The following is a 57671-nucleotide window of genomic DNA, read 5'->3' as shown; positions in this document are numbered from 1 at the left end:
GGTGAGCAACTCAAGCCTGAGAACAGCCCGTCAACGGACCGTCAACGTCCTGGTAAGAGCCGATATGACCACTTCTGGCAGCAGCCGGCCGCCACGTTCTTCCGACGTCACCGACGCTAGGGGCGGGCCGCGCCCCCTCGGCGTGCGGCACCACGAAGGTGGCAGTCATGTGCCGTCGTCCACCGTTCCGCTTGCGCCGGCGGCCCGGCCATGGTGGAGGTGGACCTCCGAGCGCCGCGCGGCTCACGAGCCGGTCAGCAGCCGGCGAGGGCGCGCACGGCACGGTCGACCCGGCCGCAGGCATCCGGCCGGGTGGCCCGGGCCGTCAGCCGCGGGCGGTGGCCTGCGGGTCCGCCGCCGGAGAGGGACGCCCCCCGAGCTCGGGGAGCTCGAAAGCGGGCCGCCCCAGCAGGTACCCCTGCACGAGCGTGCACCCGGCACCGACCAGGGCGGCCAGCTGGTCCGCGGTCTCCACGCCCTCCGCCACGATCTCGACGCCCAGGTCACGCGCGAGCGCCAGCACGGACCGCGTGACGGCGAGTGCGGCGGCGTCGTGGGGCAGTCCCGCGGTGAACGACCGGTCCACCTTGACCTGGTCGACCGGGAGCCGCTGGACCCAGGTCAGGGTCGAGTAGCCGGTGCCGAAGTCGTCCAACGCGATGCGCACCCCCAGGCGGCGCAGTGCGGTGAGCCGCCCGGCGAGGGCCGGGACGTCCAGCAGCGCTCGGCTCTCCACCACCTCGAGGTAGAGCTGCTCGGGCCGCAGCCCGTGCTCGGCGAGGGCCGACCGGACCGCCGGCTGCAGGCGGGGGTCGGCCAGGGTGCTGCTCGCCAGGTTCACGGCGACGTGGAGGCCACGCCCGCCCGCGCCGTGGGCCGCGGCCCGGGCGCACGCCGTCCGGATGGCCCACAGGTCGAGCTCCACCACGAGCCCGGCCTCCTCCGCCAGGGGGAGGAACGCCGCGGGACCCAGCAGGCCCAGACGGGGGTGCTGCCATCGCACGAGCGCCTCCACGCCGACGGCACGGGCCGACGCGGCGATCTCCTGACGCCCGAGCTCCGGCCGGACGGACCAGATCGGCTGGAAGGCCAGCCGGAGCTCGTCCTCGCGCAGGGCACGCACGAGCTCGGCCTCGAGGGACGCCTGCGCGACCGGAGCCGGAGCCGGGGCGGTCGCACCCGGCGCGGGGACCACGGCACCGGCCGGCGCGACGGCCACCTGGTTGCGGCCACGGACCTTCGCCGTGTACATCGCGGTGTCCGCCTGGCGCAGCAGGCGGTCGGCACGGCCGCCGGGTCCGGTCTGCAGGGCGACCCCCACGCTCGTGGTGACCCGGAGCTCGCGCCCGTCGATGCGGAACGGGCTCTGGAAGCAGGCCACCACACGGCGGCCGAGGGAGTCGGCAGCGAGGGGGTCGCCGACGTCCGGCAGCAGGACCGCGAACTCGTCGCCGCTCAGCCTCGCCGCGACGTCGTGGCCCCGGATCGCGCCGGCGATCCGTGCCGACACCTGGCGCAGCAGCTCGTCGCCCGCGGCGTGGCCGAAGTCGTCGTTGACCCGCTTGAACTTGTCCAGGTCGCAGAAGAGCACCGCCGCCGACCGGCCGGGCTCCAGGGCGAGCAGCGTCTGGTCGAGGGTGCGGGTGAACAGGAGCCGGTTGGGCAGTCCGGTCAAGGTGTCGTGGTGCGCCTGGTGCTGCACCTTGGCCAGGAGCCGGGCGTTCTGCAGCGCCGTCGCGGCGTACTCGCCGACGCCCTGCAGCCGGGCGATGCCTTCGCGCAGGTCGACGGGCATCGGTCCGTCACGCCAGGACGCCGTGGCGACACCGAGCAGGTCCCCGCCCGCGACGAGGGGCACGACGACGCAGCCGGCGAGGTCGAGGGCGAGGAGGAGGTCGCGCAGCGCCGGGGTGGCCTCGTCGGCGGGGATGATCCGCGGTTCCTGCCGGGCGAGCATCTCCACCAGCTCGGGGGTGTCGTCGGCGCGGATCGGGCCGGCGTGCATGACGGCCCACTGGTCCGGGGTGAGGCCGGCGGAGGCGACCGGGAGGAGGGCGCCCGCGGCCGCGTCCCACAGCAGGACGGCCGACGCGCTGCACCCGACGATGCCCGGCAGCGCGGACACGACGACGTCGGCGATCGTCGTCTCGTCGGTGGCCGCCTGGAGCTCGTGGGCCAGGGTGAGCAGCGCGTCGGAGCGGCTCTGCCCGCGCCGGCTGTCCTCGAGCGCGAGGAGCAGGTCCAGCGCCGCCGCGGCGTGCCCGGCGTAGGCGCTCAGCAGGGATCGCTCGTCGTCGAGGCCGCGCTGGCCCGGCAGGTACATCGCAGCGAGCCGGCCGTGCCACCGCCGGCTGGAGGCGACGTCGACCACCACGGCCCCCTCGCCCAGGTCCTCACCGGCCAGCAGCCGGTCGGCCAGCGGCGCGACCTCGTGCTGGGGCAGGCCCTCGCTGTGCACCAGGGGACCGCCGCCCTGCGGGTCCGCGACGGCGAGCAGGTAGGAGGGGGCGAGGACCGCCGCCGCGGCACGGTGCGTGATGCGTCGCAGGGTGAGGGAGAGGTCGTCGCTCTCGACCAGCTCGGTCGCCGCGGACTGCAGCGCGTGGAGCTGCCCCCGCAGCGCGGCCAGCTCCAGCTCGGTCGACCGGCGCGACCGCAGCCACGGCAGCCGGGTCCGTGCCGTCCAGCGCACCCGGTACACGCACGCCTCGGCGCCGTCCGACTGGCACCGGTCGTGCACGAGGGTCGCCGGGGGCAGGCCGAAGATCTCCGGGACGATCTGGATGAGGCCCTGCGCGTAGCGGCAGTCCAGGCGCGAGTGCCGGTATCCCTCGTGCAGCCGGAAGCGCACCGTGGCTCGGCCGGGTGCGAGCTCGAGCACCTCCATCGTGGAGGTGGCGGAGAACTTCGGCACGGCCCGGGGCAGCTGGCGGTACACCTGCGCCGGCGACCCCAGGGCACGCAGGACGAGGACCAGGGAGTGGTTCAACCCGGTCCGCAGCGCGGCGGCGCCCATCGCGAACGTGCAGTCGGGGTCGCCGAGGACCTGCGCCGCCGCCTCGAACAGCCGGATGCGGGTGTCGTAGCTGACCCACCGGGACTCGTCCTGGAGCTCCGCGAGCGGGTGCGGCACGGCGGCACGTCGCAGCAGCTCCGTGACCGCGGACTCGCCACCGTGCTCCCGGACGTACCGCACCACGAGACCGGTGGTCACCCCCGACGTCTCCGAACCGCTGCTGAGATCGCTCACCAGTCCTCCCTTCCCCTGTGTCCATCGGCGGGCCGGACGGGCGCATGACACGTCGGCCGGGGCGGTCGCCCGCGTCACCCCTGTGGCGGACGTCGGTGCGCCGTCAGCCGCGGGAGGCGATCACGCCCGACCCCTGCCGGGGAGCAGGCAGGGTGACGACCGCCGGGACGGGCGTCGCCGTCGGCCGCGCCGCCAGCGCGCGCAGGACCGTGGTGGTCTGCAGTGCCGGGGCGGGCCGGTGCAGCACGAAGCCCTGGACCGAGTCGCACCCGAGCAGCCGCAGCGCCTCGAGGTCCGCGACGGTCTCCACGCCCTCGGCGAGGACCCTCATGCCGAGGGCATGACCGACCGACACGGTGCCGGCGACGACCGCGTCGGTGGCGGGGCTGCCGACGGCGCGGATGACCGAGCGGTCCAGCTTGAGCACGTCGATGGGCAGGGTCCGCAGCGCCCAGAGGGACGAGTAGCCGGTGCCGAAGTCGTCCAGGGCGAGCAGGTGCCCCTGGGTGCGCAGCGCCTCGAGGGTCGGCAGGGCGGTGTCCATGACCGCGGCGACGGTCGACTCGGTGATCTCCAGCGTCAGCGACCGGGCGGGGAGCCCGGTGCGGGTGCGGTGCCCGGCGATCCGGTCGAGCAGGTCGGGGTCGGTCAGGTCGGACTCGCTGAGGTTCACCGCGACGGGGACGTCCAGACCCTCGGCGTGCCAGCGGGCCGCCTGGTCGGTGGCCATGCGCAGGACCTCGTCGGTGAGCATGCGGCTCAGCCCGGCCTCCACGGCGACCGGGAGGAACTCGGCGGGGCTGAGCAGGCCGCGGGTCGGGTGGGTCCACCTGACCAGGGCCTCGGCGCTGGTGACGTGGTCGGTGTGCAGGGACCGGACCGGCTGGTAGTGCACCTCGAGCCGGCCCGTCTCCAGGGCGACCCGCAGGTCCGCCAGCAGCGCCAGCCGGTCGACGCCGTCGGCGTCGCGGGTGGCGTCGTACTGCGCGACCCCGGTCCCACCGCGCTTGGCCGCGTACATGGCGGCGTCCGCCCGCGCGAGCAGCGCCTCCCAGGTGGTGCCGTCCCGGGGTGCGTGGGCGAGGCCGACGCTGGAGTCCACGCGCAGGACGAGCCCGCCGAGCTCGACCGGCTCCGCGATGACGCCCCGCAGCTGCTCGGCGACCGCGTACGCGTCCGCCTCCGCACCCTCCCGGGTCAGCACGGCGAACTCGTCGCCCCCCAGCCGGGCCACGAGCGTCCGGTCGCTGCCCACGCGGGCGGCCATCCGACGACCCAGGACCTGCAGGAGGTCGTCGCCCACCGCATGACCGAGGGAGTCGTTGACCTGCTTGAACCGGTCCAGGTCGACGATCATGACCGTGACCGGGTCGCCGGCGTGCAGCGCGGCCTGCACGCTCTCCAGGTAGCTGCGGCGGTTGGGCAGGCCGGTCAGCTCGTCGGTCCGTGCCTCCAGCCGCGCGGCGGCGAGCCTGCGGCTCTCGACCAGCGCGAAGAAGAGGCGGGCGCTGGCCAGCAGCACGGTCGCCAGCCCGGCCAGGCACACCACCAGGGGGAGTGCGTGGAGGGCGCCGGCGAACAGGATCCCGGTGCTGAGCACGCTCAGGGTCGCGGGCACCGCGATGCTGGCGCTGCCCTCCCGCACGGCGGTGGTCCGCGGTGGCCGCTGCCAGGCCGCCAGGCCCAGCGCGCCGAGGGCGAGGATCCAGCCGGCGTCCAGCGGGCCGGCGTCCACGTAGGTCCCGGCAGCCGTCTGCAGCAGGTACAGGCTGTCGGAGCCGAGCAGGACGACCGCGACCCACGCGAGCAGCCACCACGAGCGTCCCGGGCGCCACGCGTGCAGGTTGAACACCAGCATGAGCACGGCGAGCACGCCCAGGTCCGCGACCGGGTAGGCCAGGTTGGTCAGCACGACCGGGAGCCGTCCCTGGGTCAGCTCCAGGACGGGACGGAGCACCAGGGCGCCCAGCAGCGCCGCGGCCCCGAAGCCGCCCGTCAGGCTGTCGAGCCACAGGCTGGCGCGGACGCCGGCCACCCGGGCGCGCAGCAGCAGGACGAGGCCCGTCACCAGCAGGGGGTAGACGCCGATCCACCCCAGGTCGCCCCAGGACGGGTACGGCACGACGTCGGCCCCCACCAGGACCGCGTTGTAGTACAGGTCGCCGCACACGTACGCGAGCGGCGCGAGGCCGAGGAAGATCCAGGCCCGTCGCTCCGCGCCCACGAGCGCCGCCCGCAGGAGGCAGAGCGCCGCGGAGGCGACGACGACCCCGAGTCCCACCCCGCTGTCGAGCCAGCCGACGAAGACCGGCTGCGGGCCGCGCACACCGGGCAGCAGCGTGACGGCGTACAGCACCGCCACCACCGGGACAGCCAGGCGCAGCAGTGCGATGGCACGGGGTACGTGCCAGGTCGTCCGTCCCACGTGCGCTCCTCTGTCTGTGCCGACGGGTCCTCCATCGGCCGGGCGGCACGCCACCTGAGCCTGGGGGAGGACCCGACGGTGGCTGCCGACGGGCGACCGCCCTCCAGGGCGTCGACGGCGTCGGCGCGGCACCGGCATGCCCGGGCCCTAGCCGGCTCGGTGCGCGCTCGCGCCGGGGCTGCCGGGGCTGCTGAGCTCGGTGGACTGCGGGAGCCCGACGTGCACCGTGGCGCCCCCGCCCGGGGTGTCGGCGACCCAGATGCGCCCGCCGTGACGCTCCACGATGCGCTGGCACGTGGCCAGACCCACCCCGTGACCGGTGCGGGCGCCGGGGTCGAGGGTGGTGAACATGGCGAACACACGCTGTCGCTGGTCGGCGGGGATGCCCCGGCCGTTGTCCGCCACGGAGACGACCCAGCCGTCGTCGGTCGGCGCCGCCGTGACCTGCACCCGGCACGGCACGTCCGGACGCCGGTGCTTGATCGCGTTGCCCAGGAGGTTCTGCAGCAGCTGGCGCAGCAGGGACTCGTCGCCGAGGAGCGTGGGCAGCTCGCCGCCCTCGATCAGCGCGCCGGCTCCGACCACCTCGTGACGCAGGTCGACGACGGCGGCGTCCAGCACCTCGCGCAGGTCGACCGGACGCCGGACGCACCGGGTGGCGCCCGCCTGGGCGTAGGTCAGCAGTGCGTCGGTGAGGGCCAGGGTCCGGCCGAGGCCGCGCCGCGCGGTCGCCACCCAGCTGCGACCCTGGTCGCCGAGCGCGTCGTCGTACACCTCGTCGAGGAGCTCGAGGTAGCCGTCGACGACGGTCAGCGGTGAGCGCAGGTCGTGGCTCACCGTGGCGGCGAACTGCTCCAGCTCGTCGTTGGAGCGCTCGAGCTCCCGGGTACGGTCGGCCAGCTCCAGGTGCGCCGACTCGAGCGCGGCCCGCTGCTCCCGGTCCCGCGTGACGTCGCTCATCGCGATCACCGCACCGAGCCGGGTGCCGTCCGCGGCCAGCAGGGCGCGCCCGGACGTCGTCAGGCGCACCGGGGGACGGCCGTCGACGGCGATCACCCGCTCCTCGCCGCTGACGCTGCCCTCGACGAGCGCGCGCCGCAGCGGGCGCTGCTCGGGTGTCAGGCGGGTGACGCCGTCCGCGGCGAGGACGGTGTACCGGTCCAGGTGGTCACCGCGATCGAGCCGGGTGTCGGCGTCGACACCGAGCCAGTCGCGTGCCGCCCGGTTCAGCATGGTGAGACGTCCGTCCGGACCGGCGACGGCCACCCCGACGTCGATCGTCTCCAGGATCGCCTCGGTGAGCTCGTACCGCTCCTCCAGCGCGCCCATGGTGAGCTCGACCAGGGTGCGCTGCTCGTCGGCCTCGGCCGCGAGGTTGGCGTTGTCCCGGGCCTGCCGGCGACGCTCGAACAGGGCCATCACCACACCGGCGGCGTCCTCGAGCAGCCGCAGCTGCGCATGGGTCACGACCCGGGGCACCACGTCGAAGACGCACAGCGTGCCCAGCACGTGGCCGCTCGCGTCGACGAGGGGGACCGAGGCGTAGAAGCGCACCGCTGCGAGCTGCCCCGTCACCCACGGGTTCGTGGCGTAGTCCGGGTGGGTGCTCGCGTCGCGGGTCCACACGGTCCTGCCCTCGAGGAACCGCACGTCGCACATGGAGTCGGTGCGCGGGGAGTCGCTGCCACGGAAGCCCACCGTCGTCAGCTGGCACTGACGGTGGTCGTCGATCAGGTTGAGCGTCGCGGTGGGCACGCCGGCGACGGCCGCCGCCAGCCGGACCACTCCCTCGAGCTCGTCGTCCCGCACGGGCACGTCGAGCAGGCCGTACCCGCGCAGGGCGGCGACGCGCTGCGCCTCACCCACGATGACCTCCGGTGCTGTCCTCATCGTGGCTCCCATCGGCGCGCGGGGGGCAGGTGTGAGGGATGCGAGGGAGCCCCGGCGGTCGAGTCCGGGCGTCACGGCGTGTCGACGGCCTGCCGCCGGTGGGCGCCGGGTGAGGGTGGGCGCGATGACGACGCACGTGCACGGCTCCGGGTCCGCGGCCGCGACCCGACCGGTCCGTCGGCGGGCTCGGGTGATCGTCGCGGCGGTCCTCGTGCCTGCCCTGCTCGCGACCCTGGTGGCCGCGTACCTCCTGCGACCGACGAAGGCGGACCGCCCGGTCATGCAGACGACGGCGCCCGGGATGACCTTCCACCAGGTCACGGTCGAGCGGGTGCGCCCGGCCTCGACCGAGGCGGACCAGCAGGTCCGGGCGTCCATGTCGGACGGCTCGGACGTCGGTGTGCTGGTCCCGCCGGAGTACCTGCCCGTGCTGGCCCCGGGGGACCGCGTGCGCGTGGCCTACGTCGCCGAGGCGGCGGCAGAGGGGACGCCGTACCTGTTCGTCGACTACGTGCGCGGCCCGCCGCTGGGCTGGCTGGCCGCAGCGTTCGGCGTGCTCGTCGTCGCGGTGGCCCGGTGGCGGGGGATGGCCGCGCTGATCGGGCTGGGCCTGTCGCTGGTGGTGGTCGGCGGCTTCACGCTGCCCGCCCTGCTGGAGGGGCGCCCCGCGCTCCCGGTGGCGCTCGTGACCTCCTCGCTCATCATGTTCGTCGTCCTGTACCTGGCGCACGGCTTCACGACCCGGACCTCCACGGCCCTGCTCGGCACCCTGGTCGGCCTGGCCGCCACGGCGGGCATCGCGGCCTGGGCGAGCGGGGCGGCCCACCTGACGGGGCTGTCCGGCGAGTACGCCCTGGACGTGCAGTCCTACGCCCCGGCGGCGGACCTGCGGGCGGTGCTGCTCTGCGGCATGGTCCTGGCCGGGCTCGGGGTGCTCAACGACGTCACGATCACGCAGGCGTCGGCGGTGTGGGAGCTGCACGCCGCCTCGCCGCACGCGTCCTGGCGCGAGCTGTTCGACCGGGGGATGCGCATCGGTCGCGACCACATCGCCTCGACCGTGTACACGATCGTGTTCGCCTACCTCGGGGCGAGCCTTCCCCTGGTGCTCCTGCTCAGCATCTCGGACCGCTCCGTCCTGGACTCGCTGACCAGCGGGGAGATCGCCGAGGAGGTGGCACGGACCCTGGTCGGGTCGATCGGGCTGGTGCTCGCGATCCCCGTCACCACCGCCCTCGGCGCCTGGGTCGTCCGCTCCTCCTCCGGGGCACCCACGTCCTCCGGGGCACCCGCGGCGGAGCCGGTCGGCGTCGCGACGACCTGAGCGCGCGCCGTCTCAGCGCCCGTGGGGCGCTGATAGGTTCTCGTGCCCGGCAAGCATGCTCGCCGTGCCGGCCCGCATGCCCGGTCGGCATGCCGGGCCGGCACGGCGGTGCCGGTACGACGACGACGCAGCCCCGACCCGACCCGCGTGGAGGTGACCATGGCCGTCCAGCGCTCGACCCGGCAGCGCGCCGCGATCGAGTCCCTCCTGGCCGACGTCGACGACTTCCGCAGCGCGCAGCAGCTGCACGAGCTGCTGGGGGCGCGCGGCGAGCGCACCGGGCTCGCCACCGTCTACCGGACGTTGCAGTCGCTCACCGACGAGGGGGAGGTCGACGCGCTGCGCACGACCTCGGGCGAGCTGGTCTACCGCCGGTGCGAGCAGCGCAGCCACCACCACCACCTCGTGTGCCGGGTGTGCGGCCGGACCGTCGAGGTGGAGGGCCCGGGCGTGGAGGCGTGGGCCACCGCCGTCGGCGCGGAGCACGGCTTCGCCGACATCGAGCACACGCTCGAGCTCGTCGGGACGTGCTCCGCGTGCGCGGCACGTGAGCCGGGGCGCGGGGCGACCGGTCGCTGAGCGGGCGGGTCACCCGCGGTCGTGCGGCGCGTGGTCCTCCGCCTCGCCGGTCGTGCCCGTGAGCTCGTTCGGGACCACGTCCAGGTCCGCGGTGGCCCAGACCTCGCCGGTCTCGATGTCGACGGCGTGGACGGCCTGGGCGGCCGGGTCGGTGATGTAGGCCGACCCCTGCATCGTGAACACCTGCGGCTGCGGGTCCTGCCAGTTCTCCGAGACCTCCCAGGGGTCGATCACCGGGACCGATCGCACGACCGCGCCGGCCGCGGTGTCGACGACGTGCAGGGCGCCGTCGGTGCCGAGCACCACGCCCTCGCCGTTCTCGCCCCGGCCCAGTGACCGGTACCAGTAGGAGGAGGGCAGGTCGACCAGCCGCATCGTCGCCGTCCGGGTGTCGATCAGGGACACGCGCGTGGTCGGGTCGACCTCGGCGTCGGGGTCGCTCTTGTAGTCGCCCAGGACGACGGGGGAGTCCTGCGTGCCGAACTGGTTGCCGATGCGGCCGTACGGGTCCGGGCTCTGGACCTTGGTGAGGACGCCGTCGCGGTACACCAGGACGCCGTCGGTGCAGCCCAGGACGACTGTTTCGTCCGCGGCCACGGTCTCCCCGTGCACGTCGGGGCACCGGTCGTCCGCCGCGATCTCCTGGTTCTGGGCGTCCAGCACCCGGATGCCCGAGCGGCCCTCCTCGGTGCCCTCCGAGACCACCAGCCGTCCGTCGGACAGCTCGACCGCCACGCCGTGATGGACCGCGGGAGTCGTGTACGTGCGCTCCACCCGGTCCGGGTGCTCGAGGTCGGCGCTGTCGAAGGCGGTGACGTCCCCCGTGCCGTCGTCGAAGAGCACGGTGCGGCCGGCGTGGGTCACCACGTGCCCGGGCTCCTGCGCCGCCAGGACCGTCCCGGTGAGGTGGGGCCGGGCGGTGTAGAAGTGCGCGTGGTCGCCGTGCGGCTCCTCCCACGCGCCCGCGTCCAGCACGTGGAACCCGCCCCCGGCCGAGACGAGCACGTGACGCCCGTCGCCCGCCGGGTTCAGGCGGGTGAAGCCCTCGAGCGGCTCGTCGGCCAGCACCTCCAGCGTCGTGGCGTCCAGCACCTGCACCCCGCCGTCGTAGGTGAGGGCCAGCCGCGGTGACGACGCAGCGGCCTCGGTCGCCTCCGACGCCCCGTCCTGCCGGTCCTGCGCGGTGTCCGCGGAGGCGGGTGCCGCGGCGCCCGGGGCTGCCGGCTCGCCGCCGGTGCCGCAGGCGGTGAGCAGGAGCAGGGGTGCGGCGGCGGCCGCCAGGAGCGAGCGACGGTGGGTGCGGAGGGTCGGCATGGAGGTTCCTGTCTGCGGGGACGGACGTGGTCGGGACCCGTCACGCAGGTCGGCTCCCGGGGTCGGAGGACCCGCCGCAGACTCTAACGGTAATCATTATCACTAAGCGAACGGCGCACGTCGCGGCTGCCTGGCCGGGTGCTCACCGGCCGGCGCAGTGCCTGCCCGTCACCGGCCGGACGCCGGCTCCTCGGCGCCGTGCCGGGCCTTGGCGCGGTACATCCGCCGGTCGGCGGCGTGGACGAGGCCGTCGAAGTCGGAGCCGTCCTGCGGGTAGGCGCTGACCCCGATCGACGCGCGGACACTGACGGTCCCGCGCGTGGTGGTCAGCGGCTGGCACAGCGCGTCGGCGAGCTGGCCGGCGACGCGCTCTCCCTCCGCCCGGGCCTCCTCCTGGTCGACGGCGGGCAGGATCACGAGGAACTCGTCCCCGCCGAGCCGCGCGATGAGGTCACCGCGGCGCAGCCGGGTGCGCAGCCGGTCGGCGGCCGCCTGCAGGAGCTCGTCGCCCACCGCATGGCCGTGCAGGTCGTTGACCTGCTTGAAGCCGTCGAGGTCGACGTACAGCAATGCGACCCCTGTCTCGGCGACCTGCGCCTGCAGCAGGGTCGCCTCCAGCGACTCGGTCAGCCGGCGGCGGTTCAGCAGGCCGGTGAGCGGGTCGCGGTACGCCAGCCGCTCCACCTCGCGCAGGTAGCTCTGCGAGCGCTCGTGCTCGACCCGCAGCCGCTCCGCCGCGTCGACCCGGACGGTGACGTCGTTCTGCACGCCGATGTACTGGACGAGCCGTCCGTCATCGTCGAACACCGGCGCGACGTAGACCTCGTTCCACCACGGGGTGCGCTCGGGGCCCCGGTAGTTGAGCACGGTCTCCCGGGCCTCACGGCCCTCGGCGATCGCCGACCGCAGGCGCTCCACGGCCGCGGCGTCCGTGTCCGGGCCCTGGAGGAACCGGCAGTTGCGCCCCAGGGCCTCCTCGGCGCGCAGGCCCGCCAGGCGCTCGAACGCCGTGTTGACGTACACCAGGGGCTGGTCGGGGCGGGTGACGTCGCTGATCGTGACGCCGTTGCCGGTCGCGGCCAGGGCGCGGCGCAGCGTGCGCTCCGTCCCCCCGGCCGCGGGCTGCGGTGCGTCGTGCCGCCCGGGCACGACGCCGCCCCCCGCGTCCGCATCGGCGGCGTCGGGGGCGACCAGGCGGAGCGCGTCGCGGGGGAGCACGCGGGACATGAGCGCCTGCGCCGCGTCCGCGACCACCTCGCGGTCGTAGGTGAGGGCGAACTCGAACATGCGCTCGCGGTCCGGGCCGGTGTCACCCAGGTCCCGCGCGAGCAGCGCCGCGGCGAAGTGCGGCGCGAGCACCGCCACGTCCCACTCACCGCGCACGGCGTCGTCGGCGGCGAGGTCGGCGCCACGCACACCGGCCACCGGCTCGGCCGGCAGGCCCTCGCCGATCGCGGCGACGAAGCCGACCCGCGCGACCAGCTCGCGGTAGCGGTGCGCCGTCGCGGGCGTGAAGTGTCGCGCCTCCTGGAACGCCGAGACCACGGTGCACGTGGAGCCCAGTCGCATCGCCTCCCGCTCGAGGTGCTTGCTGACCTCGATCAGCAGGGCCTTCGTGGACCGCCGCAGCGGCGTGCCCTCGGGCAGGCACGCGAACGGGGACGCCTGCTCCCGGACGACCGGAGGGGTCCGCAGCTGCAGGGGGGCCGTCGGTAGGCCCGGCGCGAGACCGTCGCTCGGCCGGCCGAACAGCCAGCCCTGCCCCAGCCGCGCCCCGAGGGCGAGCGCCATGGTCAGGTGACCCTCGTGCTCGATGCCCTCGGCCAGGACCACCGTCCCGGCGCGCTCCGCCTCGGCGTTGACGGCGTTCATGATCTCGGCCAGCTCGGGACCCGGGCGCTGCTGCACGAGCCGCAGGTCGAGCTTGATGATGTCGGGACGCAGCAGCGGCATGAACGCCAGCGACAGGTCGTCCGCGCCGACGTCGTCCAGCGCGATGCGCCACCCCGCGGCACGCAGGCGCTGGACCGTCGCCAGCAGCTCCGCGGGCCGGGCGGCGATCGCGCGCTCGGTGATCTCCAGCACGACCTGGAGGTCGCGCGGCGCGGCGGCGCTGATGGCCAGGAGCTCCTCCAGCGGGGCGGTGTCCAGGACCTCCGGCTCGACGTTCACGAACAGCGTCAGGGGCGCGAGCACGCCGGCGGTGATCGCCGTGCGCAGCGCGGTCCGGCGGCACAGCTCGTCCAGCTCGCGCAGGCGCCCGGCCTCGCGTGCGGCGGCGAACAGCAGGTCCGGGCGCTCGAGCGGGCCCCGGGGGCCGCGGGCCAGTGCCTCGTAGGCCACGACGGCACCCGAGTCGAGCTCGACGATCGGCTGGAACACGCTGCGCACCCGGCCGAGCGCGAGCACCTCGTCGATATCCGTCATGGTCCTCTCCCCGTCGTGGCGGTCCCCGCGTCGCAGGTCGCGAGACCTCCATCGGCCACGCGCGTGGCGCGGTGAGCGGAACCGCCGATGTCACCCCCCAGTCGGCGGGAGGGGACGTGTGAGAGGGTCGGCCCGATGAGCAGCGAGGGCAGGCGATGAACGGTCCGGGGGGCGCCTCGACGGAGCAGCAGGCCGCACAGGCCCTGGCGCGGGACGCGGCGCGCACCGCCGCCGCGCGCCGGCTGCTCGAGGCCGGCGCCACCGAGGACGGCACCCTGCGCACGCTGGCCGGGCTGGCGGTGCAGCTGCTCGGGACCCCGGCCGCCGAGATCTCGCTGCTGACGGACGAGCGCGTCATCGTGGCCGCCGTCGACGCGCTGCCGGGCCCGGCGGGCACCCGGACCTCGCTCGAGGCCGCCCTGTGCACCCAGGCCGCCGTCACCGATGCCGGCATGGTCGTCGCCGACGCGGCCCGTGACCCCCGCACGCTGCACCACCCCGCCGTGGTCCGCGGGGCGCTGGGCGCGTACCTGGCGGTGCCGATCGTGAGCGACACCGAGAAGGTCGTCGGGGCCTTCTGCGTCTACGGTCCCGCCGCGCGGTCGTGGGACGACGGCGACGTCCGGACCCTGCGGCACCTGGCCTCCGCCGCTGCCGTGCGGCTGGAGGTCGGCGCGCTGGACCGCCAGTACGGCAGCGGCAGCCGCGAGTCGCTGCTCAACGCGGCCGTGGAGGCGGCGGCCCTCGGGACCTTCCAGTGGGACCTGTCGACCGGCGCGCTGCGGTGGGACGCCTCGCTGCTGGAGGCCTTCGGCTACGAGGAGAAGACCTTCCGCGGCACGATCGAGGCGTTCGACGCCCGGGTGCACCCCGACGACCTGGTGCACGTCCGCGTGGCGCTCGACCGGGCGATCGCCACGTGCGGGGTCTACGAGGCCGAGTTCCGGGTGCTCCGGCCGGACGGGACCGTCTGCTGGCTCACGGCTCGCGGCCGGGCGCTGCCCGGCGTGGACGGCCGGGCCGAGCAGGTGGTCGGCGTGACGACCGACACCACCGCCCTGCGCGCCCAGGAGGAGCGGGTGCGGGAGGTCCTCGAGGGCATGAGCGTGGCGTACTTCCGCGTCGACGAGAGCTGGCGCTTCGCGTACGTCAACGCCGAGGCCGAGCGCATCCTGGGCCGGCCGCGGGCGGACCTGCTCGGGGGAGACCTGTGGGACCTGTTCCCCGCCGCCGTCGGCACGCCGTTCGAGGTGAGCTACCGGCACGTCGCCGCCACCGGCGGGACGGTGGTGTTCGACGCGTACTACCCCGCCCCGCTGGACGCCTGGTACGAGGTCCGCGCGGTCCCCGAGCGCGGGGGTGTGGCGGCGTTCTTCACCGACGTGACGGCGCGCCGAAGGCACTGGAGAACGCGCTGCAGGCCGAGCGCAAGGCCACGCTGCTCGGCCGGGTCGCCACCGAGCTCGCCGAGGTCCAGGACCCGGTGCAGGCCCTGCGGGCCGTCCTGCCGATCCTGGTCCCCACCCTGGCCGACCTCGCCATCGCCAGCGTGCTCGACGAGGGTCCGACCACCTGGCGGCACCGCATGCGCGACGTCGCCTCGTTCCACCGCGACGCCGAGCTGCAGCCGGTGCTCGACGCCTACGTGGCGGTGCGGGTGCCGGCGCTGACCAGCGGCTCCCCGGTCGCCCGGGCGCTCGCGTCGGGTCGTCCGGCCACCGTCGTCGACGCCGGCCGGGCCCGACCCGGGGACCTGCTCGACGACGGCGAGGCGTACGCCCTGCTCCAGCGCCTGGCGCCGCACGCGACGGTGGTGCTCCCCCTGCGCGGTCGCGGGCAGGTGCGAGGTCTGCTGACGCTGGTCAACGAGGTCGACCGGGGCCCATTCACGTCCGAGGACATCGGGACGCTGCAGGACGCCGTGGCCCAGCTCGGCCTGGCGCTGGACAACGCGCACCTGCAGGCGGCGCGCCGGGACCTCGTCGAGGAGCTGCAGCGGAGCCTGCTGACCGAGCTGCCCCGGCCGGACCACCTGCACCTCGCGGCCCGGTACGTGCCGGCGGCCGCTGCGGCGCAGGTCGGCGGGGACTGGTACGACGCCTTCGTGCTGCGGGACGGCAGCACCTGCCTCGTCATCGGCGACGTCACCGGTCACGACCTGCGCGCTGCCGTCGCGATGGCGCAGATCCGCAACGTCCTGCGCGGCGGTGCCCACGCCGTCGAGACCACGCCGGCCGTCATCCTGCAGTCGCTGGACTGGGCCATGCACGACCTCGGCATCGACGTCCTGAGCAGTGCGATCCTGGCCACGCTCGAGCAGCCACCCGAGCTCGCCGCGCGCGGGCAGCACCGGATGCGGTGGTCCAACGCCGGGCACCTGCCGCCGGTGCTGCTGCACGCCGACGGACGTGCCGAGCTCCTCAACCACCGCACCGACCTGCTGCTGGGGGTGCACGCGCACCCGTCCCGGGTCGACCACACCCATCTGCTGGAGCCCGGCGCCACGGTGCTGCTCTACACCGACGGGCTGGTCGAGCGACGCGACGAGTCCTTGACCGTCTCCCTGGACCGTCTGCGGACGACCGTCGAGGAGCTGGCGGGCCTCCCGCTGGAGGAGCTGTGCGACCGGCTCGTCGCCGACCTGGCGCACGACAGCCAGGACGACGTCGCCGTCCTCGCCGTCCGCGCCGACCACCTGGGCGCCGCCGGTCCCGCCGAGGGTGGGCCGCCCTCCCGTCCAACCCGGCGCCGCGGCGACGCCTGAGCCGCCGACCGCGCACGTCCGGGTGCTCCTCGCCGCACCCACCCCAGGAGCAGCCGCCATGACCGTCCCCCTCGACTTCCGCACCGACGCCCCCGTCCCGGTCGACCTCGACGTCCGGTGGATCGACGGCACCGACCCGGACCAGCCGCTGGCCCAGGTGCACCGGCTGGACCGGCACACCGTCGTGATCCGCCAGTCCGGACGGACCGACCCCGAGGCGCCGTTCGTCTTCCTGCTCTTCGGCGACGAGCGCGCGCTGCTCGTCGACACCGGGGCCACCGCCGACCCGGCCCGCTGGCCCGTCCGGTCGCTCGTCGACGGCCTCGTCGAGGAGTGGCTGCGGGAGAACCCGCGCGGGACCTACCCGCTGACCGTCGTGCACACCCACAGCCACGGCGACCACACCGCCGGTGACGACGCGATGCGCGCCCGCCCCGGCACGACCGTGGTCGGCACCGACCTCGCGTCGGTGCGCGAGTTCTTCGGCTTCACGCGCTGGCCCGACGAGGTGGTCCCGCTGGACCTCGGCGGACGCGTCCTCAGCGTCATCGGCGGCCCCGGGCACGACGCCGCCGCGGTCGTCCTCCACGACCCGTGGACCGGCATCCTCCTCACCGGCGACACCGTCTACCCCGGCCGGTTGTACGTCCCGGACATGGCGGCCTTCGTCGCCACGCTCGAGCGGCTCGTCGCGTTCTGCCGGACCGTGCCCACGACGCACGTGCTGGGCTGCCACATCGAGATGTCCGCCCGGCCCGGCCGCGACCACCCGCTCGCGGCACCGCGGCACCCCGGCGAGCCACCGCTGCAGATGACCGTCGCCCAGCTCGAGCGCCTGCGGGACCGGGCCGTCGCGGTGGCCGACCGCCCGGGCGTGCACCGGTTCGACGACGTCGTGGTCTACAACGGGAACCGGCGCCGCGACCGGCGCCGGCTGGCGGCCCGCGGCCGCCTGGCGCAGGTCGCCGCCCGGGTCACCCGCACCCCCTAGAACGCGACGCCCGCCCCGTCGTCCGGGAGGTCGCGGTCGACGCGCCGGGCACCTGCCACCGCGGACCGGCCGTCCCGCGGACCCACGCGGCCGTCCAGTGCGACGTCCGGGACGTGTCGGATGCCCGGAACGGTCGACGAGGTCGCACTCGGGCCACACGGGTCGCACGGCCGTCCGGTGACCCGCCGATCCGCCGTCCCGCTGACCCGCCGTTCACCGTCCCGGCGGCGTGGTGCCGCCCGCGCGTGGGACGGCGTTCACCGGCATGGAGGAGCCTCGGGCCGGTCACCCCCGGCGATCGGTGAATCCGTGCAGCGTCCGTTCCTGAGCGGCCTCTTCTGCGGCCTGGCGACCGTCATGGCGCTGGCCGCCCTCGCGGCTCTCACGTCCGTCGGGGCGCCGCCGTGACCGCCCGCCCGCCCGACGGTGGGCCGGACCTGCACGGAAGCCGCGCACCGAGCGGTGACGGTGTGTCGTCGGCCCCTGGTAGAACAGGCGGATGGTGACGGTTCACGACGAGGTCGAGACGAAGTACGACGCGGACGCCGACTTCCAGGTACCCGGTCTGGTGGAGCTGTTCGGGCCGCTGCGTGGTCGCGACGGCCTGCCGGACGCCGACGGCACCCCGTGGTCCGAGGGCGAGGCCGCGCAGCACGAGCTCCGCGCCGTCTACTACGACACGGTGGACCTCCGTCTCGCCGCCTCGGGCCTGACCCTGCGCCGTCGTGAGGGGGGTGACGACGGCGGGTGGCACCTCAAGGTCCCCGTCCCCGACGGGGCACGGTCGGAGGTCCGCCTGCCGCTGGAGGACGGTGCCGACGCCGTCCCCCAGCAGCTGGTCACCATGACCTACGCGCGCACCGCCGGCCGACCGCTGGTGCCGGTCGCGCGGATCGAGACGCAGCGGACCGTGCGCCGGCTGGTGGACCCGACCGGCCGCGTGCTCGTCGAGGTCGCCGACGACCGGGTCACCGCGCGACGGCTGGGCGACGCCGCCGGTGCGGGCGGCGACGCCGCCGACGCCCCGGACGGGGCGCAGACGTGGCGGGAGATCGAGGTCGAGCTGGTCGACGGACCCCGCGAGCTGCTCGCGGCGGTCGACCCGCTGCTCCGCGAGCGCGGCCTGGTGCCCGCGGCCAGCGCCTCCAAGCTCATGCGCACCCTCGGCGTGGACGGTGGGTCGACCGCGGCGCCGGACGCGCCGCGCCCGAAGGCGAGCAGCACGAAGGCGGCCAAGGCGAAGAAGGCCGAGCAGGAGGCGAAGGACGCGGAGCGCCGTGCGGCGCGGGCGCTGCGCCGCGGGCCCGCCGCCGACGTCGTCCTGGACGCCGTCGGGACGCACGTCGCGCAGATCCGCGACCAGGACCTGCTCGTGCGGCTGGACGCCCCGGGCGCGGTGCACGCCATGCGGGTCGCCACCCGGCGGCTGCGCAGCACGCTGACGACCTTCGAGCCGTTGTTCCACAGCACGGTCACCCGGCCCCTCACGCGTGAGCTGCGGCGGCTGGCCGCCGTGCTGGGGACGGCTCGCGACGCGGAGGTCATGGGTGAACGGCTCGAGGCCGCGGTCGCCGGGGAGGAACCGGACCGGCGCCTGGGGGCGACGGTCGCCGACGAGGTCAGCGACCAGTCGGCGCAGGCGTACCGGGAGGCCCACGAGGGGGTCGTCCGCGCCCTGGAGAGCGAGCGCTACCGCACGCTGCTCGACACGCTGGAGGCGCTGCTGACGAACCCGCCGCTGCAGGACCGGGCGTCCGGCCCCGCGGCCGAGGTGCTCGGCGCCCTGGTCGCCCAGACGTTCGCCGACCTGCGCACCGCCATGACCGAGGCGCACAGCGCCACCGAGGCGCACGAGCGCACCGAGCGGCTGCACGACGCCCGCAAGGCCGCCAAGCGCGCCCGCTACGCGGCCGAGGCGGTCACCCCGGTGTTCGGCAAGGACGCCCGGGCCTTCGGCACGGCCATGGAGAGCGTGCAGGAGGCGCTGGGGGAGCACCTGGACTCGGTGAACACCGTCGCCCACCTGCGTGAGCTGGCCCAGCACACCTCCCAGCCCAGCACGGCCTTCACCTACGGGCGGCTGCACGCGCTGGAGGAGCTGACGGCGGAGCGCTCGCGGGCGGCGGCCGACGCCGTGTGGTCGGCGGCCGGCAAGAAGTCCCTGCGCCGGTGGCTGCTCTGACCCCTGGCGCGACCGTCGTGCTGGACGTGTGGTCCCTGAGCCCGCGGGACGTCCCCGTCACGCACGCCGACCGGCTCCTCGACGACGTCGAACGGGGGCGCGCCGCCGCGCTCCCGGGGCCGGCCGCCGTCCGCTTCACGCTGGGGCGAGCGCTGCTGAGGTCCGTGCTGGCCGAGCGTCTCGGCTGCGCGCCGGGCCAGGTGCGGCTCCGGGTGTCGTGCCCGGCCTGCGGCGGCGGCCACGGACCGGTCACCGTCACCGGGCCCGCGGCCGCCGGCGACGCGGCGCCGACCCACGTCAGCGTCACCCGGTCCGGACCGCTGGTGGCCGTCGCCGTGTGCTCCCACGGCCCGGTCGGCATCGACGCGGTGTCGCCGGCCGCGGTGGGCGCGGCCCCCCTGGCCGACGTCGCGCTGTCCCCGGTGGAGCTCGCCCGGCACCGCCGCCGGTGGCCGCAGGCGGTGGCCACCCGCGCGCTGGCCCGGGCGTGGGTGCGCAAGGAGGCGGCGCTGAAGGCGCTGGGCACCGGGCTGTCGGTCGCCCCCGGGACGCTGGAGCTGCACCGCGCGCGACGGGCGGCCCGGGGCGTGGACGCCGTGGCGGGGGACGCGGTCGCCGTCGCGGACCTGCGCCTGGGACGGGGGACGGCCGGGGCGGTCGCGGTCCTCGCGCCCGACCTGCTCCCGGGGGCGGCGCCCGCGTCGGGCGGCCGGCCCGGGACCCTGGTGGTCCGCCGCTACGACGGGGCGCGGCTGCTCGTCGGGTGACGCAGGTGGTCGAGCAGCCGGCGGGGGAGCGACGGCGCCGGCCCGGGCAGCGGCGGCAGCGCCGGACGGTCCAGCCAGTCGGTCAGCAGCTCCTCCACGCGGGCCACCTGGGCCTCGCCACCGCTGCGCCCGGCGACCTCGGCTGCCAGCGCCCGCAGGTCGGCGGTGGTGACGGTGCCGCCGCGGTGACGGCCCGTCCAGGTGTGGACGAGCTCGCGGTACGGCGCGTCGCCCAGGGTCCGCCGCAACGCGTGCAGCGTCAGCGCTCCGCGCTTGTAGACGCGGTCGTCGAACAGGTCGGACGGACCGGGGTCGGCCAGCGTCAGGTCCTGCGGCAGCCGCGCCAGCGCGTCGTGGTGGTCGCTCGCCAGGGCGTCGGTCGTCGGCCCGCCGGAGACCTCCGACCACAGCCACTCGGCGTAGCAGGCGAAGCCCTCGTTCAGCCAGATGTGCTGCCAGCCGGCCACGGACACCGAGTTGCCGAACCACTGGTGCGCCAGCTCGTGCGGCACGAGCCGCCCGGCGTCGTCGTCGGCGCCGGACCCCAGGTGGTTGGAGCCGAAGACCGCCATCCCCTGCGCCTCGAGCGGGATCTCGAGCGGGTCGGGCGTGACGACCAGCGTGTAGGCGTCGAAGGGGTACGGCCCGAAGAGGTCGACGAACGCGTCCATCATCTGCGGCTGCCGGGCCAGCCGACGACGCGCCCCCGCGACCAGGTGCGGCGGGACCAGTACCCGCTGCCGCACGGGCGCGTCCACGAGGACGACGTCCGCGTACCGCCCGATCTGCACCGTCGCCAGGTAGGTCGACGTCGGGTACGGCTCGTCGAACTCCCAGGTCGTCGCCCCGGCGCGGGGGCGCGCGGCGACCGGGGTGCCGTGGGCGACGACGACGTACGGGTTCTCCACCGTGACCGACGTGCGGTAGGTGGCCCGGTCGTCCGGGCGGTCGTTGCAGGGGAACCACGACGGGGCGCCGGTGGGCTGGCTGGCCACGATGACGCCGTCCTCGAGCTCCTCCCACCCCACCTCGCCCCACGGGCTCGCCACCGGACGCGGTGCGCCGGCGTACGTGACGTGCACCCCGAGCACCGTCTGCGCCGGTGCCGGGTCGGCCAGCCGGACCGTCAGCGTGCCGCCGCGGTGCCGGTACCGGGCGGGCGGCGCACCGTCCACCAGGACGCCGTGGACGGACAGCCCGCTGAGGTCCAGCCGGAGCTCGGACAGGGGCTCCAGGGTCCGCACCCGCAGGTGGGCGGTCCCGCTCAGGCGGTTGGTGCGCACCCGGTAGTCGAGCTCGAGGTCGTAGTGCTCGACGTGGAACCGCGGGTCGCCGTGACCGAAGGCGTACGGGTCGGGCCGGGGCCCGCCGAGGCCGGGCGTCGCCCTCACGCGGCCGCCCCGGCGTCGCGCCACGGGGCGATCGGGTTGCCCACCCAGCGCGAGCCGGCGGGGACCGTCTCCCCGCGCAGCACGAGGGACGCGGGGCCGACCGTGGCGCCGTCGTCCAGCACCGCCGCGGGCAGGATCACGCCGTGCGGCCCCAGGGTCGCGCCGGCCCCGACCGTGACGGTGTCCAGGGCCATCACCCGGTCGTGGAACAGGTGCGTCTGGACGACGCAGCCGGGACCGACGGTGGCGCCGTCGCCGAGGTGGACCAGGTCCGCCTCCGGCAGCCAGTACGTCTGGCACCACACCCCGCGACCGAGGCGTGCACCGAGCCCCCGCAGCCACCACACCAGCGCGACACTACCGTTCACCGCGTCGGCGAACAGCGGGGCGGCGACCACCTCGACGAAGGTGTCGGCGAGCTCGCTGCGCCAGACGAACGAGCTCCACAGGGGGTGCTCGCCCGCCGTGAACCGGCCGATCAGCAGCCACTTCGCCGCGATGGTGACCACGGCACCGACCACGCCCGTCGCCAGCAGGACCACGCCGCCGCCGACGACGGCCAGGCCCCAGCCGCCCACGGTCACCAGCCACTGCAGGGCCAGGGCGGTGCCGACCCACAGCAGGCCCAGGACCAGCACGGGGACCACCCGGCACGCCTCGACGGCCGCACGGGCGCGCCGCAGGGCGGGCGTCGACTCGTAGGTCCGCTCGCCGTCGTCGACGGTGGCCGACCGGGCCAGGAGCACGGGGGGGCTGCCGATGTAGCTGGAGCCCGACCGGGCCCGGTCCGGCGCCGCGGAGAGCACGGCCACGAGGCCGTTCTTCGGGACGGTGCGGCCGGGGGCGGTCATGCCGGAGTTGCCGAGGAAGGCGCGCCGACCCACCTTGGCGGACGCCACCCGCAGCCACCCGCCGCCCAGCTCGTAGGCGGCGACCATGGTGTCGTCGGCGAGGAACGCGCCGTCGCGGATCCGCATCATCGTCGGGATGCCGACCACGGTCGAGATCTCGGTCCCCCGACCGACCTGCGCGCCCAGCAGACGCAGCCACGCGGGTGTGGCGCTGGAGGAGTACAGCGGGAACAGGCACGTGCGCGCCGCGTCCATGAGCCGCTCGACGGTCCAGGCCCGCACCCCCGCGGCGGACCGGACGGGGTGGTACCCCTCCGGCAGCGAGCCGCCGAGCCCCCGCACGCCGAGCACGACGAGCGCGGCGTACGTGAGGTAGCCGACCGGGACCGCCAGCAGGGTGGCTCCCAGCGCGGGCGCGACGGCGGAGCCCAGCGACGGCGCGTCGGCGAGCACGCCGACCAGCACGGCCAGCGCCGCGAGCGCCGCCACCACGGGGACCGCGCCGACGCCCGCCCCGGCGACGCCGTAGACCACGGTCCAGGCCCACCCGCGCCGGACCGGTGGGCGCGCCGCCGGCCACGGGTGCCGGGCCTCGTGCCGGCGGGTCGCGGGGGACCCCGACCAGTACTCGTCCCTGCCCGTGACGCCGTGGACGGCCGATCCCGCGGCCACGTCCGTCCCGGCACGCACCCGCGCACCCGGCAGCAGGACGCTGCGCGCGCCGACCGTCGCTCCGGCGCCCACCTCGACCCGGCCGACGTGCAGGACGTCCCCGTCGACCCAGTGGCCGGACAGGTCGACCTCCGGCTCGATCGCGCAGCCGTCGCCCAGCGTGAGGAGGCCGGTGACGGGCGGGACCGAGTGCAGGTCGACGTCGCGGCCGATCGAGGCCCCGAGCGCCCGGGCGTACAGGCTCACCCACGGCGCGCTCGCCGGGGTGACGGCACCGAAGCCCTCGACGAGTCGTTCCGCGGCCCACAGGCGCAGGTGCACGGGCCCGCCGCGCGGGTACGTGCCCGGGCGCACCCCGGCGAGCAGCAGGCGGGCACCGAGCGCACTCACCCCGAGCCGCCCGAGCGGGCTCACCGTCACCAGCCAGCCGAGCGCGACCCACCCCCACGGGACGGCCACGGCCCACGCGACGTCGCCCACCCGGTCCAGCAGCAGGTTCACGGCGGCCAGCACCGTCAGCCAGCGCAGCGCGACCAGACCGCGCAGCGGGAGCAGGGCCAGCAGCTGCACCGCCTGGGCGGCCCGGCCGACCGGTGACACGGGTGGACGGGCGGCGCCGGTCCCGTCGGCCGGTCCGTCGCGGTCCGGCCACCGCCGGACCAGGTGCCGCGCGAGGTCACCCACCGCCGGGTGCGCGTACACCTCGGCGACCGTGACCTCCGGGTACCGCGAGCGCAGCGCCGAGACGAGCTGCGCGGCGGTGAGCGAGCTGCCGCCGTAGGAGAAGAAGTCGTCGTCCTCGTGCTGGGGGCGGGTGCCGATCACCGCGGCCCACTGGGCCCCGACCCAGCCCGCCAGCCCGGTCAGCGGTGTCGAGTCCGGCAGGTCGGCGTCCGGCAGCGGCCAGGGCAGCGCGTCCCGGTCGACCTTCCCCGAGGTGCGCGTCGGGATGTGGTCGACGACGGCCAGGACCGGCACCATCGAGCCGGGCAGGGTCTCGCGCAGGACGGGCAGCAGCCCGTGCACGTCCAGGGTCTGCCCGTGGTGCGGCGTCAGGTAGCCCACCAGCACGGTGCCCCCCGCGGCCGAGCGCCGCACGGCGGCCGCCGCCGCGGCGACCCCGGGCAGGGCCTGCATGGCGGTGTCGACCTCCGCGAGCTCGATGCGGTGACCGTTGACCTTCACCTGGTCGTCGGCGCGGCCCACGAAGAGCAGGCCGGCGGGGTCCCGCACGACCAGGTCGCCGGTGCGGTAGGCCCGGTCCCACCCGAGCGACCCCAGCGGGCCGAACCGGGCCGCGTCCAGCACCGGGTCCAGGTAGCGCGCCACCCCGGCGCCGGCGATCACGAGCTCGCCGGTGGCGCCGTCGGGCACCTCGTCGCCCTGCGGGTCGACGACGGCCAGGTCCCAGCCGGCCAGCGGGAGCCCGATCCGGACCGGCTCGTCCGGACGCAGCAGCGCGGCGCACGCGACCACCGTCGCCTCGGTCGGCCCGTAGGTGTTCCACAGCTCGCGGCCGGGCGCCCACAGCCGGGACGCGAGCTCGGGTGGCACGGCCTCGCCGCCGAAGACGAGCAGGCGCACGGCGTCGAGCGCGTCGGCGGGCCACATCCCGGCCAGCGTGGGGACGGTCGAGACCACGGTGACGTCGCGGTCCACGAGCCACGGGCCCAGCTCGGTCCCGGCCCGCACCAGCGCCCGGGGCGCGGGGAGCAGCGTCGCCCCGTGGCGCCAGGCCAGCCACATCTCCTCGCAGGACGCGTCGAACGCCACGGACAGCCCCGCCAGCACCCGGTCACCGGGACCGATCGGGGCGTCACGCAGGAACAGCTCGGCCTCGGCGTCGACGAACGCCGCCGCGCTGCGGTGGGTGACCGCCACGCCCTTGGGGCGCCCGGTGGAGCCGGAGGTGAAGATGATCCACGCGTCGTCCCCGAGCCCGGGCGCACGGGGGGAGGCCACGGCGTCGCGCACCGCGAGCGCGCCGCCGTCGGGACCCAGCGGGTCCGGTCCGTCACCGAGGACGGCGGCGACCCCTGCGTCGGCGAACACCCGCTGCGCCCGCTCCTCGGGGTCGTCCGCGTCCACCGGGACGTACGCCGCACCGGCGTGCAGGACGGCGAGGACCGACACGTACAGGCCCACGGTGCCGGACGACGCACGCACCCCCACCCGGTCCCCGGGGCCGACGCCCACCGCGGCGAGCCGCCCGGCCCGGACCGCGACGGCGTCCGCCAGCGCCGCGTACGTCAGGACCTCGTCGCCGTCGTCGATCGCCGGGACGTCCGGGTGACGGGCGACCGTGGCCGCGAACAGGTCGACCAGGGTTCTGGGTGCGGCCGCCCGGTCACCGGCGCGCAGCGGCGACGCCGTCGAGGACGGCAGGCCTGCGTGCCGGTCACCGCGCGACGTCACCAACCCCGCGACTCCGAGCCGGTCTCGTCGGTCTCGACGAGGTCCCGTCCCCGGCCGACGATCAGCGGGTCGGGGGTGCCGACGACCGTGGGGTTCTTGCCCTCGTAGTCGAAGCGGTCCAGCACGTGCCGCATGGCCTCCAGGCGCGCGCGCTTCTTGTCGTTGCTCTTCACCACGGTCCACGGGGCGTGGTCGGTGTCCGTCCGGGCGAACATCTCCTCCTTGGCCGCGGTGTAGGCGTCCCACCGGTCCAGGGACTCCAGGTCCATGGGGGACAGCTTCCACTGGCGCACGGGGTCGATCTGCCGGATGAGGAACCGGGTGCGCTGCTCGGCGTGCGAGACCGAGAACCAGAACTTGACCAGGTGGATGCCGGAGTCGACGAACATCCGCTCGAGCTTGGGCGCCTGGCGCATGAACTCCCGGTACTGCTCCTGGGTCGAGAAGCCCATGACGCGCTCCACGCCGGCCCGGTTGTACCAGGAGCGGTCGAACAGGACCATCTCGCCGGCCGCGGGCAGGTGGGAGATGTAGCGCTGGAAGTACCACTGGCTGCTCTCGCGCTCGGAGGGCTTCTCCAGCGCGACGGTCCGGGCACCGCGGGGGTTGAGGTGCTCGGTGAACCGCTTGATCGTGCCGCCCTTGCCGGCGGCGTCCCGGCCCTCGAAGACGACCACCAGCTTGCCGCCGCTGGCCTTGATCCAGCTCTGCAGCTTGAGCAGCTCGATCTGCAGCGCCCGCTTGGCGACGTCGTACTCCCGGCGGGTCATCCGCTCGGGGTAGGGGTAGCCCTCGCGCCAGGTGTCGACGACGGTGCCGTCCGGGCGCAGCAGCACCGGCTCGCCCTCGTCGTCGATCTCCACCCGGAACCGCGACAGGGCGCGGCGCAGGTCCTCGGGCAGGTCGCTCTGCACCGCGCCGGCCAGCGCCGACCCCGCGGCCCGGGACATCTCGGTGATCAACGTCGACGCGCCTGGTCCGTCCGACCCGGCCGACGTCGTCGCCGCGGGCGCGCGTGTGCCGACCGTCCCGCTCTCACCGTTGCCGTTCATGGAGCTCCCTGGTTCTTCTGCGGGTCGAGGAGGGGGTGGGCAGGGGCGCGCGCCGTGCACCGGCCGCCGGCCCGACCCGTCCGTCGCGCCGACGGCTCATGGTTCCCCGCTCCCACGTCCCGCGCCTGCGCTGGCGGGTGGGCACGGCGGGTGGAGACGGCGGGTGGGCACGGCGGGTGGGCACGCGAGGTCCACGCGACGAGGTCGAGGCGCGGGCGCGGACGTCGCGACCGCGCCGCTCGGCAGCCGGGTCACCCGGAGTCCCGTGAGCGGGTGGGTCACCGGGTCGGCCTGCCGGCGTCCCCGGGCAACGACCGGCGCAGGTCGGCCGGGTCGGGTCCCGCCGCCCGTCGCCGGCATCGGCGGGGGGACGAGGACGACCACACCGACCCCCTCGACCCGTTGGCACGCCGGACGGCGCGCGCCGCACGGTAGCGGGCCCGGGTGAACCGCAGGTGACCACGGGGTGACGCGGGGCATCCGGCCGCGCCGACGACGCGGGTGCGGTGACGTGGGGGGGCGTGCTGGGTGCGCCCCGGGAGTCGTCAGTGGCGCAGGGCGGCGTGCCCGCGGCGGAGGCGGTCGCTCGCGGCGCGGGCCGTGCGGCCGGGGGCGTCCGCGACCCGGCCGCGGACCCGGCGGACCCGCGACAGCAGCGATGTCGTGCCGTGCCCGTGGGCGTCACGGGCGCCGACGAACTCCAGGCGTCCCGAGCCCGCCTCCTCGGTGGCGGTCACGCGGTAGTCGACCTCGAGGACGGCGTGGTCGACGTCGACGACGGCGACCGTCAGCGGCTCGCCCGTGCGCGGCGCCTTGCGCCAGCGGAACAGCCGGCCCTCCAGCGGTCCGTCGACGCAGATGTACTCGGCCACGACACCCTCCCTCTTCCCGGCCGACAGGGGCCGGGACCAGTGGACCGCACTTTCACCCGTGACGGCCACTGTCCATGTGGTGTACGACCTGGTGGTTTCGCCGCGTGGTCGGACGCGTGAACATCCGCCGGGTCGGGCCGCGTCCTTGGCGCGCACGTGCGGGCCGGTGGAGCATGGGCCGCACGCCCAGGATCCCGCCCGACACCGGATCCCGCACCCGAGGGGACAGCCATGACGCAGACCGAGCCCGAGCACGACCCGAGCGAGCAGACCTTCGACGTGGTGGTCCTGGGGGCCGGCGCCGTCGGCGAGAACGTGGCGGACCGCGCCGGCCGGCGGGGCTTGTCCGTCGCCGTCGTCGAGAGCGAGCTCGTCGGCGGTGAGTGCTCCTACTGGGCCTGCATGCCGTCCAAGGCCCTGCTGCGCTCGGGGTCCGTGCTGGCCGCGGCCCGAGCAGTGCCGGGGGCGGCGGAGGCCGTGACGGGCGGCGTCGCGGCCCGCGCGGTGCTCGCTCGCCGGGACACCATGGCGGCGGACTGGGACGACAGCGGGCAGGTCAAGTGGCTCGACGGTGCCGGCATCGAGCTCCTGCGGGGTGCGGCCCGGTTCACCGGACCGCGCCGGCTCGAGGTGCGTGACGCCGGGACGGGCGCCGCCACCACCGTCGTCGCCCGGCACGCCGTCGTCGTGGCCACGGGGAGCGAGCCGGTGCTGCCCGACCTGCCCGGCCTGGCGACCGCCCGGCCCTGGACGAGCCGTGAGGCGACGTCCGCGGACCGGGTCCCGGGATCGCTGGCGATCATCGGCGGCGGGGTCGTGGCGGCGGAGATGGCGACGGCCTACACCGACCTGGGCAGCCGGGTGACGGTCCTGGTGCGCGGCGCCCGACTGCTGGCGGGCCTCGAGCCGTTCGTCGGCGAGGCGGTGACCTCGGCGCTCGTGGATGCCGGCGCGGACCTGCGGCTGGGCGTGCAGGTGGAGCGGGTGGAGCGCGACGCGTCCGGCGTCCGCCTGCACCTGTCCACCGGCGACGTCGTCGTGGCGGACGAGGTGCTCGTCGCCACCGGACGACGGCCGCGGACCGCGGACCTCGGGCTGGATGCCGTCGGGCTGGAGCCGGGCTCACGGCTCGAGGTGGACGACCGCATGCAGGTCACGGCCGTCGACGGCGGGTGGCTGTACGCGGCCGGCGACGTGACCGGCCGGGTCGCCACCACTCACCAGGGGAAGTACGACGCGCGCGTCGCCGGCGACGTCGTCGCCGCGCGCTTCTCCGCGGACGGCGGCGGCGAGCACTGGGGCGGCCCGGTCGAGGCCGCCGAGCCGTGGTCCCGCTACCGCGCGACGGCAGACCACGAGGCGGTCCCGCAGGTGGTCTTCACCCGTCCCGAGGTCGCCACCGTCGGGCTCACCGAGGACGCGGCGCGCGACGCCGGGTACCCGGTGCGGGTGGTCCGCTACGACATCGGCTCGGTCGCCGGCGCGGCGATCGCGGCGGACGGCTACCAGGGCACCGCCGCGATCGTCGTGGACACCGAGCGGGAGGTCGTCCTCGGCGCCACGTTCGTCGGGCCGGACGTCGCCGAGATGCTGCACTCGGCGACGATCGCCGTCGTCGGGCAGGTGCCGCTGTCGCGGCTGTGGCACGCGGTCCCCGCGTACCCCACGGTCAGCGAGGTGTGGCTGCGGCTGCTGGAGGGGTACGGGCTGTAGCGCCGGCCCGGACGGGCCCGGACGCACGTCGGCCGGTCGCCACGGGGGCGACCGGCCGGCGTCCGTGCTCGGTGGTGCGGCCCGGTCAGCCGGCCAGGGCGGCGTCGGACGAGAACACCAGACCCAGCGTGATCCGCCCCTGCTGCAGCGCGGTCTTGGTCAGCGGGCCACCCGGGTCCAGCGACACGAACTCGCCGACCTGGAGCCCGTAGGTGTCCACGAGGCCGGGCTGGCAGAACGGACGCTCGGGGCACTCCGGCGGACCGCCCAGGACGACGCCCCCGCACGTGTCCGCGAGCTCGCTCAGGGTCGAGACGTCGTACTCCTCGGCGAACGCGGTCGTGACCGCGAAGGCGTTCTGGTCCTGCGCCTGGGACGGGGTCCCGAGCACGAGCCCCACCCCCTCGCCGAGCGTGGTGAGCTCGGCCATCGTGGCGTCGAGGTCCGAGCTGGCCAGCGCCGGGGCGTCGGGGCCGTTCGCACCCTTGTTGAGGAACTCGGTCAGCGTGCCCGCGTACTCCGGGACCGCGGTCAGGGCGCCCGCCTGGACGGCCGGCAGGTACGTCTCGCGGTTGCCGATCGCCTGCGTGGACGCGTCGTAGCCCGCCGCGCGCAGCACGCCCGCGTACAGCTCGGCCAGCGTCGCGCTCTCGGAGAAGTTGGCGGCCCCGATGACGACCTGCCGCCCGGAGCCGACCTGGTCCTGCGTGGTCAGGCCCTTCTCGGCGAGGTACTGCTCGGCGACCTGGGTGGACGTCTGGCGGTCGACGTCGACGGCCTTGTTGAGCTCGATGAGCGTCGCGGTGTCCAGCGTCGCGGAGACGGCGTCGAGGAGGGGCACCAGGGCGGGGTCGGCCGCCGCCGCGCCGGCGTTCACCGCCGGGACGATGTTGTCGACGGTCTGCAGCCCCTGGTCGTCCTCCAGGACGACCAGCGACTCCCCGGCGACCGGGTCGCAGGTCGCGACCTCCTCAGCCGTGACGGTGGCCGCCGTGGTCGGTGCGGTGCCGGACGAGCCCGGGTCGCCGCAGGCCGCGGTGAGGGTGAGGAGCCCGGCCGCGAGGGCGGCGAGCAGCGGACGGCGTGCGTTCATGCGGACTCCTGAGGGGACGGGACGGCAGCGTGCTCATTGGACCCGCGGACGGTGCCCGGGGCAATTCCTCGGACGCGCCGGGCACGGGCGGGGCGCAGGCCGGCCGGGGTGACCGCACGCTGGGCCACCGCCAGGACGGCCTCGGCGAGGAGGCACACCGCGGTCACCAGGACCGCCCCGGCGAGGACCTGCCCGAACCGCCGGTTGGCGAAGCCGGACACGATGATCGGCCCGAGCCCGCCACCGCCGACCAGCGCGGCGAGCGGGATGGTCGCGATCACCTGGACCGTCGCGGTCCGCAGCCCCGCGGCGAGCAGCGGCAGCGCCAGGGGCAGCTCCATCTGCAGCAGCGAGCGCGTGGGGGACAGGCCCATGCCGCGGGCGGCGTCGCGCACGTCGGGGTCCACGCCCAGGAGGCCGGTGACGGCGTTGGTGAGGATCGGCGGGACCGCGAACACCGCCGCGGCGACCACGGTGGCGCGGTTGCCGAACCCGATCGCCGTCGAGGCGAAGATGAGCAGCAGCGCCAGGGTCGGCAGCGCGCGGGACGCGTTGGCGAGCATGACCGCGACGCCGCCGCCGCGGCGTGCGTGCCCCAGCCAGACGCCCACCGGCAGGGCGACGACGGCGGCGAGCAGCACCGCGACCGCGGACATCCCCAGGTGCTCCACCAGGCGGGCGGGGATGCCGGACGGCCCGGTCCAGTTCAGCGGGTCGTTGAGCCACGTGACGGCGTCGCCGGCCACCGAGGTGCGGATCACCGGACCGACCCGGCGCGCAGCCACGGGGTGACGGCTCGTCCCAGCAGGCGCAGCAGCCCGTCGGCGACCAGCGCCAGCGCCACGCACAGCAGCGCCGCGGTGAGGATCTCGGCGTGGTAGTCGCTCTGGAAGCCGCGGAACATCAGCTGCCCGAGCCCGCCGTAGCCGACGACGACGCCGATGGTCGCCAGCGCCACGGTCGTCACCGTCGCCAGCCGCAGCCCGGCCATCACCGCGGGGACGGCGTGCGGCAGCTCGACCGTCAGCAGCAGCCGGGCGCGTCCGTACCCGAGCCCGCGGGCGGCGTCGCGCACGTCCTCGGGGACCCCCTGGAGGCCGACCAGCACGTTGCGGACCAGCACGAGCAGCGCGTACATGACCAGCCCGATGAGCACGGACAGGCGCGCGTCGAGCAGGAACGGGTAGATGAGCGCGAACAGCGCCAGGGAGGGGATCGTGTACAGCGCCCCGGAGAACCCCAGCACCGGGCCGGCCAGCCGTGGGTGGACGTGCGCCAGCGCCGCCAGGGGCAGCGCCACGACGGTCGCGAGCGCGACGGCCTGCACGGTGAGCCCGACGTGCTGGCCGAGCGCGTCCAGGATGTCGCCGCGGTTGGTCTGCACGTACTGCCAGGAGAGCCACGGGTTGGCCGGGGCCGACGCGGCGGACGAGATCACGCTGGGACGCTACCTGCCCGCGATCCCCCTGGTCGACGGGACGCGGTGCGAAGTAGCGTGCCGCGGCATGAGCCTCCCCGGCGAGACCGTGATCCGCTACGAGCGGGCCCGCAAGGAGTACGGCGACGGGACGGTCGCGGTCGAGGGCCTGGACCTGGACGTGCACGCGCACGAGCTGCTGGCGCTGGTGGGCCCCTCCGGGTGCGGCAAGTCCACGACCCTGCGGATGGCCAACCGCCTCGTCGAGCTCACGTCGGGGCGGCTCCTCGTGGAGGGCGCGGACGTCGCGGACGCCGATCCCGTCGCCCTGCGGCGGCGGATGGGCTACGTCATCCAGAACGTCGGGCTGTTCCCGCACCGGACCGTCGAGCAGAACGTGGCGACCGTGCCGCGGCTGCTCGGCTGGTCCCGGGAGCGGATCCGGTCCCGGGTGGTCGACCTGCTCGAGCTGGTCGGGCTCGCGCCGGACACCTACGCGCGCCGCTACCCGCACCAGCTCTCCGGCGGGGAGCGCCAGCGCGTCGGGGTGGCCCGCGCCCTCGCGGTCGACCCGCCGGTCCTGCTGATGGACGAGCCGTTCGGCGCCGTCGACCCGGTCGGCCGACGCCGGCTGCAGGCGCAGTTCGGCCGGATCCGCAGCGAGCTCGGCACGACGGTCATGCTCGTGACGCACGACGTCGACGAGGCCGTGCGGCTGGGGGACCGCATCGCCGTCTTCAGCCGCGGCGGGCACCTGGAGCAGCTCGCGGACCCGGTGAGCCTGCTGGCCCGGCCGGCGACGCCGATGGTCGCCGACTTCGTGGGCCAGGGCGCCGCCGTCCGGCTGCTGGGCCTGGGGCGGCTGGAGCGCGCGGACGTGGGGGCACCCGCGGGGCCCGCGGCGTCCGGTGCCTCCACCGGCACCTCGGACGGCTCGTGGCAGGGCGGCCCCGTGCGGCTCGGCGACCCGCTCGACGAGGTCCTCGGTGCCCTGGCCACCAGCCCAGCGGGTGCGGTGCACGTGCAGGACGACGCGGGCGCCGTCGTCGGATCCGTCACGGCGGACGCCCTGCTGCGCGCGCTGCACCGCATGGCCGACTCCGCCCCGGCCGGCTCACCCGCCCCTGCGCAGCCCGCCGTCGGTAGCCTGCGCCCATGACCTCCCCGCGCATCGCCCTCGCCACGTGCTCGACGTTCCCCGACCTGGAGTCCGACGACGCCCCCCTGCTGCCGGCGCTCGCGCAGCGCGGGGTGGACGCCGTCGCGGCCGTCTGGGACGACGCCGACGTCGACTGGTCCGGCTTCGACCTCGTCGTGGTGCGGGACACCTGGGACTACTCCCCGCGGCGCGAGGAGTTCCTGACGTGGGCGCGCTCGCTGCGCGCCGTGGCCAACCCGGCGTCGGTGCTCGAGTGGAACACCGACAAGGGCTACCTGCGCGACCTGGAGGCCGCGGGCCTGCCGACGGTCCCGACCATCTGGCTCGACCCGGCGCGCAACCTCACGTCCCGCGCGGTGCACACCCGGTTCCCGGCCATGGGCGACTTCGTGGTCAAGCCCACGGTCAGCGCCGGCGCCAAGGACACCGGTCGCTACAACGCCAACGAGGCGCAGCAGCGCGGCCTGGCGATCGTGCACGCCCGGGACCTGCTGCGCGCCGGCCGGCACGTCATGGTCCAGCCGTACCTGTCCCGCGTGGACACCGCGGGGGAGACGGCGCTGGTGTACGTCGACGGCGAGTTCAGCCACGCGGTGCGCAAGGGCCCGCTGCTGGAGGGCCCGTACCGGGGCGTGGAGGGCCTGTTCAAGCCGGAGCAGATGGCCGCCCGCGAGGCGTCCGAGGCGGAGCGCGCCGTCGCCGACCGGGTGGTGGCCGCACTGCCCGGCATCGTCCCCGGCGCCGGCGAGGGCGCGCTGCTCTACACGCGCGTGGACCTGCTGCAGGGCCCGGACGGCGCCCCCCTCATCCTCGAGGTCGAGCTCACCGAGCCGTCGCTGTTCCTGTCGCTGGCCGACGGCGCGCTGGACCGGTTCGCGGACGCGATCACGCGGCGCGTCGCGGCCTGAGAGCGGGGCCCGCGCCCGCCCGCGGGCGTGCCCCGGGGCGGGCGTGCCCCGGACGCGGAACGGCGTCCGGCCCTCGGGCCGGACGCCGTTCGTGCGGGTGGCTAACGGGACTTGAACCCGCGACCCCCTGGACCACAACCAGGTGCTCTACCACCTGAGCTATAGCCACCATGGCCCGCGACGTGCGTGCCGGGCCGACGAGAAGTGTAGCGGCTCCGGCGGGGTGCTCGTCGCAGGCGGTCAGGCGTCGGCGACCGGCACGCCGCGCCGGGCAGCCACGGTGGTGGCGGCGACCTGCGCGGCGATCGCCTTCGCGGTCCTGGAGTCCGGCCCGGGCTGCGGGACCAGCAGCGCGGCACGGTAGTAGCGCAGCTCGTCGATGCTCTCGAGGATGTCCGCCAGCGCCCGGTGACCGCCGCTCTTGGCCGGGGAGGCGAAGTAGACCCGCGGGTACCAGCGGCGCGCGAGCTCCTTGATCGAGGACACGTCGATCACCCGGTAGTGCAGGTGCTCCATCAGCTCGGGCATGTCCCGGTCGAGGTACGCCTTGTCCGTCCCGATCGAGTTGCCGGCGAGCGGGGCCCGTCCGGCGTCGGGGATCCACTCGCGCAGGTACTCCAGCACGCGCGCCTCGGCGTCGACCAGGGTCGTCCCGTTGGGCAGGTCGGCGAGCAGCCCGGACGTCGTGTGCATCTGGCGGACGAAGTCGCCCATCTGCTCCAGTGCCGCGTCCGGCGGCTTGATGACCACGTCGACACCGTCGCCGAGCACGTTGAGCTCGGAGTCGGTGACGATGGCGGCGACCTCGACCAGCGCGTCCACGCTGGTGTCGAGGCCGGTCATCTCGCAGTCGATCCAGACGATGCGGTCGCCGCTGGCGCCGGCGGAGTTCACGGTCACGGGCGCCACCCTACGGGGCGGGCGCGGGGCCGTCCGGCAGGGCGCGGTCGAGGGAGCAGGCGGGCGCCGGGCCGGAGCGGCACCGCGTGTCCGGCGACGTCGGAGAGGTCCCGGACGCGGCGGAGCGGGCCCGGCCGTGGGGCCGGACCCGCTCAGCGCGCACGGGCGGTCAGCGGACGGCCAGCAGCAAGGGCAGGACCTCGCCGCGGACGGTGTCGCGCTGGAGCGTGAGGAGGATCTCGAGGCGGTCCGCGACGTCGCGGTGCCGCAGGTGCTGGTCGGGGACGGGGGTGTTCATGGTCGTTCACTCTCGTGACGTGGTCGGGATGGGTCTGGCCGGACCCTGACGTCACCGCGGTGGGACCACCTCACCACCGCACGCCCGTGCAGGTCACGGCTTTTTCCCCGTCGCGGGCCGCAGGTGCGCCGCGTGGGCACCCCTGGTGGGCACCGGGGGCACCGGGGGCGGTCCCGGCCGCTCCCGGGTTAGCGTCGTCCGGTGACCGCCCCGACCTCGACCTCCCAGCGCGTCCTCACCTGGTACGCGACCCGCCCGCTCCTGCGCGCCGTCCTGCCCGGACTCCTCCTGGTGGGCCTGGGGGCGCTGCTGTTCGGCGCCATGCTGGACGCCGTCCAGGAGCAGGACGACCTGTCGCTGTTCGACCGGCCGGTGCTGGAGTTCCTGGTGGGCGTCCGCAGCGGCGCGGTGACCGCGGTGCTGGCGGCCCTGACGTTCGTCACGGGCCCGACCGTGCTGCCGGTGATCGTCCTGGTCGCGTGCGTGCTGTGGGGGGTCGTCCGCCGCGAGTGGTGGCGGCCGCTGCTGCTGGCCGGCGCGATGATCGGCTCCACCCTGCTCTCCCTGGCGGTCAAGGGGCTCGTGGCGCGGCCCCGGCCACCCGAGGAGACGATGTTCATCCCCGGGTCGGAGACGACCGGGTCGTTCCCGTCCGGCCACACCATCGGCACGGCGACCTTCCTCTTCGTCGCCGGGTACCTGGTCGCCAGCCGCCACCGGACGCGACGGTTCGTCGTGGGATGGCTGGTGGGCGGGCTGATCGGCGTGGCGGCGGTCGCGCTGAGCCGCCTGTACCTGGGGTACCACTTCCTCACCGACGTGGTCGCGGCCGCGGGGCTCGCGGTCGCCGTCGTCGGGGTCATCACGGTGATCGACCGGGTGCACGTCACGCACGGGCTGCCGGCCGGCGAGCCGGAGCCCGGCTGGAGCCCGGAGCCGCCGCCCGAGCTCACCCCGTAGCGTCGTCGCGTCCGGTCGGGTGGCGGCTCGGGCGGGCGAGCCTCGGGCGTCCCCCGGCGTGCGGGATGCCGGGACCACGACGTGCTCGCCTTCGACGTCGCAGCACATCGGCAGGCGCCCCCAGCAGGACTCGAACCTGCAACCTACGGATTAGAAGGCCGTTGCTCTATCCATTGAGCTATGGGGGCTCGCCGGGCCGGGCCCGGTCACCGCTCAGCGTGCCACAGCGTGCGCTCCCACCTGCGAAGCGGCTCGCTGCGGGCGTCAGCGCCCGACCGCGTACGCCTGAATCCCGCGGGGCGTCGCGGCGCCGCGCAGCATGCCGTCCGGCCGGGTCCCGACCGCGCTCAGCCGCCCCAGCGACCAGGGTCCGGTGACGGTGACGGCGTGCCCCCGCCGGCGCAGCTCGGCCAGCACGTCCGGGCCCAGCCGCTCCTCGGCGTGCAGGCCGCGCAGCTCGATGTCGCGGGGGTCGAAGGACGACACGAGGTGGGTGGTGTGCCAGGTCGGGGCGTCGATGGCCTCCTGGATGCCCATGCCGTACACGAGGTGGCGGAGCAGGAACGGCAGCTGCCACTGGTCCTGCTGGTCACCGCCCGGCGTCCCGCAGGCGAGCTCGGCGACGCCGTCGCGCAGCACCAGGGTCGGGCTCAGCGTGGTGCGCGGACGTGCCCCCGGGGTGATCGAGGAGGGCAGCCCGCGCTCCACCCAAAACATCTGCGCGCGGGTCGGCAGGGCGAAGCCGAGCGCGGGGACGACGGGGGAGCTCTGCAGCCAGCCGCCGCTGGGCGTCACCGAGACGACGTTGCCGTACCGGTCGACCACGTCCAGGTGGCAGGTGTCCCCGCGCGTGAGACCGTCCCCGGCGACGGCGGGATCGGTCCCGGGGCCGGTCGCGCCGGACGACGGCGCGTCCTCGCCGAGCGCGAACGTCGGCTCGCCGGTCCCGGCGGTGCGCCGCCGGGGCGCCGGTCCGGTGTCGCCGGCGGCCGCGCGGGACCGCTCCACCTCGGCGAGCACCCGGGCCGGGAGGCGCGGCTCGCGTCCGTCCGGGCTGCCCGGGCGCAGCTCGTCGGAGGCGTCCGACCCGATCAGGCGCCGGCGCGCGTCGGCGTACGGGCCGGAGAGCAGCGTGGCCAGGGGGACGTCGGTGTGGTCGGGGTCCCCGTACCAGGCGTCGCGGTCCGCGTACGCGAGCTTGGCGGACTCCACCACGGTGTGGACGAGCTCGGCGGACCCCGGCCGGGTGTCGGCCAGGTCCATCCCGGCCAGCACGGTGAGCTGCTGCAGCAGTGCCGGCCCCTGACCCCACGGCCCGGTCTTGGCGATCGTGCGCCCGGCCAGCTCGGCGGTCGCGGCGCGCTCCTCGCGCACGCGCCAGCCGGCCAGGTCGTCGTAGCGCAGGAGCCCGGCGTGCGGACGCCCCGTCGCGTCCATGACCGACGTCGTCCGGACGAACCGGTCGACCTCCTCGGCGACGAAGCCCTCGTAGAAGGCGGCGCGCGCGGCCTCGATGCCTGCCTCCCGGTCCGGGCCGGCCGCGTCCGCGGCGGCGGCGAGCCGCTCCAGGGTCCGTCCGAGCGCGACGTTGCGGAACCGCTCCGTCGGGGCCGGGGCGTGGCCGTCCGGCAGGTACACGGCGGACGAGGTCGGCCAGTGCTCGGTGAACAGGTCGGCGACCCGGGCGATCGTCGCGGCGGCCTGCGGCAGCAGCGGGTGGCCGTCCAGCGCGTAGCCGATCGCAGGAGCCAGGACGTCACGCACGTGCTTGGTGCCGTACCGGGCGAGCAGGTCCATCCAGGTGCCGAACGCGCCGGGGACCACCGCGGGCAGCAGCCCCGTGCCGGGGATGAGGTCGACGCCGAGGTCCTCGAAGGCCTCCGGCGTCGCCAGGGCCGGCGCCGTCCCCTGGCCGCTGAGCACGAACGGCTCGCCGCTGCCTGCGGTGCAGCCGATCACCGGGACGTCCCCGCCCAGGCCGTTGAGGTGCGGCTCGACCACGTGCAGGACCAGACCGGCGGCCACGGCGGCGTCGAACGCGTTGCCGCCCGCCTCCAGCAGCGCCATCCCGGACTGGGACGCGAGCCAGTGCGTCGAGGCGACCATGCCGACGGTGCCCACGAGCTCGGGCCGGGTGGTGAAGGGCTGAGGCGTCACGTCGGGCATGCTCGCACGCGCCCCGCGGTGCCGCCTCGGGTGCCGCTTCGGGTGCTGCCTCGGGCGCCGCCGCCGGCGCGATCGGGCTGTTCGCGTGCGGCGCGCGCGTTTGGTCGCACCCGGGCGCTACGGGAGGATGACCGCTGTGAGCGCCCAGCCGGATCTCCACGCGACGGACGCGAGCACCGAACCGCCCACGGTCACCCCCTCGCTCCTGGACGCGGTCCGTGACCTGCGACGGGACGTCGAGCGCACGACCTTCCCGCTCGAGCTGCCCGGCGTGGAGGAGGCCCGCGCGTCCCGCGCGCGGCTGCTGGACCAGCTCTCGGACCACCTGCTCCCGCGCCTGGAGCAGCTGTCCGCGCCGGCCGTCGTCGTGCTGGCCGGCTCCACCGGCGCGGGCAAGTCGACCCTGGCGAACTCCCTGCTCGGCACCGAGGTGTCGCCGGCGGGCGTGCTGCGGCCGACCACCCGCCGCCCCGTCCTCGTGCACCACCCCGACGACGGCGAGCTCCTCGCCGGGCACCCCCTGATGGGCGCCGTCGACGTCGTCCCGCACGACGGCGTCCCGCGCGGCATCGCGCTGCTCGACGCCCCCGACCTCGACTCGGTGCTGCGGTCCAACCGGGAGACCGCCCGGCGCCTGCTCGAGGCCGCGGACCTGTGGCTGTTCGTCACCACCGCCGCGCGCTACGGCGACGCGCTGCCCTGGCGGGTGCTGGACGGGGCGATGGAGCGCCGCGCGTCCGTCGCCATGGTGCTGAACCGGGTCCCGACCGAGTCGCTGGCGACCGTCCGCGGTGACCTGCTGACCCGGCTGCGGGAGCGCGGCATGCAGGGCGTCCCGCTGTTCGTCCTGCCGGACGTCGGGCCGCACGAGGGCTTGCTGGAGCCGTCCGCCGTCGCCCCCATCAACCGCTGGCTGACCACCGTCGCCGGCCCGGACCGCGCCCGGTCGGTGATCGCCCGCACGCTGCGGGGCTCGCTCGGCTCGCTGCGCGGCTGGGTGGACGGGCTCGCGGAGTCGGTCCAGGAGCAGGTCGACGCGGCCGGGGCGCTGCGCGTCCGGATCGCCGCCGCGGTCGCCTCCCCGACGGCCGCCGCGGGGGGCGCGGTGCTCGCCGGTGCGGTCGCCGACGGCGCCGTCCGGGCCTCCTGGGCGGAGCTGGCCACCGGCGCGGGCCCGCTGGCACGTGCCGTCGGGCGCTCCGGACGGCTGCGCGGGTCCCGCCGGACCGCACGCACCCGAGAGGCGGCGCTGGAGCCGCTCCTGGAGCACCTCGAGCGGTCCGCCGCGGCCGCGCTGGACGCTGCCGCCACCACGGCCGAGACCGAGCTCCGGGCACGGCTCACCGGTCCGGACGCGCCCCCGGGGTCGGCCGGCCTGGTGGCCGGCTGGGCCACGCACGACCACGCCGAGGCGCGCACCCGGGAGGCCCGGCGCTCCGCGCACCAGTGGGTCCGCTCCGCCGACGACGCCGTCGCGGCCCTGGTGGCGTCCGGCGACCCGGACACAGCGCGGCGCGCGCAGGGGGCGGCCTCCGCGCTCGGCGCGCGCGGGCTGGCCGCCGTCCTGCTCGCCGCGGCGGCGGGGCTCGCGCCCGCCGGGCAGCTCATGCACGCCGCGCTCGGCGACGCCGGCGTCCCCGTCCGCGAGGCGCTGCGCGACGGGCTCGTGCAGCGGGCCCGCGAGCAGGTGAGCCAGGAGGCGGCGTCCCTCGAGCGCCACCTCACCGTGCCCGACCTCGCACCCGACGCCGCCTCGCGGCTGCGGCTGCGGCTGGCCGTCCTCAAGGGGCTGACATGACCGACGCACCACCCGGCCGGCACGCGGGCGGCACCGCCCCGGCCGGACCCCCCGGTCCGCGGGGGCTCCCGACCGCGGGGAGCGGCGGCGAGGCTGCGGTGCCACCGACGTCCGCGCCGGCGGCGGCCGGCGTGACCGCGACGCCGGGCGTCCCCGGACGCGGAGCGCACCGGTCACGCACCGCGGACGTGAGCGGACGCGTCGAGACCCTCGAGCGGGCGCTGGAGGTCGGTGGCGACCGTCTGGACCCCCGGGTCCGGCGTCAGGTGGCCGCTGCCGCGGCCGGCGTCCGGGAGCGGCTCGCCCTGGGCATCGACCACACGATCGTCGCGCTCGTCGGCGGGACCGGGTCGGGCAAGTCCAGCCTGTTCAACGCCGTGTCCGGCCTGCCGTTCTCCGACGTCGGGGTGAAGCGGCCGACGACGTCCGAGGTCACCGCATGCGTGTGGGGCGGGACGGGCACGGCGCTGCTGGACTGGCTCGGTGTCGCGCCGGACCACCGGATCGAGCGGGAGACCGCCCTGGACGGTGAGGCGCAGGCCGACCTGCGCGGTCTGGTCCTGCTCGACCTGCCCGACTACGACTCGGTGGAGTCCGCGCACCGCGACGTCGTCGACCGGCTGCTGCCGATGGTCGACCTGCTCGTGTGGGTCGTCGACCCGCAGAAGTACGCCGACGACGCGCTGCACTCGGGGTACCTGCGCGACCTCGTCGGCCACGAGGCCGCGATGACGGTCGTGCTCAACCAGGTCGACACCGTCCCGGACGGGGTCCGCGAGCGCCTGGTCCACGACGTGGAGCGCCTGCTCGCCGAGGACGGCCTGGTCGGCGTGCGCGTGCGGCCGACGTCCGTGCGGACCGGCTTCGGGGTGGGCGACGTCCGGGCCGCGCTCGCCGCCGTCGTGGCCGGGCCGAGCACCGCCGCCGTCCGCGCCGGTGCGGAGGTCGAGGCCGCAGCCCGCCTGCTCACGGCTCAGGTCGCGCCGGCCGAGCCGGAGGCCGCGGACCTGCCCACCGAGCGGGTGGTGGACGCGCTCGCCGAGGCGGCCGGTCTGCCGGCGATCGCGTCCGGGGTCGAGGCGTCGGTGCGCGGCGGTCGAGGGCCGGTGCCGTCGTTCGGCGCGGTGCAGCCGGACACCGTCGACCTCGCGCGCCACCGCTGGCTCACGGACGTGACCGCGGGGCTCCCGGCGCCGTGGCAGCGGGCGGTGGCCGACCGCGTCGCGCCCGCCGAGACGCTCCGGCAGGACGTCGACCGGGCGCTGCACGCGGTCGCCGTCGCGGCGCGCCGCTCGCGGTCGGCGCTGGTGGCGGGCGTCGCCGCGGTCGTCGCCGGTCTCGCGGCGCTGGTCGTCGCGGCGCTCGTGGTCGGCGCGTCCGTCACCGACGCCGGCGGCCTGGACCGCGCCGCAGGACGGTGGGCCACCCCGCTGCTCGCGGGGGTGCTCGCCCTGGTCGCCGTGCTGCTGGCGCTGGTCGCGGCGGCGCTGCGGCGCCGGGCGGGCCGCCGCCGCGCGGCGGCCGTGCTCGGCGAGGGTCGGTCCGCGCTGGACGACGTCGTCGCCGCGCGCCTGGTGGCGCCGACGCTCGCCGTGCTGGGCGAGCACCGGGAGGTGCGCACGCTCGCCGCCGCCGCGGCTGCAGCGCCCGGCTCGCCTGCAGCGCCCGCCTCGCCGGTCCGGCCCGCCTCGGCCGGCTCGCCCACCTCGGCCGCCCGGCCGACCCCGGGCGCGGATGGCGAGAGACCGTCCACCGCCTGACGGTCGGCGCTCCCCGCGGCGTGGCCGCCCGGCGCGAACCTCGACCCGAGGGCCGGCGTGCGCCGGCCGCCCGGGCGAGGAGGAGCCATGAGCACGAACGACCTGACGGTGACGCTGGTGGGCTGGGTGGGCACCGAGCCCAGGCACTACACGGGCGCGACGGCGACGCCCTTCACGAGCTTCCGCATGGCGAACACCCGGCGGTACTTCGACCGCGCGCAGGACGCGTGGGCGGACGGGCGGACCGAGTGGTTCACGGTCAAGGTGTGGCGCCAGTCGGCGCTCAACGTCGCGTCGTCCCTGCGCAAGGGCGACCCGGTGCTGGTGCACGGGCGCCTGTCGACGGAGCAGTGGGAGAGCCCGGAGGGTCCCCGCACCTCGCTGGTGCTCGAGGCGCTCGCGATCGGACCGGACCTCACCTACGGGCGGGCGACGTTCGCCCGCACCGTCCACGTCGCGCCGGGGACGCCGGACGTGGGCTCCGGCGAGGACGGGGGCGGCGGGAGGGACGCCGACGACCCGTGGGCGTCGGACCTGCTCGGCGGGGGCGACCGCCCGCCGGCAGGGGAGGACGGGGCGGGAGGCGCCGGCGACCCGGCGACGTCCGGGCCCGCCGTCGAGGCGGACGACGGCGACCGGGAGCTCGACCGGGTCTGACCGCCCCGCCGGCGAGCCGCCGGTGCCCGCCCGCGGCCCCCGCGTGCGGCGGGCACCGGCCCGGGGGTACGGCGGCGGCGCCGCCCGGTGTACCGACGCGGCGCCGCCGGTGTACCGACGCGGCGCCGCCCGGTCGTCCGGACGCGGCGCGGTCCGGGGTCACCCTCCCGGCACGCTCCCGCCCGCCCCCGTAGGCTGGGGGCAGAGGCGGCCCGTGCGGGCCCGGACCCCCAACTTCGACGTGAGGCGGACACGAGAGCCGTGGCTGAGTTCATCTACACCATGTACAAGGCGCGGAAGGCGCACGGTGACAAGGTCATCCTCGACGACGTCACCCTGAACTTCCTCCCCGGCGCCAAGATCGGCGTCGTCGGCCCCAACGGCGCCGGGAAGTCCACGATCCTCAAGATCATGGCGGGGCTGGAGCAGCCCTCCAACGGCGAGGCCCGCCTGTCGCCCGGCTTCAGCGTCGGCATCCTCATGCAGGAGCCGGACCTGAACGAGGAGAAGACGGTCCTGGGCAACGTCGAGGAGGGCGTCGCCGAGCTCAAGGGCCAGATCGACCGCTTCAACGAGATCTCGGCCCTCATGGCCGACCCGGACGCCGACTTCGACACCCTGCTCGCCGAGATGGGCGAGCTGCAGGAGAAGATCGACGCGGCCGACGGCTGGGACCTCGACGCCCAGCTCGAGCAGGCCATGGACGCGCTGCGCTGCCCGCCGGCGGACGCCGACGTGTCGGTCCTGTCCGGTGGCGAGCGCCGCCGGGTCGCGCTGTGCAAGCTGCTCCTGCAGAAGCCCGACCTGCTGCTGCTCGACGAGCCCACCAACCACCTGGACGCCGAGAGCGTGCTGTGGCTGGAGCAGCACCTGTCGCAGTACGCCGGTGCCATCCTCGCCGTCACCCACGACCGGTACTTCCTCGACCACGTGGCGGAGTGGATCTGCGAGGTCGACCGCGGGCGCCTGTACCCGTACGAGGGCAACTACTCCACGTACCTGGAGAAGAAGCAGGCGCGTCTGGAGGTCCAGGGCAAGAAGGACGCCAAGCTCGCCAAGCGCCTCGCCGAGGAGCTCACCTGGGTGCGGATGAACGCCAAGGGCCGCCAGACCAAGTCCAAGTCGCGCCTGGCGCGCTACGAGGAGATGGCCGCCGAGGCGGACCGCACCCGCAAGCTGGACTTCGAGGAGATCCAGATCCCGCCGGGCCCGCGCCTGGGGTCGATCGTCATCGAGGCCAAGGACCTGGAGAAGGGCTTCGACGGCCGGGTCCTCATCGACGACCTGTCCTTCACGCTGCCGCGCAACGGCATCGTCGGGGTGATCGGGCCGAACGGCGTCGGCAAGACGACCCTGTTCAAGACGATCGTGGGCCTCGAGCCGCTCGACGACGGCGAGCTGAAGGTCGGCGAGACGGTCAAGCTGTCCTACGTCGACCAGAGCCGCGCCGGCATCGACCCGAAGAAGACCCTGTGGGAGGTCGTGTCCGACGGGCTGGACTACATGAAGGTCGGCAACGTCGAGATGCCGTCGCGCGCCTACGTCGCCGCGTTCGGCTTCAAGGGGCCCGACCAGCAGAAGCCGGCCGGCGTGCTGTCCGGTGGGGAGCGCAACCGCCTCAACCTCGCGCTCACCCTCAAGCAGGGCGGCAACGTGCTGCTGCTCGACGAGCCCACCAACGACCTCGACGTCGAGACGCTCGGGTCGCTGGAGAACGCCCTGCTGGAGTTCCCCGGCTGCGCCGTGGTGGTCTCCCACGACCGGTGGTTCCTGGACCGGGTCGCGACGCACATCCTCGCCTACGAGGGCACCGAGGCGAACCCGTCCAGCTGGTACTGGTTCGAGGGGAACTTCGCCGCGTACGAGGAGAACAAGGTGTCCCGGCTCGGGGCGGATGCGGCCCGGCCGCACCGCGTCACGTACCGCAAGCTGACCCGGAGCTGACCGGCGGTGACCACCCCCGACCACGACGCGTCCGAGCGCGCCTCGGCTGACCTGCTCGCGGCGCTCGTCGGGCTGCGGGGGGCGGTCGCGGAGGTGCGGCTGCCGCTCGACGTGCCCGGCGCCGACGTGCAGCGTGACGCCCGCACGCAGGTGCTCGACCAGCTCGACGACTACCTGCTGCCGCGCATGCGAGCGGCGGCCGCCCCGCTGCTGGTCGTCGTCGGCGGGTCGACCGGGGCGGGCAAGTCCACGCTGGTCAACTCGCTGCTCGGGACGCCGGTCACCCGCAGCGGCGTGCTGCGTCCCACGACGCGCTCGCCCGTCCTGGTCCACCACCCGCTGGACGCGCAGTGGTTCCGCGGCGACCGGATCCTGCCCGGCATGGCGCGCCTCACCGGCGAGTCCGACGGCGGGTCGGCGCGCGCGCTGCGCCTGGCGGAGGCCGACGCCCTGCCGCCGGGTCTGGCGCTGCTGGACGCCCCGGACATCGACTCGGTCGTCGCCGAGAACCGGCGGATCGCCGCCCAGCTGCTCGGCGCCGCCGACGTCTGGCTGTTCGTCACCACCGCGGCCCGCTACGCCGACGCCGTCCCGTGGGACCTGCTGGAGGACGCCGCCCGCCGGCACGCCCAGGTCGCGCTGGTGCTGGACCGGGTGGACCCCGGCGCGCGGCAGGCGGTGACCGCGCACCTGGAGAACATGCTGGAGGAGCACGGGCTCGGCGACTCCCCGGTCCTGGTGGTGCCGGAGTCCCCGCTCGAGGACGGGATGCTCCCCGCGCACGCCGTCACGCCGGTGGCCGACTGGCTGACCGCGCTGGGCGGTGACGACGAGGCCCGGCAGGCGGCGATCGCCCGGACCCGCGACGGCGCCACCACCGACCTCGTCGACCGCGCCGGTGCCCTGGCCTCGGCCGCGGACGAGCAGCGGACCGCCGACCTGCACCTGCGCGGCGTCGTCCGCTCGGCGCACGAGGGCGCCGCCGCCGCCGTGCGGCAGGCGACGTCCGACGGCACGATGCTGCGCGGCGAGGTGCTGGCGCGCTGGCAGGACGTCGTCGGGACCGGCGAGTTCCTGCGGACCGTCGAGCAGCGGGTCGGCTGGCTGCGCGACAAGGCGTCGGCGTTCGTGCGCGGACGCACGGCCGCCGAGCCGGAGCTCGCGCACGCCATCGGGCACGGCCTCGAGGCCGTCATCCAGGACGCCGCCGAGGACGCGGCCGAGCGGTCGTACACCGCCTGGCGCGCCGACCCCGCCGGGGCGGCGCTGCTCGACGGGCTGCAGCTGTCCCGGGGCGGCAGCGACCTGCGCGCGCGCATCGCCGAGCAGATCCGCGGGTGGCAGTCCGACGTGCTCGCGCTGGTCACCGAGGAGGGCGCGAGCAAGCGGTCGACCGCCCGGGCGCTGTCCTTCGGCGTCAACGGGCTCGGCGCCGCGCTGATGATCGTCGTGTTCGCCTCCACCGGCGGGCTGACCGGCCTGGAGGTCGGGATCGCCGGTGGGTCGGCCGTGCTGGCCCAGCGGCTGCTCGAGGCGGTCTTCGGCGACGACGCCGTCCGCGAGCTCACCCGGATCGCGCACGAGCGGCTGGACCAGCGGGTGCGCGGCATCCTCGCCGCGCAGGAGCTGCGGTTCACCGTCCAGCTCGACGCCCTCGGTGCCGGGCAGCAGACCGGTGACCCGCTGCGCGAGTCCGTCGCCCGCGTCCGCGCCGCCGCGGCTGCGGCGCAGCGGGTGGCGGGCGGGTCGTCGTCCGGTGACCCCGAGGCCGACGGCACGCTCGGCGGGACGTCCGTGCTGGACGACGCCGCCGTGCACCGCGCCCCGGTGCGTTCCGCCGGGCGGCTGCGCGGCGCCGGGCTGACCGCACCTGCCGCGTGGCCCGGCACGGACGCCGACCGGGCCGGTGCGACCGCTGCCGACCGCGGCGACCGGGAGCGCGAGGCCGGGACCGAGGGGTCGACGAGCGGCCTGCGCGGCTGGTGGCAGCGACTGACCGGGGGCCCCGGCGCATGAGCCGACGAGGTCCGGACCTCCCGACGCGGGTCACCGCGCTCGCCGAGGTCACGCAGGTGGGCGCGGGTCGGCTGCCGCCGGCCGCCGTCGAGCACGCCGAGGCGGTCGTCGCCCGCGCGCGCGAGCGCTCGGCGCTGTCCCCCGAGCACACGGTCGTCGCGCTGGCCGGGTCCACCGGGTCCGGCAAGTCGTCGCTGCTCAACGCGCTGGCGGGGGAGCAGATCGCGACGGCCGGCGTGACCCGGCCGACGACGGGCTTCGCGTCCGCCGCGGTCTGGGGTCCCCGTGACGACCCCGCCGAGCCGGGTGCCGTGCGAGGCGCCGACCGGGCCGGCGACCAGGGCGGCACGGACGAGGTCGGCGAGCTGCTCGACTGGCTCGAGGTCGCGTCGCGCCGGTACCTGGGCAGCGCGGTGAGCACCGGCGCGGGCGCCACCGTCCCGACCGGGCTCGTCCTGCTCGACCTGCCCGACCACGACTCCGTCGTCGTGGAGCACCGGGTGCGGGCCGAGCGCCTCGTGGAGCGCGTCGACCTGCTCGTGTGGGTCATGGACCCGCAGAAGTACGCCGACGCCGCGCTGCACGACCGGTACCTGCGGCCGCTCGCCGGGCACGGCGACGTCGTCGTCCTGGTGCTCAACCAGGTCGACCGGCTGACCGACAGCGAGCGGGAGGCGTGCCTGGCGGACCTGCGGCGCCTGGCCGCCGAGGACGGGCTGCCCGGTGTCCGGGTGCTCGGGGTGTCGGCCGCGACCGGGTACGGGCTCGACGGCTTGCGCGAGCTGCTCGCCGACGCCGCCCGGCGCCGGGTCGCGGCCACCGCGCGCCTGACGGCCGACGTGCGCGACGCCGCCGCGCGCCTCGCCGACGCCTGCGGGGAGCCCGTGCCCGCGCGCGTGCGCGGCGCGGCCCGCGAGGACCTGGTCACCGCCCTGGAGGAGGCGGCCGAGGTCCGGACGGTCGTGGCCGCCGTCCGGTCCGCCGCGGTGCGCCGCTCGCGGGCCGAGACGGGCTGGCCGCCGACCCGGTGGCTGGGACGGTTCCGTCCGGACCCGCTCAAGCGCCTGCACCTGGACCGCGGCACCGATCGACCGGACCTCGCGCGCACGTCCCTGCCCGGGGCGGGTGCGGCCGCCCGGGCGCGGGCCGCCAGCGCCGTGCGGGCGTACACCGACACCGCCACGACCGGCGCGCCGGACAGCTGGGAGCTGGCCGCCCGGGAGGCCGCCGCGGAGCCCGGGCTGCCGGACGCGCTCGACCAGGCGGTCGCCGGGACGCGGCTGGACGCCGACCGCCGGCCGGTGTGGTGGCGCCTCGTCGGGGTGCTGCAGTGGCTGCTGGTCGCGGCGCTGGTCGGCGGTCTGGTGTGGCTCGCCGTGCTCGCCGGCTTCACCTACCTGCGGCTGCCCGAGCCGCCCACCCCCGTCTGGTGGGAGCTGCCGGCGCCGACCGTCCTGGTCGCCGGGGGAGCGCTGCTCGGCATCCTGGTCGCGCTGCTGTCCCGGCTGGCCGGGTCCGTCGGCGCCACCCGCCGCGCCGCCCGGGCCCGCACGCGCCTGCGGGCCGCCGTCGGGAGGGTGGCCGACTCCCGCGTCGTCGAGCCGGTCGCGGCCGAGCTCGGGGCGCTGGAGCGGTGCCGGACCGCGGCGCGCCTGGCCGCGCAGTGAACGCCGGACCTGGCCGGCCGACGGGCCACCGACCCGCCCGGCCGGCCCGCGACGGACCCACCCGGCCGGCCACCCACGAACCCACCCACCCCTGCCCCGGAGGAGCGAGCCGATGACCCGGATCGACGTCCCGGTCCAGCTGCGCTGGGCCGACCTCGACGCCTACGGGCACGTCAACAACGCCCAGATGCTGCAGCTCCTGGAGGAGGCGCGGATCGAGGCGTTCTGGTCCCACCCCGGGGCGGGTGACGCGACCGGGCGCCCGTCGGCGGTGATCGACGCGGGCCTCGGCGCGCAGACCACCACCCTGGTCGCGCGGCAGGAGATCGAGTACCTGCGCCCGCTGGACTACCGCCGCGCGCCCGTCGTGGTGCAGCTGTGGATCGGGCACCTGGGCGGGGCGAGCATCGACGTCTGCTACGTGGTGCACGACGGCGTGCCGGACGCCGAGTCCGAGCCCTACGCGCGTGCCACCACGACGCTGGTCCTGGTCGACACGGCGACCGGTCGCCCCCGGCGGATCACCGACACGGAGCGGGCGGCCTGGTCGCCCTTCCTCGGCGAGCCGGTCGCGATGCGCCGCCGGCGCGCCGCCGAGGCGTGAGCGTCCCGGCCGGCGCGGGCGGCGGGGCGCTGCGGACCACGGTCGTCGTCCCGGCCTACGACGAGGAGCGGCTGCTCGGCGCCTGCCTGCGGTCGCTCGCCCGGCAGACCCGACCGCCGCACGAGGTCGTCGTCGTCGACAACAACTCCCGCGACCGGACCGCGGCGCTCGCCCGTGCGTACGGCGCCCGGGTGGTGACGGAGGCGGTCCAGGGCATCTGGCCGGCCGCGGCGACCGGGTACGACGCCGCGACCGGGGACCTCATCGCCCGCTGCGACGCGGACTGCGAGCTCCCGCCCGACTGGGTCGAGCGGATCGAGCGGGCCTTCGCCGCCGACCCCGGGCTGCGCGCGCTGACCGGACCCGGGGTGTTCGCCGAGCTGCCCCGCGTGCGCCGCGCCCTCGCGGACCTGCTGTACATGCGCCCGTACTTCGTCCTGGTCGGTCTGGCGCTGGGGCACCCGCCGCTGTTCGGGTCGAACCTCGCGATGCGCGCGTCGGCGTGGGCGGACGTGCGCGACCAGGTGCACGCCGGGTCCGACGCGGTGCACGACGACATCGACCTGAGCTTCCACATCGGGCGCGGGCGCCAGGTGCGGCTGGACCGGTCGCTGCGGGTCGCGATCTCGGCCCGCCCGTTCCGTGACGCCCGGGGGATGGTGCAGCGGGTGGTGAAGGGCGTGCGGTCCGTGCGGATCCACACGCCAGGCGACGGGCCGTGGGCCCGGTACGGCGAGAAGCTGCTCGCCCGCACGCGACGCCACCGCGCCACCCACGGGACGGCACCCACGGGACGGCCCCCGACCACCTGACCGCCCCCCGACGGCGAGGGACGACGGCACCCCCTTGCCGCCGGACGGCGGTCGGGAGTAGACCGGGCGGGCGAGCCAAGTCGGCCGCAGGGGGCGTGGGCGTGCTGCGACGGTGCAGCCGCGCGGGCCGGCGGTCGTCGTCGTGGCGGCCGGCGCGGGACCGCGCCGGCCGTCGCCCACCGCCGCGGCGCCGGCCCGTCCGGCAGCTGCGGACGCCCACGGCGGTCCCGGCCGCCGGCCGACACCTGGAGGGGAACACCATGCACGTCCGTCGTCCGCTGCGCGCGCTCGCTGCCCTGGCGCTAGCCGCCCCCACCCTCGCCCTCACCGCACCCGCGGTGGCGGACCCGCTCGTGCACCACCACGGGCCGCTCACCGACCTGCAACCCGCCGCCTCGGTCACCGACGGCGCCCGCGGCTCGGTGTCCGCCTGGGAGACGTCCGACGGGACGACCGTGGTCCTGCGGCTGCGCGGCCTGCCACGGTCCGCCGCCGGTCAGGAGTACGGCGCACACGTCCACGTCGGTCACTGCGTCCCGGGCAACGGCGCCCTGGCCGGACCGCACTACAACAGCACCGGGCAGCCGCCGACGGCGGTGTCGGACCAGACCGAGGTCTGGCTCGACTTCACGGTGGGTCGCGGGGGGACGGCGTACGCGCGCGCCGACGTGCCGTTCACGATCCCGTCCGGTGGGGCGCACTCCGTGGTCGTGCACGCCCTGCCGACGAGCCCGGACGGCAGCGCCGGCGGCCGCATCGCCTGCCTGCCCGTCCACTTCTGACGCGTCCGGGCCCGGTCCCGGGCGCCCGCCGGACGGCGGCGCCCGGGACTCCGGTGGCGACCGGCGGTGGTGCTCAGTCGGCCGGCCCGCCGGGCCGGCCGGCCTCCGGCACGCCGCCGAGCCGGCCCGCCTCGGGCTCGCCGCCGGGCCGGACCACCTCCGGCACGCCGCGCCGCCGCGCGGCCCGGCGTTCGGCCTCCCGCGCGATCCCGCGCTGCATCCCGCCGAAGACCACCCCGTGGAACGGCGTGACCGACCACCAGTACAGCTGCCCGGCGAGCCCGTGCGGGTGGAAGATCGCGCGCTGGGAGAAGACGGTCCGCCCGTCCGGCTGCTCCACCCGCAGCTCGAGCCAGGCCAGCCCCGGCAGCCGCATCTCGGCGCGCAGGCGCAGCAGCCGGCCGGGCTCGACCTCCTCCACCCGCCAGAAGTCCACGGCGTCGTCCACCGCGAGCCGCAGCGGGTCGCGCCGCCCGCGCCGCAGCCCGGGCCCGCCCGAGAGCCGGTCCAGCAGCCCGCGGACCTGCCACGCCAGCGCCCAGGAGTACCAGCCACGCTCCCCGCCGACGCTCTCCAGCACCGCCCACAGGTCCTCGGGATCGGCGCGGACAGCCGTGGTGCGCTCGTCGACGTACAGCGAGCCGCCCGCCCAGTCCGGGTCGGTGGGCAGCGGGTCGCTCGGCGCCCCCGCCACCGACGCCGACGACCACCGCGTGACGACGTCGGCCTGCTGGATGCGGGCGAGGGCCAGGCCGACCGCCCGGTCGAACGACAGCAGCCCGTCCGGCGGGTCCGGGACGTACCGGGCGATGTCGTGCTCCTTGCACACCACCTCGTGCACGAGCGACTCCACCAGCGGCCGGGCCAGCCCCGACGGCACCGGCGTCACCAGGCCCACCCACAGGCTGGACAGCCGCGGGGACAGCACCGGCACGGCGACGATCAGGCGCGGCGGCAGCCCGGCGGCCCGGGCGTACCGCTGCATCATCTGGCGGTAGGTGAGGATCTCCGGGCCGCCGATGTCGAACGCCCGGCTGACGTCCGCCGGCATCCGCGCCGAGCCGACGAGGTAGCGCAGCACGTCGCGGATGGCGATGGGCTGGATCCGGTTCTCGACCCACCGCGGCGTCGTCATCGCCGGCAGGCGCTCGGTGAGGTAGCGCATCATCTCGAACGACGCCGAGCCGGACCCGAGGATCACCGCCGCGCGCAGCACCGTCGTCGGGACGCCGGACGCCAGCAGGATCTCGCCGACCTCCTTGCGGGACTCCAGGTGCGGGGACAGCGCGTCGGTGTCCGGGTGGAGCCCGCCGAGGTAGACGATCCGCCCGACGCCGGCCTCCCGCGCCGCCTGCGCGAACGTCAGCGCGGTGCGCCGGTCGCGTGCCTCGAACCGCCGCCCCGAGCCGAGGGAGTGGATGAGGTAGTACGCGACGTCGACGCCCTCCAGCGCGCCGCGGATCGCGGCCGGGTCGGCGGCGTCGGCCTGCACGACGTCGACGTCGTCGTACCAGTCCCGCCCGCGCAGCCGCGCGGGGTTGCGGGCGATCGCGCGGACCCGGTGCCCGGCGGCGAGCAGCTCGGGGACCAGCCGCCCACCGACGTAGCCGGTCACGCCGGTGACCGCGACCGTCAGCGGCGGACCCGGCCGGAGCGTCCCGGCGTCGACGGTGGCGTGCTGGGTGCGGGCGGCGCCGTCGTCGGCGCTCATCCGAGCAGCTCCAGGACGGCGCGCTCGGCCTCGTCGCGGGACCGGGTGGGGCCGATCGTCTCCCCGCGCTCCCACAGGTCCACCAGCCGGGCGTCGATGTAGGACGCGCGGCACACCGCGGGGGTGTTGCCCAGCGCGTCCGCGACCCCGCGCACGACCTCGGTGACCACCGTGCGCCGCGCGCGGTCGGACCTCGGCGGTGCACCGGCCTCGGCCAGCCCGCGGGCCGCCAGCACCGTCGCGTGCCAGGTCCTGAAGTCCTTGGGCGACGCGTCGTCGCCGAGCACCGACTTGACGTACGTCGTCACGTCCGCGCTGGTGATGTCGTACCAGGTGCGCCCGTCGCGCCACGCGAGCAGCTCCTGGCCGCCGCCGGTGCGTCGCCGCAGGGACGTCACCAGCCGCGCGACCTCCTCGTCCTCGACGACGACGTCCCGGACCTGGCCGGACTTGGCCGGGTACAGGAACCGCACCGTCCGGTCGGAGCGGATCTGCACGTGCTCGCGCCGCAGGGTCGCCAGGCCGTAGGACCCGTTGGTGCGCGCGTAGGTCTCGTTGCCGGCCCGGAAGTACGCCAGGTCCAGCAGCCGGAACGCGAGCGCGAGGGCACGGCTACGCGGCCACCCCTTCTGGTCGAGGTCCACCTCGACCTGCTTGCGGGCGTCGGGCAGCCGGCGCGCCACGTCGAGCACGTGGTCGTGCTTGGCGCGGTCGCGCCGCAGCCGCCACTGGGAGTGGTACAGGTACTGGCGGCGGCCGGCGGCGTCCACGCCGGCGGCCTGGATGTGGCCCGAGGCGTACGGGCAGATCCACACGTCCTGCCAGGCCGGCGGGATGGCCAGCGAGCTGATCCGGTCGAGCTCGTCCGGGTCGTCGACCGGGCTGCCGTCGCGGGCCAGGTACACGAAGCCGTCCCCGGCGGGGGTCCGGGTCCACCCCGGGGTGCTGATGTGGACCCGGCGCAGGCGTGGCATCACGTGAGTCTCGCGCGTGCGCGGTCGTCGCGCGCGCCGAGGGTCAGTCCGGCAGCCGGACCATCCCCTCCTGGGCGATGCTCGCCACCAGGGTGCCGTCCTGGGCGTACACCTTCGCGGCGGTCAGGCCGCGCCCGCCCTGGCTGCTCGGGGACGACTGCACGTAGAGCAGCCACTCGTCGACCCGTGCCGGTCGGTGCCACCACATCGCGTGGTCCAGGCTCGCCATCGACAGCCCGGGGGACACCCAGCTGTGCCCGTGCCGGCGCAGCACGGGCTCGAGCATGATCTGGTCGCAGGCGAACGCCATGAGCGCCCGGTGCAGGACCTGGTCCGACGGGCCGCCGGACGGGTCGCCGGAGGCGCGTACCGAGGGCACCTGGCCGTGCGCGCGGACCCACACCATCTGGCGGTCGGTCCGCTCGCGGCCCGGGCCGATGAAGATCGACCGCTCCACGTGCCGCAGGTCGAACGCGGCCGACTGCGTCCAGAACGTCGCCATCGGGTGGTCGATCGGCCCCAGCACGTCCAGGGCGCTGACGACGTCGTCCGGCGGCGGGGCGTCGGGCATCGGGTCGGCGTGGTCCAGGCCCTGCTGCTCCTCCTGGAACGAGGTGATCATCGACAGGATCGGCGCGCCGTCCTGCAGCGCGTGGGTGCGCCGGGCGCTGAAGGACCGGCCGTCGCGCATCCGCTCCACGGCGAACTCGATGGGCTTGCGCACGTCGCCGGGCCGCAGGAAGTAGCCGTGCAGCGAGTGCGGCAGCCGCCCGTCCGGCACGGTGCGCCCGGCGGCGACCAGGGCCTGGGCCAGCACCTGGCCGCCGAAGACCCGTCCCCGGGGGCGGTGCAGGCTCGGCCCGACGAAGTGGTCCGCGTCGACCTGGTCGAGCCGCAGCGCCTCCAGGACGCGGGCCAGCGGGTCGGGCGCGTCCTCGGCCGGCGCGTCTGCGGGGACGTCCGCAGGGACGTCGGCGGACGGCGTGGGCTCGCCGGCGGGCAGGGGAGTCGGTGCGGTCATGGGGCACAGCGTCGGGGCTCAGGGCGCCCCGCGCCACCTCGCGCGGTCGTCGGGCGCGCGGTCGCGCCGCTCAGTCGTCGAAGGTGTTCAGCAGGGAGTGCGCGGCCCGCTCCAGGTAGTCCCACAGCTGCGCCTGGTGCAGCGGCGCCAGCCCGAGGGAGTCGACGGCGACCCGCATGTGCGCCAGCCACCGGTCGCGCGCGTCCGGGTTGACCTTGTACGGCGCGTGCCGCATCCGCAGCCGGGGGTGCCCGCGCTGCTCGGAGTACGTCGTCGGGCCGCCCCAGTACTGCTCGAGGAAGAGGGTCAGCCGCTCGCGCGCCCCGGCGTGGTCCGCCTCCGGGTACATGGCGGACAGGACGGGGTCGCCCGCGACGCCCTCGTAGAAGCGGTCGACGAGCCGGACGAACGTCTCGTGCCCGCCGATGGCGGCGTGGAAGGAGGCGGCGCGGGCCTCGGGGCCGGGTGAAGTCACGGCCCCATTCTCCCACCGGCGCGGCGGGCGCCCGGGCTATGGTGGGTGGTCCAGACCAGCGAGGCCCGGACGATCACCCCGGGTCCGGAACACCGGAGGTAGCTGTGCCCGAACGTCGAGTGACCGTCGCGATCGCCGAGGGGCTGCACGCGCGCCCCGCCGCCCTCTTCGTGAAGCTGGCGGGTGAGCAGCCGGTGGCCGTCACGGTCCGCAAGGACGGCGGGGACCCGGTCGCCGCGAACAGCATCCTCGGCGTCATGACGCTCGGCGCCGCCGCGGGCGACGAGGTCGTGCTGTCGGCGGACGGTGACGGCGCGGAGGTCGCGCTGGACGCGCTCGAGAAGTACCTGCAGACGCCCGAGGAGCACTAGCCCGTCCCACCGGCCTGCTCCACCGGCCTGCTCCACAGGCCTGCTCCGCCGGCAGGAACCTGCCGGAACCGGCCGGCACCCGCCGGTACGACGACGCCCGGGCCCCCGCGAGGGACGCGGGCGTCGTCGCGTGCCGGGGCTACAGCCCGAGCTCCTCCAGGACCGGCAGCTCGGCCCGGACTGCCGCGCGCGCGCCGTCGGCCGTCTCGGCGGCCAGCGCGACCCCCGCCAGCCGCGTGCACTCCTCGCGCGTGACCGTCTGGAGCACGGCCGCGACGTCGGCCAGCGCCCGCGGGCTCATGGACAGCGTCGCCACGCCGAGGCCGACCAGCACCACGGCGAGCGCCGGGTCCGCCGCGGCCTCCCCGCACACGCCGACCGGCTTGCCGTTCTGCTCCCCGCCGCGGCAGGTGGCCGCGACGAGGTGCAGCACGGCCGGCTGCCACGACGTCGACAGCGCGGCGAGGTCGCCGAGCATCCGGTCGGACGCCATCGCGTACTGGGTGAGGTCGTTCGTGCCGATGCTCGCGAACGCCGCCCGCGCCAGGATCGGGCCCGAGACGAGCGCGGCGCTGGGGACCTCGACCATGACGCCGGCCGTGCGCAGCCCGTGCGCGGTGCAGCGGTCGACGAAGTCCGCGGTCTCCTCCACGGTCGCGACCATCGGCGCCATGACCCACGTGTCGGCGCTCTCCGCCGCGGCGGCCTGCGCGATGGCGTCGAGCTGGTCCTCGAGCACCTGCGGGTTGCGCCACGACGTCCGCAGCCCCCGCACCCCCAGCGCCGGGTTCGGCTCCTCGGTGTTCGTCAGGAACGGCAGCGGCTTGTCGGCACCCGCGTCCAGGGTCCGGACGACGACCTTCTTGCCGGGGAACGCGGCGAGCACCTGGCGGTACTGGCTCACCTGCTCCTCGATGGACGGCGCCTGGGTGCGGTCCAGGAAGCAGAACTCCGTGCGGAACAGGCCGACCCCCTCCGCGCCGGCGTCGGCGGCGGCCTGCGCGCCGTCCGGCTTGCCGATGTTGGCCAGCAGCGGGACGGCGTGGCCGTCGCTGGTGCGGCCGTGGCCGTCGAAGGTCCGGACCTGCGCCGCGAGCGCCTGCGCGCGGGCGACCTCGTCGTCGCTCGGGTCGACGGTCACCTCGCCCTTGGCACCGTCCACCAGCACCCGGGCGTCGGCGGCGAGGTCGACGGCGGAGGCGGCGCCGACCACGGCCGGGATGCCGAGCGCGCGGGCGAGGATCGCGGTGTGCGACGTGGGTCCGCCCTCGCTGGTGACGATGGCGACGACCTGGTCGGGGTCCAGGGTCGCGGTGTCCGCCGGCGCCAGGTCGCGCGCGACCAGCACGAACGGGTGACCGGGGTCCGGGACGCCGGGCGCGGGCCGGCCGGTGAGGTCGGCGACCACGCGGTCCCGGACGTCCGCGACGTCGCGGGTCCGCTCGGCCATGTACCCGCCGATGGAGGCGAGCTGGTCGATCACCTGGCCGGCCGCCTGCCACACGGCTCGGGCGGGGGACAACCCGCCCGAGCGGACGAGCCCCTGCGCCGTGGACACCAGGCTGGGGTCGGCCGCCATCATCGCGGTGGTCTCGAGCACCTCCTTGCTCGTCCCGGTGGCGCCCGCGGCGGCCTGCTCGAGCCGGCCCCGGACGGCCTCGGACGCGGCGGCGATGCGGGCCACGGCGTCGTCGGCGGACTCGTCCCCCAGCCGGGAGTCGGCGGCCGGTTCCGGGACCGGGTCGGGCATGCGCAGGACGGGGCCGACCGCCCGCCCCGGGCTGACGCCGATCCCCTGGATGACCTGGCGGGAGGTGTCCATCGTGCTCATGTCTGCGTCCTCGGTCGTCGTCGTCCGGGCTCCGCCGCTGCCTGGCAGGCGTGCGGCGCTGCGCCCCGTGGGTCCGATGCTGCCACTCATGCACGACGCCCCGGCCCGATCGCGTGACGGGATCGGGACGGGGCGTCGGTCGGGCGTCAGCCGCTGGTCCTGCCGCCGGCCGGGGCCGGGCCGCCGGTGGTGACGGCGGGCTCGTCCACCGGCTGGTCGACGAGCACGTTGTTGTCGGAGACCGCGTCGTCGTCCTCGCGTCCGGGCGTGCGCAGGTTCCACCGCGTGATGACGAACCGGAACAGGACGTAGTAGATGACCGCGTAGACCAGCCCGACGACGATCAGCAGCAGCGGGTTCTGCGCGATCCGGAAGTTCAGCAGGTAGTCGATCGCGCCGGCGGAGAAGCTGAAGCCGGAGTGGATGTCCAGCGCGTTCACCACCGCCATGGACGTGCCGGTGAGCACGGCGTGGATCACGTACAGCGGGTAGGCGACGTACACGAACGCGAACTCCAGCGGCTCGGTGACCCCGGTGATGAAGGAGACCAGCGCGGCCGAGCCCATGATGCCCGCGACGACCTTGCGCTTCTCCGGCCTGGCGGTGTGCACGAACGCGAGGGCGGCGGCCGGGAGCGCGAACATCATGATCGGGAAGAAGCCGGTCATGAAGGTGCCCGCGGTGGGGTCCTCGTGCAGGAAGCGCGCGATGTCACCCCGCCACACCTCACCGTCCGCCTCGAACTCGCCGAACTGGAACCACGGCAGCGAGTTGAGCAGGTGGTGCAGCCCGATCGGGACCAGGAGGCGGTTGGCCGTCCCGTAGACGAACGCGCCGACGATGGTCGAGCCGGTGACCCACTCGCCGACGGCGGTCAGCCCGGCGTCGAAGGCGGGGTAGATCAGCGCGCCGATGACCGCCACGACGATGGCCATGCCGGCGGTGACGATCGGCACGAACCGCCGCCCGCCGAAGAACGCCAGGTACGCCGGAAGCTTGATTCGGTAGTACTTCTGGAACAGCAGGGCGGCGATGAGGCCGATGACGATGCCGCCCAGCACGCCGTAGTTGATCAGCTCCTGGTTGCCGTCGCGGTCCAGCTGGTCGCGCAGGACGTAGGGCGACAGCGCGTCCGTGACGCCCTTGAAGACGAGGTACCCGATGAGGGCGGCCAGGCCGGTGGACCCGTCGGACTTGCGCGCGTACCCGATGGCCACGCCCAGGGCGAAGATGATCGGCAGGTTGGCGAACAGCGCGTTGCCGGCGGCCTCCAGCACGTCGGCGACCGGGAGCAGCCAGCTGCCCCAGGCTCCGGCGAGGCCGTCCGCGCCCAGCATGTCGTCCTGCCCGAGGCGCAGCAGCAGGCCGGCGGCGGGCAGGGAGGCGATGGGCAGCATCAGCGAGCGGCCGATGCGCTGCAGCTGGGCGAACCCAGGGATGCCCTTCTTCTCGCGTTCTACGGACGCGG

At 76.0% G+C, this 57671-nt stretch carries 41 protein-coding genes, 2 tRNA genes and 1 pseudogene (1 of these 44 running past the window's edge); 21 read left to right on the top strand and 23 right to left on the bottom strand.

Annotated features, from left to right (window positions below):
• Positions 1-325: 325 nt before the first annotated feature.
• From CAE01nite_RS18770 to CAE01nite_RS08985, 3 genes are all read right to left on the bottom strand, one after another.
• On the bottom strand, positions 326-3250 hold the full coding sequence (locus CAE01nite_RS18770) for a putative bifunctional diguanylate cyclase/phosphodiesterase (RefSeq protein ID WP_186816484.1): 2925 nt from the start codon (positions 3248-3250) through the stop codon (positions 326-328).
• 103 nt (positions 3251-3353) lie between these two features.
• Positions 3354-5675 (bottom strand): putative bifunctional diguanylate cyclase/phosphodiesterase, encoded by a 2322-nt coding sequence (locus CAE01nite_RS08990; RefSeq protein WP_146903028.1) that lies wholly within the window; start codon positions 5673-5675, stop codon positions 3354-3356.
• A gap of 147 nt (positions 5676-5822) precedes the next feature.
• The gene (locus tag CAE01nite_RS08985) at positions 5823-7565 is read right to left on the bottom strand and encodes an ATP-binding protein (RefSeq protein WP_146903025.1); all 1743 of its coding nucleotides are present in this window, start codon (positions 7563-7565) and stop codon (positions 5823-5825) included.
• A gap of 124 nt (positions 7566-7689) precedes the next feature.
• Between CAE01nite_RS08985 and CAE01nite_RS08980 the strand changes: the two genes are divergently transcribed.
• Positions 7690-8889, top strand: a complete 1200-nt coding sequence (locus CAE01nite_RS08980) for a YibE/F family protein (protein WP_146903022.1) — start codon at positions 7690-7692, stop codon at positions 8887-8889.
• Between the two features lie 159 nt (positions 8890-9048).
• Positions 9049-9468, top strand: a complete 420-nt coding sequence (locus CAE01nite_RS08975) for a Fur family transcriptional regulator (protein ID WP_146903019.1) — start codon at positions 9049-9051, stop codon at positions 9466-9468.
• Positions 9469-9477: 9 nt separating this feature from the next.
• Here the strand turns inward: CAE01nite_RS08975 and aztD are convergent, their stop codons facing one another.
• Both aztD and CAE01nite_RS08965 read right to left on the bottom strand, forming a co-directional pair.
• Positions 9478-10782, bottom strand: a complete 1305-nt coding sequence (aztD, locus tag CAE01nite_RS08970; protein WP_146903017.1) for a zinc metallochaperone AztD — start codon at positions 10780-10782, stop codon at positions 9478-9480.
• Positions 10783-10950: 168 nt separating this feature from the next.
• Positions 10951-13209 carry a diguanylate cyclase domain-containing protein gene (locus CAE01nite_RS08965; protein WP_146903014.1) on the bottom strand — a complete coding sequence of 753 codons (2259 nt, stop codon included), beginning with the start codon at positions 13207-13209 and terminating at the stop codon, positions 10951-10953.
• Between the two features lie 155 nt (positions 13210-13364).
• Between CAE01nite_RS08965 and CAE01nite_RS08960 the strand changes: the two are divergent.
• The 5 genes and pseudogenes from CAE01nite_RS08960 to CAE01nite_RS08940 form a co-directional block, all read left to right on the top strand.
• Positions 13365-14597 (top strand): annotated as a pseudogene (locus CAE01nite_RS08960) (PAS domain-containing protein); the annotation flags it as partial.
• 95 nt (positions 14598-14692) lie between these two features.
• Positions 14693-15973 (top strand): PP2C family protein-serine/threonine phosphatase, encoded by a 1281-nt coding sequence (locus CAE01nite_RS18095; RefSeq protein WP_307724986.1) that lies wholly within the window; start codon positions 14693-14695, stop codon positions 15971-15973.
• A gap of 58 nt (positions 15974-16031) precedes the next feature.
• Positions 16032-16964 (top strand): MBL fold metallo-hydrolase, encoded by a 933-nt coding sequence (locus CAE01nite_RS08950; RefSeq protein ID WP_146903005.1) that lies wholly within the window; start codon positions 16032-16034, stop codon positions 16962-16964.
• 499 nt (positions 16965-17463) lie between these two features.
• On the top strand, positions 17464-19146 hold the full coding sequence (locus CAE01nite_RS08945) for a CYTH and CHAD domain-containing protein (RefSeq protein WP_146903003.1): 1683 nt from the start codon (positions 17464-17466) through the stop codon (positions 19144-19146).
• Positions 19134-19913 (top strand): 4'-phosphopantetheinyl transferase family protein, encoded by a 780-nt coding sequence (locus tag CAE01nite_RS08940; RefSeq protein WP_186816483.1) that lies wholly within the window; start codon positions 19134-19136, stop codon positions 19911-19913. Before CAE01nite_RS08945 ends, CAE01nite_RS08940 begins: the two co-directional genes overlap by 13 nt.
• Here the strand turns inward: CAE01nite_RS08940 and CAE01nite_RS08935 are convergent.
• The 4 genes from CAE01nite_RS08935 to CAE01nite_RS08920 all read right to left on the bottom strand — a co-directional run bounded on the left by CAE01nite_RS08935 (position 19883) and on the right by CAE01nite_RS08920 (position 27166).
• Positions 19883-21304 (bottom strand): M1 family metallopeptidase, encoded by a 1422-nt coding sequence (locus CAE01nite_RS08935; protein ID WP_222595865.1) that lies wholly within the window; start codon positions 21302-21304, stop codon positions 19883-19885. The two genes, CAE01nite_RS08940 and CAE01nite_RS08935, sit on opposite strands and share 31 nt — an antisense overlap.
• Positions 21301-25242 (bottom strand): Pls/PosA family non-ribosomal peptide synthetase, encoded by a 3942-nt coding sequence (locus CAE01nite_RS08930; RefSeq protein WP_246131103.1) that lies wholly within the window; start codon positions 25240-25242, stop codon positions 21301-21303. Before CAE01nite_RS08930 ends, CAE01nite_RS08935 begins: the two co-directional genes overlap by 4 nt.
• Positions 25239-26294: a polyphosphate kinase 2 gene (gene ppk2 / locus CAE01nite_RS08925; protein ID WP_246131102.1), complete on the bottom strand. Its 1056-nt coding sequence runs from the start codon at positions 26292-26294 to the stop codon at positions 25239-25241. Before ppk2 ends, CAE01nite_RS08930 begins: the two co-directional genes overlap by 4 nt.
• A gap of 545 nt (positions 26295-26839) precedes the next feature.
• Entirely contained in the window at positions 26840-27166 is a 327-nt protein-coding gene (locus CAE01nite_RS08920) for a hypothetical protein (protein ID WP_146902994.1), read from the bottom strand.
• Positions 27167-27397: 231 nt separating this feature from the next.
• Here CAE01nite_RS08920 and CAE01nite_RS08915 point away from each other — a divergent pair, with 231 nt between their 5' ends.
• On the top strand, positions 27398-28879 hold the full coding sequence (locus CAE01nite_RS08915) for a dihydrolipoyl dehydrogenase family protein (RefSeq protein WP_146902991.1): 1482 nt from the start codon (positions 27398-27400) through the stop codon (positions 28877-28879).
• Between the two features lie 85 nt (positions 28880-28964).
• Here CAE01nite_RS08915 and CAE01nite_RS08910 read toward each other — a convergent pair whose 3' ends face one another.
• Genes CAE01nite_RS08910 through CAE01nite_RS08900 form a run of 3 tightly spaced genes read right to left on the bottom strand, consistent with a single transcriptional unit; the run spans position 28965 to position 31410 of the window.
• Positions 28965-29972, bottom strand: coding sequence for a glycine betaine ABC transporter substrate-binding protein (locus CAE01nite_RS08910; protein ID WP_146902988.1), 1008 nt, complete (start codon positions 29970-29972; stop codon positions 28965-28967).
• Positions 29969-30733, bottom strand: coding sequence for an ABC transporter permease (locus CAE01nite_RS08905; protein WP_246131101.1), 765 nt, complete (start codon positions 30731-30733; stop codon positions 29969-29971). The genes CAE01nite_RS08910 and CAE01nite_RS08905 overlap by 4 nt, the downstream gene beginning before the upstream one ends.
• Positions 30730-31410 (bottom strand): ABC transporter permease, encoded by a 681-nt coding sequence (locus CAE01nite_RS08900; protein WP_307724985.1) that lies wholly within the window; start codon positions 31408-31410, stop codon positions 30730-30732. Before CAE01nite_RS08900 ends, CAE01nite_RS08905 begins: the two co-directional genes overlap by 4 nt.
• A gap of 67 nt (positions 31411-31477) precedes the next feature.
• Between CAE01nite_RS08900 and CAE01nite_RS08895 the strand changes: the two genes are divergently transcribed.
• Positions 31478-32548, top strand: a complete 1071-nt coding sequence (locus tag CAE01nite_RS08895; protein WP_146902985.1) for an ABC transporter ATP-binding protein — start codon at positions 31478-31480, stop codon at positions 32546-32548.
• On the top strand, positions 32545-33456 hold the full coding sequence (locus CAE01nite_RS08890) for an ATP-grasp domain-containing protein (RefSeq protein ID WP_146902982.1): 912 nt from the start codon (positions 32545-32547) through the stop codon (positions 33454-33456). Before CAE01nite_RS08895 ends, CAE01nite_RS08890 begins: the two co-directional genes overlap by 4 nt.
• 96 nt (positions 33457-33552) lie before the next feature.
• Here CAE01nite_RS08890 and CAE01nite_RS08885 read toward each other — a convergent pair.
• From CAE01nite_RS08885 to CAE01nite_RS18765, 3 genes are all read right to left on the bottom strand, one after another.
• Positions 33553-33625, bottom strand: a tRNA-His gene (locus CAE01nite_RS08885).
• Positions 33626-33696: 71 nt separating this feature from the next.
• Positions 33697-34356 carry an oligoribonuclease gene (gene orn, locus CAE01nite_RS08880; protein ID WP_281285581.1) on the bottom strand — a complete coding sequence of 220 codons (660 nt, stop codon included), beginning with the start codon at positions 34354-34356 and terminating at the stop codon, positions 33697-33699.
• A gap of 169 nt (positions 34357-34525) precedes the next feature.
• Positions 34526-34654 carry a hypothetical protein gene (locus tag CAE01nite_RS18765; RefSeq protein ID WP_281285580.1) on the bottom strand — a complete coding sequence of 43 codons (129 nt, stop codon included), beginning with the start codon at positions 34652-34654 and terminating at the stop codon, positions 34526-34528.
• Positions 34655-34855: 201 nt separating this feature from the next.
• Between CAE01nite_RS18765 and CAE01nite_RS08875 the strand changes: the two genes are divergently transcribed.
• The gene (locus tag CAE01nite_RS08875) at positions 34856-35614 is read left to right on the top strand and encodes a phosphatase PAP2 family protein (RefSeq protein WP_146902979.1); all 759 of its coding nucleotides are present in this window, start codon (positions 34856-34858) and stop codon (positions 35612-35614) included.
• A gap of 115 nt (positions 35615-35729) precedes the next feature.
• Here CAE01nite_RS08875 and CAE01nite_RS08870 read toward each other — a convergent pair.
• Positions 35730-35802, bottom strand: a tRNA-Arg gene (locus CAE01nite_RS08870).
• A 76-nt stretch (positions 35803-35878) separates the two neighbouring features.
• Complete coding sequence (locus tag CAE01nite_RS08865) at positions 35879-37780, bottom strand: gamma-glutamyltransferase family protein (RefSeq protein ID WP_146902976.1); 1902 nt, start codon at positions 37778-37780, stop codon at positions 35879-35881.
• A gap of 127 nt (positions 37781-37907) precedes the next feature.
• Here CAE01nite_RS08865 and CAE01nite_RS08860 point away from each other — a divergent pair, with 127 nt between their 5' ends.
• The 9 genes from CAE01nite_RS08860 (at position 37908) to CAE01nite_RS08820 (ending at position 49820) form a co-directional block, all read left to right on the top strand.
• Positions 37908-39578: a dynamin family protein gene (locus CAE01nite_RS08860; RefSeq protein ID WP_146902973.1), complete on the top strand. Its 1671-nt coding sequence runs from the start codon at positions 37908-37910 to the stop codon at positions 39576-39578.
• A 188-nt stretch (positions 39579-39766) separates the two neighbouring features.
• Positions 39767-41338 carry a GTPase gene (locus CAE01nite_RS08855; RefSeq protein WP_246131099.1) on the top strand — a complete coding sequence of 524 codons (1572 nt, stop codon included), beginning with the start codon at positions 39767-39769 and terminating at the stop codon, positions 41336-41338.
• An 87-nt stretch (positions 41339-41425) separates the two neighbouring features.
• Positions 41426-41995 carry a single-stranded DNA-binding protein gene (locus tag CAE01nite_RS08850; RefSeq protein ID WP_146902968.1) on the top strand — a complete coding sequence of 190 codons (570 nt, stop codon included), beginning with the start codon at positions 41426-41428 and terminating at the stop codon, positions 41993-41995.
• Positions 41996-42256: 261 nt separating this feature from the next.
• Positions 42257-43939 (top strand): energy-dependent translational throttle protein EttA, encoded by a 1683-nt coding sequence (ettA, locus tag CAE01nite_RS08845; RefSeq protein ID WP_146902965.1) that lies wholly within the window; start codon positions 42257-42259, stop codon positions 43937-43939.
• A 6-nt stretch (positions 43940-43945) separates the two neighbouring features.
• Positions 43946-45955 (top strand): P-loop NTPase family protein, encoded by a 2010-nt coding sequence (locus tag CAE01nite_RS08840; RefSeq protein ID WP_146902962.1) that lies wholly within the window; start codon positions 43946-43948, stop codon positions 45953-45955.
• Complete coding sequence (locus CAE01nite_RS08835) at positions 45952-47622, top strand: dynamin family protein (protein ID WP_146902959.1); 1671 nt, start codon at positions 45952-45954, stop codon at positions 47620-47622. The genes CAE01nite_RS08840 and CAE01nite_RS08835 overlap by 4 nt, the downstream gene beginning before the upstream one ends.
• 112 nt (positions 47623-47734) lie before the next feature.
• Positions 47735-48226, top strand: coding sequence for an acyl-CoA thioesterase (locus tag CAE01nite_RS08830; protein WP_146902956.1), 492 nt, complete (start codon positions 47735-47737; stop codon positions 48224-48226).
• Entirely contained in the window at positions 48223-49038 is an 816-nt protein-coding gene (locus CAE01nite_RS08825; RefSeq protein ID WP_186816482.1) for a glycosyltransferase family A protein, read from the top strand. The genes CAE01nite_RS08830 and CAE01nite_RS08825 overlap by 4 nt, the downstream gene beginning before the upstream one ends.
• 260 nt (positions 49039-49298) lie before the next feature.
• Positions 49299-49820 (top strand): superoxide dismutase family protein, encoded by a 522-nt coding sequence (locus CAE01nite_RS08820; protein WP_146902950.1) that lies wholly within the window; start codon positions 49299-49301, stop codon positions 49818-49820.
• 73 nt (positions 49821-49893) lie between these two features.
• Here CAE01nite_RS08820 and CAE01nite_RS08815 read toward each other — a convergent pair whose 3' ends face one another.
• The 4 genes from CAE01nite_RS08815 to CAE01nite_RS08800 all read right to left on the bottom strand — a co-directional run bounded on the left by CAE01nite_RS08815 (position 49894) and on the right by CAE01nite_RS08800 (position 54001).
• The gene (locus CAE01nite_RS08815; protein WP_146902947.1) at positions 49894-51531 is read right to left on the bottom strand and encodes an SDR family oxidoreductase; all 1638 of its coding nucleotides are present in this window, start codon (positions 51529-51531) and stop codon (positions 49894-49896) included.
• The gene (locus CAE01nite_RS08810; protein WP_146902945.1) at positions 51528-52505 is read right to left on the bottom strand and encodes a DNA topoisomerase IB; all 978 of its coding nucleotides are present in this window, start codon (positions 52503-52505) and stop codon (positions 51528-51530) included. Before CAE01nite_RS08810 ends, CAE01nite_RS08815 begins: the two co-directional genes overlap by 4 nt.
• 43 nt (positions 52506-52548) lie before the next feature.
• Positions 52549-53526, bottom strand: coding sequence for an acyl-CoA thioesterase (locus CAE01nite_RS08805; protein ID WP_146902943.1), 978 nt, complete (start codon positions 53524-53526; stop codon positions 52549-52551).
• A 70-nt stretch (positions 53527-53596) separates the two neighbouring features.
• A complete protein-coding gene (locus tag CAE01nite_RS08800; RefSeq protein ID WP_146902941.1) occupies positions 53597-54001 on the bottom strand; it encodes a globin in 405 nt (134 codons plus the stop codon).
• 104 nt (positions 54002-54105) lie between these two features.
• Between CAE01nite_RS08800 and CAE01nite_RS08795 the strand changes: the two genes are divergently transcribed.
• Positions 54106-54372 carry an HPr family phosphocarrier protein gene (locus tag CAE01nite_RS08795; protein WP_146902939.1) on the top strand — a complete coding sequence of 89 codons (267 nt, stop codon included), beginning with the start codon at positions 54106-54108 and terminating at the stop codon, positions 54370-54372.
• A 139-nt stretch (positions 54373-54511) separates the two neighbouring features.
• On the opposite strand, the gene ptsP is transcribed toward CAE01nite_RS08795, so the two are convergent.
• Both ptsP and CAE01nite_RS08785 read right to left on the bottom strand, forming a co-directional pair.
• The gene (ptsP, locus tag CAE01nite_RS08790) at positions 54512-56203 is read right to left on the bottom strand and encodes a phosphoenolpyruvate--protein phosphotransferase (protein WP_146902937.1); all 1692 of its coding nucleotides are present in this window, start codon (positions 56201-56203) and stop codon (positions 54512-54514) included.
• Between the two features lie 146 nt (positions 56204-56349).
• Positions 56350-57671: the 3' portion of a PTS transporter subunit EIIC gene (locus CAE01nite_RS08785; RefSeq protein ID WP_146902935.1), read on the bottom strand. 13 nt of this gene lie beyond the right edge of the window; the window shows 1322 of its 1335 coding nt (coding positions 14-1335); its start codon lies beyond the right edge, outside the window — the gene reads right to left on this strand; the stop codon is at positions 56350-56352.

It is taken from the genome of Cellulomonas aerilata (assembly GCF_007991755.1).
Classification (GTDB): Bacteria; Actinomycetota; Actinomycetes; order Actinomycetales; family Cellulomonadaceae; genus Pengzhenrongella; species Pengzhenrongella aerilata.
The sequence above is the reverse complement of the archived record's forward strand: the minus strand, read 5'-3'. Positions and strand labels throughout refer to the sequence as shown.

Excerpts from the sequence above, each read along its gene's own strand:
- CAE01nite_RS08975 (WP_146903019.1), top strand. The coding sequence starts at position 9,049 with ATGGCCGTCCAGCGCTCGACCCGGCAGCGCGCCGCGATCGAGTCCCTC.
- CAE01nite_RS08890 (WP_146902982.1), top strand. The coding sequence starts at position 32,545 with ATGACCTCCCCGCGCATCGCCCTCGCCACGTGCTCGACGTTCCCCGAC.
- CAE01nite_RS08860 (WP_146902973.1), top strand. The coding sequence starts at position 37,908 with ATGACCGCTGTGAGCGCCCAGCCGGATCTCCACGCGACGGACGCGAGC.
- CAE01nite_RS08895 (WP_146902985.1), top strand. The coding sequence starts at position 31,478 with ATGAGCCTCCCCGGCGAGACCGTGATCCGCTACGAGCGGGCCCGCAAG.
- CAE01nite_RS08985 (WP_146903025.1), bottom strand. The coding sequence starts at position 7,565 with ATGAGGACAGCACCGGAGGTCATCGTGGGTGAGGCGCAGCGCGTCGCC.
- CAE01nite_RS08820 (WP_146902950.1), top strand. The coding sequence starts at position 49,299 with ATGCACGTCCGTCGTCCGCTGCGCGCGCTCGCTGCCCTGGCGCTAGCC.
- ppk2 (WP_246131102.1), bottom strand. The coding sequence starts at position 26,294 with ATGAACGGCAACGGTGAGAGCGGGACGGTCGGCACACGCGCGCCCGCG.
- CAE01nite_RS08805 (WP_146902943.1), bottom strand. The coding sequence starts at position 53,526 with ATGACCGCACCGACTCCCCTGCCCGCCGGCGAGCCCACGCCGTCCGCC.
- CAE01nite_RS08865 (WP_146902976.1), bottom strand. The coding sequence starts at position 37,780 with ATGCCCGACGTGACGCCTCAGCCCTTCACCACCCGGCCCGAGCTCGTG.
- CAE01nite_RS08915 (WP_146902991.1), top strand. The coding sequence starts at position 27,398 with ATGACGCAGACCGAGCCCGAGCACGACCCGAGCGAGCAGACCTTCGAC.
- CAE01nite_RS18765 (WP_281285580.1), bottom strand. The coding sequence starts at position 34,654 with ATGAACACCCCCGTCCCCGACCAGCACCTGCGGCACCGCGACGTCGCG.
- CAE01nite_RS08850 (WP_146902968.1), top strand. The coding sequence starts at position 41,426 with ATGAGCACGAACGACCTGACGGTGACGCTGGTGGGCTGGGTGGGCACC.
- CAE01nite_RS08950 (WP_146903005.1), top strand. The coding sequence starts at position 16,032 with ATGACCGTCCCCCTCGACTTCCGCACCGACGCCCCCGTCCCGGTCGAC.
- CAE01nite_RS08945 (WP_146903003.1), top strand. The coding sequence starts at position 17,464 with ATGGTGACGGTTCACGACGAGGTCGAGACGAAGTACGACGCGGACGCC.
- CAE01nite_RS08810 (WP_146902945.1), bottom strand. The coding sequence starts at position 52,505 with ATGCCACGCCTGCGCCGGGTCCACATCAGCACCCCGGGGTGGACCCGG.
- CAE01nite_RS08815 (WP_146902947.1), bottom strand. The coding sequence starts at position 51,531 with ATGAGCGCCGACGACGGCGCCGCCCGCACCCAGCACGCCACCGTCGAC.
- aztD (WP_146903017.1), bottom strand. The coding sequence starts at position 10,782 with ATGCCGACCCTCCGCACCCACCGTCGCTCGCTCCTGGCGGCCGCCGCC.
- CAE01nite_RS08835 (WP_146902959.1), top strand. The coding sequence starts at position 45,952 with ATGAGCCGACGAGGTCCGGACCTCCCGACGCGGGTCACCGCGCTCGCC.
- ptsP (WP_146902937.1), bottom strand. The coding sequence starts at position 56,203 with ATGAGCACGATGGACACCTCCCGCCAGGTCATCCAGGGGATCGGCGTC.
- CAE01nite_RS08965 (WP_146903014.1), bottom strand. The coding sequence starts at position 13,209 with ATGACGGATATCGACGAGGTGCTCGCGCTCGGCCGGGTGCGCAGCGTG.
- CAE01nite_RS08910 (WP_146902988.1), bottom strand. The coding sequence starts at position 29,972 with ATGAACGCACGCCGTCCGCTGCTCGCCGCCCTCGCGGCCGGGCTCCTC.
- CAE01nite_RS08830 (WP_146902956.1), top strand. The coding sequence starts at position 47,735 with ATGACCCGGATCGACGTCCCGGTCCAGCTGCGCTGGGCCGACCTCGAC.
- CAE01nite_RS08980 (WP_146903022.1), top strand. The coding sequence starts at position 7,690 with ATGACGACGCACGTGCACGGCTCCGGGTCCGCGGCCGCGACCCGACCG.